Genomic DNA, 57,671 nt, shown 5'->3' with positions numbered 1-57,671 from the left:
TGAATGGACTTAATGAGTGAGCTTAGTGAATTCACTTAGTGCTCGCCAATAAGATAACAGCTAGATTATCCGCTAGAGGGGTCGTTTGCTGCTTTAGCCAACTCAGTTAGTTTGTTAAACTGTGTGTATTGATTATTTATTGTAAAGTACAAGTGAACCTATGCGTATTGATCCTAATGTTTCTTTAGTTTATAGCACCGATGGCGGTAAAATTGCTCAAGAAAAGCCAACAGAGCAAATTCCAGTAGGTGACGGCATTGTCCGCATCCATAAAGACAGTAAAGGCCGTAAAGGAAAAGGCGTTAGTATCATTAAAGGGCTTGGGCTTGATGCTAAAGCGTTAAAAGCCTTAGCGCAAAAACTTAAAAAACAATGTGGTTGTGGGGGTACGGTAAAAGAGTTCAATATTGAAGTGCAAACTGATGACCGTGAAAAAATCAAAACCTTGCTAGAGAAAATGAACTATACGGTCAAACTTGCTGGTGGTTAAGCCTACGCTAATACTTACATTTAATATTAGTATTTGCCTAAGTCTAAGTATTAGCAATCGCCAATCAAGCTTAAATCACAACCTCGGGTTTAAGGGCATTTAAGTATGTATGTTAAATTGACACCTAGTTTTTCAAAAGGATAAATAATGGACAGTTTACAAGGTCATCTGTTAATTGCTATGCCCTCTTTAGATGAGTCTTTTTTTGAGCGTGCTGTCATTTATATTTGCGAGCATAACGATAAAGGCGCCATGGGCGTAATGATCAATCGGCCAACCAATATCGTTATTGATGAGCTGCTAGAGCAAATTGGCTTAGCTAAAAAAGTGCAATTAAGCCTACCCCTTGAAGAATCGGTAGTTTTAGGCGGCCCAGTTGATACCGACAGAGGCTTTGTATTGCATACGCCACAAACTGATTGGGTCAATAGTGAGCCCGTAAGTGAATTTTGCATGCTAACCACATCACGAGATGTGCTTAATGCCCTAGGCACTGAAGAGTCGCCAAAACAATTTATTGTCGCTCTAGGCTATGCTGGTTGGAGCAAAAACCAGTTAGAAGAAGAGTTAGCTGAAAACACCTGGTTAACTATTGAAGCTACACCCGAACTCGTTTTTAACCAAGACTATAATCAGCTTTGGACTCAAGCCACCAAACAATTAGGCTTTGATATTTGGCAAATATCATCACAAGTTGGTCACTCTTAAGCTTTTAAAACTCGCTAATACACCAATTAATGTTTATAAACGCCAAGTATTCATCTTCAATTGCTGTCAGTTAATCAATTGGCTTTGCAACTGTCGATACTCATTATTACGATTATCCAGAGAACAACATGCAATCTAAAACAGTATTAGGCTTTGATTTTGGCACCAAAAGTATCGGTGTTGCGGTTGGCCAGGAAATCACGTCAAGTGCGGCACCAATTTCGGCCATAAAAGCCAATGATGGCATCCCTAATTGGGATGAAATTGAAGCGGTACTAAAAGAGTGGCAACCTGATTTAGTCGTTGTTGGTTTACCGCTTAATATGGACGGTACCGAACAAGAGATGACTCAGCGGGCGCGAAAATTTGCCAATCGCATTAGTGGCCGCTTTGGGGTAAAAGTGGTCACTCAAGATGAGCGCCTCACCACCACAGACGCCAAAGCAAGACTATTTGAATTAGGCGGCTATAAAAAGCTCACCAAAGGCCAAGTTGATGCAGTATCTGCAGTCCTGATTATCGAAAGCTATTTCGAAAACCAGTATTCATAACTAGCTTTAAATTCTAGACACAAAAAAGGAGTCAACTGACTCCTTTTTTATTGTTCACCATTGCATTAATTAAAGATAAGGCTTCAACAGATTGGCCATCATATTGATATGGTCATCATTATCATTTAAACATTCAATGTAGCGGAATTTTTTACCACCGGCATGTTCAAATACTTCGCGGTTCTCACCTTTTATTTCTTCTAATGTTTCTAAGCAGTCTGCGCTAAATGCAGGGCAAACAACTGCGATATCGGTAATGCCTTGGCCTGGTAACGCTTCCATGGTGGCATCGGTATAAGGCTGTAACCACTTGGCTTTACCAAAACGTGATTGGAAGGTCATCACATATTCGTCTTCCGTCAAACCTAGTTTTTCGACCACTAAGCGAGTACTTTTAACGCAAAAACAATAGTAAGGATCGCCTAAATGCAGATTACGTTCTGGCATACCGTGATAAGACAACACTAGCTTTTCCGGTTTTCCATTTGCGTCAAAATCCGCTTGAATTGATTTAGCTAATGCATCAATAAAGTTAGGATCGTCATGGTAGGTATTAATAAAATGCAGCGCTGGAATATAGCGCCATTTACATAGCTCTTTGGCAATAGCATCAAAGGCTGACGCAGTGGTAGGTGCGGCATATTGAGGATAAAGCGGTAAAACAATAATCTTATCAATTCCGTCTTTGTGCATTTGCTGTAACACACTTGGGGTTGATGGGTTACCGTAACGCATGGATAAATGCACTGATGCATCGACATCGTGCTGCTTAAACAAGGCATCAAGCTTGGCCTGTTGACGTAAGCTAATATCCATTAAAGGCGAACCATCTTTGGTCCACACTTCTTTGTAAAGTGCTGCAGATTTTGCTGGGCGCACTCTTAAAATAATCCCGTGTAAGATACACATCCACACTAATTTAGGGATTTCGACTACCCGAGGGTCAGATAAAAATTCTGCGAGGTAGCGACGAACGGCTGAGGCGGTAGGTTCATCAGGGGTGCCTAAATTCATTAACAGCACACCGGTTTTGCCACGGGTTTTGTGGCCGACTTCTTTACTTAATCCAGAAAATTTGAACAAGATTGACTCCGAGAAAAGTGATTATTGATGATGCCCGATTAAATATTTATTACTTAAGGCATCATCCAATAACGGCTATTTGTCATGCTAATAATAGCCACGCAAATTTATCTGCAAGCTTATGCTTTATTAGCAATATTATTATTTATAGCACTGACTCTATCGCTTTTTTCAACTCTTCGCTATCTGGTTTTACTCGAGAGTTGAATTGCTGCACACTTTCACCGTCTGCGCTAACAAGGTATTTATAAAAATTCCATTTAGGCGCTGCTGATTTTTCACCTAAATAAGAAAATACCGAGTTAACATCGCTGCCTCTGACTGCAGAGGTCGACACCATGGTGAATGTCACGCCGTAATTTAAAAAACACACATCTGCGGTTTTGGCTTCATCATCTTCTTCTTGAAAGAAATCATCCGATGGAAAACCAATGACCACTAAATCATCTTTATATTGCTGATGCAGCGCTTCAAGTGCTTTAAATTGCGGTGTAAAACCGCAGTTACTGGCGGTATTAACAATTAATACTGGTTTACCTGCGGTTAACTCACATAAATCGACCGTATCTTCAGAATGTAATTTTCTGGCTTCTACATTAAGGTATTCAGGACAGCTATTAGCCATTGAATTCGTTGAAAAAGCGCTAAAGCTTAAACCGATTAAGCCTGCTGATAATAAGAGTTTGTTCATTTTGATTCCTTTCCAACATATATCTAAAATAATCTATTTAAGGTAAATCATACTTGCGGCTTTTGCTTTAACGCCACTTTGACAAAAAGTTTTGACTACACAGGCCACAAGTACATATACGTTTTAATAAGCGTATCAGATCAAACTGATACACTGGGCTTAGAAATAAAAGCCAACATTAATATTGAGCCGAGAATGCCAAGCGGTATCACCATTATCAATGCCAATCCCATCGCCACCAGCAAACCACATATTCTTGCCAGCAATCCAGTCGACATATGAATAAAACTTACCGGCAGCAATCATACAACCGGTGACATTTTGAATAGAGTCATCTAAGCCTTCACCAGAAGCGACCACCTGACTGTAATCGTTGTAACAGTTTAATTGGCTAATCGGGCCCCAATCCACATCAATTTGACGGGATAAGTTCAACGTTACCACATCGGCTTTAGCGGCAATTTCAAACGGCGCGGCAAAAGCAGCTAAGGTGATGCGGTTGCTGTTGTCTAAATCATAGTCATAATGAATATACTGAGTTTGTAATTGCCATTGCTGCCAATCTAACTGCCAATGTACAGCTGCAGTAATACTTGTGGTATCTTCGCCTTCAGCTGCATTTTCAAAGCCATCTGGTACATATTCTAAATTACTATATTGAAATGACGCGCCAAGTTTACTCTTAAACTCATCACCTATGGTTTTTTCAATGCGTAAGTTTAATTGGCCGGCTTCTTGATAAGGAGACTCTTTTGTTGTGCCAACATCAAATGAGTAACGATCGAAGCGACTGCCATCACCATACTCATCATTAACAAAGTATGCGGCATCATAACGCCAGCCATTGCCTTGGTATTGATAATGAATACCGGCATCATAATCATCTTCTAAGCCTAAATAATAAGTCGCCCCAAACCAAAATGAGTGAGAAGCCACTGGCATAACGCCAAATGGCACTTGCGTGACGCCCACTTGCACCTTTTGGTTTTCATCAAATTGATAACCCATATAAGCATGGTGTACCACATCCATATACTCATACCAGCGGTATTGGGCTGAGGCAAATAAGCCACTGTCTGATTTGTAATTTACATCAGCTCTAAACAGTTCAAACTCAAGCGTGCCATTACCATCAGCGTAATCTTGCCAACCATAATTTACCCTTACTGCCCCACCAATATCGAGCTCATCATTAATACTGACAGCCTGAGCCGAAGATGACATAAGTGTAAATGCCGCTATTAGCGATGTTGCTAATACGTTTTTTTTGAAACTAAACATGGGATCCCTAGGGGGGGTAATTGGTTGGATTGTTATTATAGCAAATTAGCAGACTGTAAATGGTAAGTATTTGTAACGTTAAAAAAGGCCAAGGCTTACGCCTTGGCCTTTTTATAAAATATTTAATAATATCAATGGAGATTAACACTAATGTGAACACATAGTTAAAAGCACAACCAACATTAGCCGTTAATTCATATCAAATGTCACCCCATCCATCATCCCTGACGAGTTAGCTTCATTACTTTGCAGTTTAATCATTAAGCGTAAATCATTGGGTGAATCAGCGTGATGTAATGCATCGGCATAGCTAATCTCTTTTTCAAGATATAAATCCAACAAGGCTTGGTCGAATGTTTGCATGCCCTGCTCTCTTGATTTAGCCATGGTTTCTTTGAGTAAATGCAGCTCATTGTTAGCAATCAAACTGGCTATACGTGGAGTATTAATTAACACTTCGATTGCTGCCCTACGGCCACTACCATCAGATTTTGCCACTAATTGCTGCGCCACAATACCGCGAAGGTTTAATGATAAATCAAACAATAGCTGGTTATGCTTGCTCTCAGGCACTAAATGCATAATACGGTCTAACGCTTGGTTAGCGTTGTTAGCATGCAAGGTCGCCATACATAAGTGACCTGTTTCAGCAAATGTTAAGGCAAACTCCATGGTTTCTTGAGTACGAATTTCACCAATCAAAATCACATCGGGCGCTTGACGCAGCGAACTTTTAAGCGCGGCATCAAATGAATCAGTATCAATACCGACTTCTCGCTGGGTGATAATACTTTTGCGATGGTCATGAACAAATTCTACTGGGTCTTCTATGGTCAAAATATGCCCGCGAGCATGGGCATTACGATAACCCACTAATGCTGCCAGCGAAGTTGATTTACCAGTACCAGTGCCACCCACCATGATGATCAAACCACGTTTACTCATCACCAAGTCTTTAAGGATCGGCGGTAGTTTTAAGTCATCAACTTCAGGAATTTTGGTTTCAATTCGGCGCATCACGCAGCCGGGTGATTCACGTTGCCAAAAAGCACTGACACGGAAACGGCCTAAATCTTTTGCAGCAAAAGCAAAGTTACATTCACGAGACTCGTGAAACTCCTTCTTTTGCACCTCTGTCATTAAGGATTCAACAAACTCTAATGACTGCTCAGGGTTAAAGCTATTATCCGATAGTGGTCTTAGCTCACCATCAATTTTGGCGCTGGGCGGAAAGCCTGCAGTAATAAATAAATCTGAAGCCTTTCTGTCAACCATTACCTTTAAAAAAGGATGCACATCCATTTTACTTTCCTTTAAAAGTTAGCTTGTTTGTTAGAGCTTTTTGACATGGCATCATCACGGCTAATAAGGCCGCGATTGACTAGGTTTTGTAGACACTGTTCAAGGGTTTGCATTCCATGAGACATACCCGTTTGAATAGCTGAATACATTTGTGCGACTTTATCTTCACGAATAAGGTTACGAATAGCTGGCGTGCCCATCATAATTTCGTGAGCTGCCACTCGGCCGCCGCCAACCTTTTTAATTAAGGTTTGCGATATAACCGCCTGCAAAGATTCAGACAACATAGTACGTACCATGTCCTTTTCGCCTGCAGGGAATACATCAACAATACGGTCAACGGTTTTAGCCGCTGAAGTGGTATGCAAGGTACCAAAAACTAAATGACCGGTTTCTGCTGCTGTCATTGCTAAGCGAATGGTTTCAAGGTCACGCATCTCACCCACAAGAATAACATCGGGATCTTCACGCAGTGCACTTCGAAGCGCCGCTTCAAAACTATGGGTATGTTTATGCACTTCACGTTGGTTGACCAAACATTGCTTATTTTGGTGCACAAATTCTATTGGGTCTTCAATGGTCAGAATATGGTCATGGCGTTCATTATTAATATAATCCACCATCGCCGCTAGTGTTGTAGACTTACCAGAACCTGTCGGCCCTGTTACTAAGACTAATCCACGAGGGAAGCTTGAAATCTTTTTGAAAATTTCAGGAGCGCCTAACTGCTCAAGTGATAATATATCGCTGGGAATGGTACGGAAAACGGCACCTGCCCCACGGGATTGGTTAAATGCGTTAACACGAAAACGGGCAAGGTTTGGCACTTCGAACGAGAAATCGATTTCTAAATGTTCTTCGAAGTCCTTACGCTGTTTATCATTCATGATGTCATAGACTAATCCATGAACAGCTTGATGGTCTAATGCGGGTAAGTTGATTTTTCTCACTTCACCATCAACGCGAATCATCGGAGAAACACCGGCAGAAAGGTGTAGATCTGATGCATTGTGCTTTACACTAAAGGCAAGTAACTCAGTTATTTCCATGACTAATGACATCCATTCAAACAAATCAAAACAATATGACAACAATAGCAGACCGAATATCAATCGCCCAGAGCCAAATTGCACAAGCGACGCAAAATTGTTCACGTAATAGTGAAGAAGTCACCTTACTTGCCGTCAGTAAAACTAAGCCCATATCGGCTATTATTGAGGCTTATCAAGCGGGCCAGCGCTGCTTTGGTGAAAATTATGTCCAAGAGGGCGAAGAAAAAGTCCTCGCACTAAAAGATGACTATTGTGATATTGAGTGGCATTTTATCGGCCCTTTGCAGTCCAACAAGTCGCGTATTGTTGCCGAGCATTTTGATTGGATGCACACTTTAAGTCGTGAAAAAATCGCTAAGCGCCTCAATGACCAAAGACCAGCAGGCAAAGCGCCGTTGCAAGTGTGTATTCAAGTTAATATCAGTGAAGAGGCATCAAAGTCAGGGGTGATAGCGACCGAGGTTAGCGCTTTAGCTAAGGTGATAGCATCGCTCCCTAATTTGACTTTAAGAGGCTTAATGGCCATACCGACTGCCACCAGCGATATCGCTCTGCAACGCCAAGAATTTGCCAAACTGCAACAGCTTTTTGCGCAGCTAAAAAGCCAATACCCTGACATTGACACCCTATCAATGGGCATGAGTAATGATCTGGCGGTGGCGATTGAGCATGGCTCTACCATGGTCAGAATTGGCACCGCAATATTTGGCGCTCGAGATTACCCATAAACCCTAAAGGCCAAAAACGCCAAATCATTAATTAAAATTTATCCGCTACTGCTTGTATTAGTAAGCAATAGCCCAAACATTAGTAAATAAGCAATTAGCAAATAACAGCCGACATAAAAATTAAAAGTGACCCTTAATATGACTCAAGCAAAAGTATGTTTTATCGGTGCAGGCAATATGCCCCGCTCAATTATCAGTGGTTTAGTCAGTAATGGTTACCCAGCAGATCGTATTCACGCCACCAATCCCAGTGTTGGTAAATTAGATGCGTTAAAAGCCGATTTTAATATTGGTGTATCTCACGACAATATTGCTGCTGCAGATGATGCAGATGTGATTGTACTCAGCGTAAAACCGCAGTTAATGCAAATGGTGTGTGAACAACTAAGTCAGTTAGATTTATCAAAAAAGTTATTAATCACTATCGCTGCAGGCATTCCTGCGGCGCGCTATGTCGATTATTTTAAGCAACCGATTAACCTTATTCGCACTATGCCTAATACACCAACGCAAATTGGCGTGGGTATGACAGGCTTATACGCCGATGAATCCATTTCAGCAGAGCATAAACAAATTTGCGAAACCTTAATGATAAGTGGTGGCAAAATAGTTTGGGTTGAAAAAGAAGACGAGCTTAACCAAGTGATTGCATTAGCTGGCAGTTCACCGGCTTATTTTTTCTTGTTTATTGAGTCTATGATTGACCATGGCATTAAATCTGGCATGGATGAAACCACAGCAAGAGCGCTTGCCCAGCAGGCGGCATTAGGCGCGGCGCAAATGGTGATTCAAAATCCACAACTTTCATTAGCAACCTTGCGTAATAATGTTACCTCAAAAGGCGGCACTACAGCTCAAGCGGTTGAAACCTTCGAACAAGGCGATTTACGCGGTTTAGTGGATAAAGCTATGACAAACTGCATAAAACGGGCACAAGAAATGGCAAAAACATTTTAAACAAACGATATTTAATGGAAAATAGCCCGTGAAGATAATTTTCAGTTCAATTTTAGATCAACTTCAGATCAACTAAGGCACACTCAATGAATGCACTACATTTCTTAATCGATACCGTTTTTGGTCTTTATCTTATGATAGTCCTGCTGCGCTTTTGGCTACAATTAGCCAGAGCTGATTTTTACAATCCATTTAGCCAGTTTGTGATTAAAGCCACTCAACCTATCATAGCCCCAATGCGCCGTGTATTGCCGTCTATGGGCAGTATTGATACCGCATCAATCGTACTGGCCTTATTGGTGGTATTTATAAAATATTCAATACTTACCGCTATGACACCTGCTGCGCTATTTGACCCATTAATGCTTGGTGTTCTTACTGTGGTTTCAGTATTAAAAGAAGCTGGAGTATTACTGTTTTGGGTACTCATTCTGCGCGCACTGCTTAGCTGGTTTAACCAAGGTCACAACCCGATTGTGATGGTAATGGATCAACTTACCGAACCCTTTTTAGCCCCTGTTCGTCGTATCCTGCCTCCTATGGGTGGTTTAGACTTATCGGTGATGTTAGTGCTGATTGCAATGAACTTCCTTAATATTTTGTTAGCGCAATACATTCCATTTTGGGCTCAGGTTTAAATTTCATGTTTTCCGTTTTAACCTCCGAGCGAGCTTAAGCTGATGCCTGTCGTTATTCAGCAACAGAGTAACCTGTTGCTGAACCTTTATATTCAGCCTAAGGCCAGCCGTGATAAAATTGTGGGCTTACATGGTGATGAAATAAAAATCGCCATCACAGCCCCGCCAATCGACGGTAAAGCCAATAGCCACCTGATAAAGTATTTAGCCAAAGCCTTTAAAGTGCCAAAGTCTGATGTGATGCTTCTAAAAGGGCTTCAAGGCCGTCATAAGCAAGTGAAGATACTTAGCCCGTTAAAGATCCCGCCTGAAATATCGCAGATAATAGCCCAATGCAACTAAGCATCGATTAGTGAAATCATCCATTATTGAAATCATCCATCAAAATGATCCAATTACGGGTGATCTGGCTAAAAATTCTCTATACTTAAGTCTACATTCCAATTAGTGAATCAACTCTTTCGTCGCGACGATTAACTAACCTAGGGCTAAACTAACCCGCTAGGTCAATTAAGCCAGTTGTTAGCAACACAGAGTCGATCAAGGATTTAGATTATGTTTCGCACCCTTTTATGTAGCTTTGTCATTTTAATGAGTACCCTAACGACCGTTCAAGCAGAACAAAAACAGACTGTCGGTAATTATGATATTCATTACATGGCATTAGGTAGTACCTTTATTACCCCTGCTATTGCCAAAACCTATGGTATTGAACGCAGTAATTACAACGGTATTGTCAATATTGCAGTGTTAGATACCAGTCAAGAAGGTAATCCCGCCGTTGCTGTTGAAATCGCTGGCGTAGCCAACAACTTACTTGATGCACGAATGGATTTAGAGTTTAAAGAAATCCGTGAAGGCGATGCTATTTATTATATCGCCCAAGTGCCATACCGAGACGATCAACAAATCAACTTTAACCTGACGATAAAGTACGGCAATAAGCTCAATACATCGTTAAAGTTCAAACAAAAATTTTATGTGGAATAAGGCTAAACAGCGGCTTATTTCAAATGATTTTGCACTTTTAACAAGCTAAACCTCAAGGTTTAGCTTTTTATTTAGTTGCGCAAACCATAGCTATTTTATCCTTTGCTGCTGTCTATCAACTCAGTGCTTAGGTATCATTAGGCCAATTTCATTGATGAAAATTTAAATAGCCAGTCAAGGCGAAAACTAAGCCTTTTTTAAGGCTAGATGCCACTTATTTGATGTGAGTTTTAGTTTACTGCAAAGCCTGCTCACCCCATAAGCACTATTTAAAACATCAGCCCCCTTATTTAATAAAAAGGTATTCCATGCAACAGATTGTTTTAGCAAGCGGTAACAAAGGTAAACTAACAGAGTTTGATCAGATGCTAGCCCAATTTGATATTGAGGTTTTACCGCAAAACCAATTTAACGTTCCAGAAGTGGCTGAAACAGGCACCACCTTTATTGAAAATGCCATTATTAAAGCCCGTCACGCTGCAGAAATCACTGGTAAAGCCGCAATCGCAGATGATTCTGGTTTAGAAGTTGATGCCCTTCAAGGCGCACCGGGGATTTATTCAGCCCGTTACGGCGGCGAAGGCGCCAGCGAGCAAGACAACTACCTTAAATTACTTGCTGCATTAGCAGACAAAACACAGCGCAAAGCACGCTTTCAGTGTGTATTGGTTTATATGCGCCATGCTAAAGACCCAACCCCAATAGTTTGCCAAGCGGCATGGGAAGGCACTATAGGATTGAGCCCTCAAGGTGAGCAAGGCCATGGCTACGACCCTATCTTTATTCCACAGGGGTTTGATATTTCGGCTGCCGAGCTTTCAAGTGAGCAAAAAAACCAGTTGAGCCACCGTGGGTTAGCACTTACTTTGCTTGTAGACGCTATGAAAGCCAAAGGGATTATTAAGTAACTATCATGCAATCAGCGAAATTATCTCTGCCACCACTGAGCTTATATATCCATATCCCTTGGTGCGTTCAAAAGTGCCCATATTGTGATTTTAACTCCCATGGTCAGCATGGAGTATTACCGCAACAAGCTTATGTTGATGCACTTTTAGCCGATCTCAATCACGACCTTCACTATGTACAAGGGCGAAAACTTCACAGCATTTTTATTGGTGGCGGCACGCCATCTTTATTTGAAGCCACCCAAATACAGCGCATTCTAGCCGGTGCTGAAGCCGCCATTGGTTTTGAAGATGATATTGAAATTACCATGGAAGCCAATCCGGGTACGTTAGAGCATGATGACTTTGCCGCATATCGCGCTGCAGGGGTGACGCGCTTGTCCATTGGGGTGCAAAGTTTCTCAAAAGATAAACTCAACCTTCTTGGCCGTATCCATGATGAGGATGAAGCCGTTACCGCTGCTAATACAGCCCGTAATGCAGGTTACAACAGCTTTAACTTAGATTTAATGCACGGCTTACCTAATCAGTCATTTGATGAAGCCATGGCCGATATCGATACTGCTGCTGGGTTAATGCCACCGCATTTATCTTGGTATCAACTGACCATAGAGCCAAATACCTTATTTCACTCTAAACCGCCACAATTGCCTGACGATGAAAACTTGTGGCATATCTATGAGCAAGGACAGAAGAAGCTAGCAGCACTTGGCTATGTGCAATATGAAATCTCTGCTTATGCCAAAGATGGATTTCAGTGCAAACATAATCTCAATTATTGGCAGTTTGGCGATTACTTGGGGATTGGCTGCGGCGCCCATGGCAAGATTACTCAACCTGAGCTCAATAAGATTATTCGCACCGTCAAAATTAAGCATCCGAAGGGTTATCTAGCAACGTCAGATTACACCAGTGAAACTACTGAAGTGCTAGCTGAAGATCGCGCCCTTGAATATTTAATGAATCGACTCAGGTTAATGACGGCTATCCCTAAAACTGAATTTGAACTGCGCACCGGCTTACCTGTGTCAGAGCTTGATGAAGGTATTGCTAAATCAATTAAAAGAGGCTTATTAACCGAAACTGAGACCCATTGGCAATTAACCGCCAAAGGCCATATGTTTGTTAATGATATTTTGTCGCAGTTTTTAGATTAGCTACTTTATAGCTAGCTGATTTATTAAAGTTATTACTAGCCTATATAACTAGTCTACTTATTACTGGCATATTTATTACTAGCCTATTTATTACTAGCCTATTTATTACTAGCCTATATAAAAGCCTGATGGATTACCTTTATAAAACAAGGTTAATGCATTAGGCTTTTTTTGATTTCCTTTGCCCATTAAGCTTGGCGCTTTAAGCAAAGTGCCTGCAAGTCACTAAATAAATCATTTCGCATTTACCCTGTAAATTCAGCAACATTTAAGACACAATTGCTAACATTTCACGTTATACATTTATGCTTGTGTCATTTAGGATATCAATCGATCTCCTGTTCTATTACTTTGCTAACGGAAACCCTATGCGACTAACAACAAAAACGACATTAATAGCCGTTGCTTTAACCAGCTTATTATCAAACGCCGCAATCGCCCACACTGCAGGGCACCAACCTTTAACCAATACAGTAGCCTCCACTAAAACAGCCACCACCGAGTCAGAAAAAGCCAATGAGCTGTTTGAAAGTATGTTCATGGAAAATGTAATGGCTAGCCCGATTTCCCAAACCTATTTACGCATCAAAACTGATTATGACAAATGGGGTGATTTTAGTGATAAATCTGCTGACGAAGACTTAGCCAGAGCTAAAAAGCATTTAAAACAACTTGAAACTATTAATGTTGCTAAGTTAGACAAGCAAACGGCACTTAGCTACAAATTAATGAAACAAGGCTTAGAGCAGCAAATCAGCGATGATAAATGGCGTTACCATAATTACCCTGTAAACCAGATGCGTGGTAGTCATTCGTTTATTGCTACCTTCCTTATCAATCAACATCAAGTTGAAAATGTCAGTGATGCACAGGCTTACATTAGCCGTTTAAACGGTGTAAAGCATGTAACTGAGCAAGTGATCGATGCATTAAAAATTCGCGCCGATAAAAATATTATCGCGCCAAAGTTTGTCTTCCCTTATGTGATTTCAGACAGCGAAAATATTATCAAGGGTGCACCTTTTACTGATACTGAAGTTAAAAGCACCCTATGGGGTGATATTAACCGTAAAATCGAGAAGCTCGATATTACCCAAGCTCAAAAAGATGAATTATTGGCGGCAGCTAAAACAGCCTTAATTAAAAGTGTAAAACCTGGGTATGACAATTTAATCAGCTATTTACATGAATTAGAAGCCAAAGCTGATAGCCGTGATGGGGTGTGGAAGTTACCTTTAGGCGAAGATTTTTATAATACTCGTCTAAATCGTATTACGACGACTGATATGAGCTCTGAAACAATTCATCAGTTAGGTTTAGCAGAAGTTGAACGTATTCATAATGAAATGCGTGCGATCATGAAAAAAGTAAATTATACCGGCAACTTAGCCGAGTTTATGGCTTTCATGCGTGATGATGAACAATTTTATTACCCCAACACCGATGAAGGTAAAACTCGTTACATTACCGAAGCTAAAGACCTAATTGATAATATGGAGTCACGCTTAGGTGAAGTGTTTAATATTAAACCTAAAGCCGGATTAATCGTTAAACCTGTTGAAGCCTTTCGCGAAAAGTCTGCTGGTAAAGCATTCTATGATCAACCCGCTCCCGATGGTTCACGCCCTGGTACTTACTACGCCAACTTGTATGACATGAAAGCAATGCCCACTTACCAAATGGAAGCCTTGGCTTATCATGAGGGGATCCCTGGGCATCACATGCAAATTGCCATTGCCCAAGAGCTGGAAGGTATTCCTAAATTTAGAAAATTCGGTGGCTATACTGCCTATATTGAAGGCTGGGGTCTTTATACTGAATACTTCCCTAAAGAAATGGGCTTGTATGCTGATCCCTACTCTGACTTTGGCCGCTTAGCGATGGAGCTATGGCGTGCTTGTCGTCTGGTTGTAGACACAGGGATCCACACTCAACAATGGACTCGTGAGCAAGGTATCCAATACTACGTAGACAACACCCCAAATGCTAAGTCTGATGCCATTAAAATGGTAGAACGCCACGTGGTGATGCCTGGCCAAGCTACTGCCTATAAAGTCGGTATGATTAAAGTGTTAGAGCTACGTGAAAACGCCAAGCTTAAATTAGGTGACAAGTTTGATATTCGTCAGTTCCATACCCTAGTACTGCAAAATGGCCCTGTACCATTAGATGTATTAGAAGCTGAAGTGGACAATTGGATTAATCAAACCAATAAACCTGAGCTATTAAGCCAATCAGCAGACTCAAATCGCGGTTAATCAACCAATCGATTAAGTTATCTAAGGCCACTTTTTAGTGGCCTTCTTTTTGGCTCGTACTAAAGCCTAAGTAATGAAATCTAAGTAATGAGCGCCACTCTATAAATTACCAAGGCAATAACAAGTTCAATAACGAGTGCATTAACAAATGCTATACCCGACAAATATATTCAATTGGCAGCTTAAAAGAGAACAAAAGTACAAAGGCGAGAGAGTAAACAAATTAAGCGCGGATATTATAGAGCAGAAAAAAATAACCCCAGCACAATGTCTGGGGTAAACCAATTAAAACTAGGATGATGGTTTCAAAGCCGGCATTGTTCTGATTTTAAAACCTCTGCCAGCAGTGATTCAAAACTTGCGAAGTTGCTGATTTGCACAAAAAGCTGAAAAGGGGTCATTTCTCAACAAGATGCGTGACTCAAATCATTCCGAATCAACTGAAATCTATTGTATTGATTTAAGAACAGAGTTCAAGCAGCTTTTTATACTCCATTAATAACTCAGCACAGAAACAACCTGAACGTTTTTCAAGCACAAGACAATCAAGTTATTGTTTTTATTGTGCAAATAAAAAAACCGCAACTTAAGTTGCGACTTTGTTTTAAAATTCGAACAATGTTTCCAGTTTTAGTTACTGACTTAGAAACCCCATTGAATGGCTATTTACGTAATTTGTATAAATGATCAAACTTACCATCCCAATAAGGTGTAGTACCAATATGACCTTTAATAAATTCAATAAATGCACTTACTTTAGGGGCAAGGTGCTTACGTCTTGGGTAAACAGCCTGTAGCGGTAAGTTGTTGGTCAATTGCCAATCAGGTAATAACGGCACTAATGTACCTTGTTCGATTTCATCTTCAAGTAAATAACTTGCTAGGTAGGCAATACCTAAACCGCTAACCGCGGCCGATTTTAATGCTGGTGCATTATCAACCCGGAAGTTACCAGAAACACCAATTTCACAGTAATCATCAGCTTTCTTAAACTGCCACATGCTGTGCTCATGCCACTCACCTTGGTAGACTAGACAGTTATGATCAACAAGTTGTTCTGGTCGAGAAATATTGCCATGTTGGGCAATATATTCTGCCGATGCCACTAATAAGAACTGACACTTCATTAATGGTCTTGCAACCATACCTAATGGTAGCTGCTCAGACATAGTCAAAAGTAAATCTAAACCTTCACTAACCACATCGACTTTATGATCCAGTAAGCTAACTTGTAGCTCAAGCTCTGGATGTCGTGCCATAAACTCAGGTAATGCAGGAATAATATGCATGGTACCAAAAGACTGAGAAATACCGACTTTAAGTACACCACGGGTGGCATCATTTAGATTATGCACACTAGCAACGGCCTGCTCTGCATCACGTAATAACTCCTCACCTTGTATGTAAAGCAAGTTACCCGCTTCAGTTAAACTTAAACTACGTGTAGTACGTTGGATGAGTTGAACCCCAAGTTTATGTTCAAGATCAGCAACCTGAGTACTTACTTTGGACTTAGATATACTCAACCTTCTGGCAGCGGCACTGAAGCTCCCGGCTCTAGCAACATGAGTAAAAATAGCAATAGGTTCTAATAGTTCTAACATTGGAGTCGCCTTAAGCTGTTTACGACATTAAAAATATTTTTTGAGTTCCAAGTAATGTCGCTTATTACAGACAATGCTGCATAAACGCCACCTACTTTATATGGTTCTTTAAACGTTGCGCCACTCACCCAAAAAGAAATTAAATTTCGATAGTCCATTATCATGAATAGCCAACCAAAACTAAAACAACAAGTTAATTGGTTAACGCCATACAGTTTTATAGTTTTAGGAGTATACCAAAAATTGTATAAATGGCTCTATATTTATAATATACAATTTTTTTATCAGAACAAATCTACGATAAACTGTAATATTAATGACATTTTCTCAACTTGAACGGTGGCAATTAGACAAAAAACGACTAGCTCGGCTAGCATATATCGCTACAAAGTAGCGCAAATAACAGATAGTTAACTAGAGCTTGATTGGCGGGCGAAGTTTTTGATTGGTAATTTAAGCAGGAATGGTTTAACCAAAAAGCCCCTGCACAAGGTACAGGGGAAGGTCAGGTGCATTTTGACAATGCTAGAACTTACAAGGTTACCGCTACTCAGTATCTGAGAATGTAGCTAATTCATAAGAAGATAGCTGTGGGATGGATTTACGTAATTCACTTTCAAGCACCATTAACTGCTCAAAGTTACCGCAGACTTTTTTGGCTTTAGCTTCTATGGCCTCTGATTGCTCAGAAATCTGCAATTCAACATCTTCACCGATTCTTTCCATTTTGCTTGAAAAGGCAGTCATTTTTTCATCAAAGCTTCCGCCTTCTGAAGACATCATTTCAGCCCCTAGCGCCATCATAAAACTGCCCATGGAGTTTTTAATCATTTGCTCCATTTCTTGTTCAAACTCTTCATTAAATGCTTCTTCTAACGAAGACTCTGTCGCGCCAAGATAAAACTTATCCCCTTGTTGATATGCTGCTTGGTCAACACGGCTTTGAATTCCAGCTAAAAGCTCATCCAATTTAGCCGCGGTTGCATCGCCAAAAATAGGGGTTAATGCCATGCTCACTGCATCTGTTGCCAAAATAACAGCATCATCAACTAAATCAATTACCTCTGGGATCTGTTTAGATACTTGCTCAGAATAATCAGCTAACAAAGCTGCTTGCTTATCATTTAGTGCAACTTGGTTGCCATCAATATATAACTTTCCAAGTTCGACTCGGTAAACCTCAGCGCCTTTTTCGCTAAAGGATAATTTTTGTGGCTCAACGGTAACATCATAGTTTAGGGTCACGTTGCATTGATTATCTTCAAGGGACATTTTGGCCACCGCAGGCGTCATAGCCCCTGCGGTAAAAATTAAACCAGTTAGTGCAATACTTTTAAATAAACCTTGGGTATTCATTAGCTCTATCCTTGCTGTTAATCGTTATGTAGATAATCAATGGGGCGAGTGGCTAAACTGCTCACTAAGCTACTGCCAACGTTTTGATATCTAGTTTCAATGTTAATTAGACTGATACCAAGTTATTGCACAGGCTGTGCCAAAAACATAAATAAGCTTTTTATCAATAACTTAAAGCAGGTAATAACTAATAGGTTTAGCTTTTAGATTTGGATTTATATTAACTATGTGTGAAATAAGCCAAATGTTGGTAATTTTCATCATCGCTATTTTATAAGTGGGTTTAAGAATAGAAGATTTTCAACAATCGTGGTGAGAATACGGATATGACAATAGATGATTTCAAGCTTAACATTTGAAAATGGGCATAAAAAACTTGCCCAGCAACATAAGCGAGTTTAAAAAATTGAGCGACCTAATGATTGTGATAAATGCTCAAGCATGCGAGTGCCTGCCAATGAGTTGCCATTTTGATCAAGTTCAGGCGACCATACGCAAATAGACATGTCCCCAGGGATCACCGCAATAATGCCGCCGCCAACACCACTTTTACCTGGCATACCAACCCGATAAGCAAACTCACCTGCGCCATCATATAAACCTGAGGTAGCAAGCAGTGCATTTAGCTGTCTGGTTTGTACTGGGGTAACGATTTGATCCCCTGCTAGGCTTTTACCGCGATTGGCGAGATAAAACATCGCTTTTGATAAGTCAGCGCAATTCATTTTTAATGAGCAGTAATGAAAATAGCTCTTTAATACTGTATCAACATCGCCGTTAAAATTACCAAATGACTTCATTAAATAGGCAATAGAGGCATTACGGGCACTAAACTGAAATTCTGAATTAGCCACCACTTTATCAAAAAGTATGTGAGGGTTTTCGCTCAGGTTTCTAACCACTTCAAGCAAGTGATGCTTAGGTGCACCAAGGCGCGCTTGAATTAAATCTGCTATCACTAATGCACCAGCATTAATAAATGGATTTCTTGGAATGCCTCGTTCAAGCTCAACTTGAACCAATGAGTTAAACGACTGACCTGAAGGCTCTTTACCTACCCTGCTCCAAAGTTCATCTTCGGAGTACAAACTTAGCGCTAAAGTAAGGCTGAATACTTTGGAGATAGATTGAATGGAAAACGGCTCAAGATAATCCCCAGCGCCAATGGTGTGACCATCTGCGCCAGTGACTGCTATTGCTATTTTGTTTGGATCTACGTCAGCCAATGCTGGAATATAATCTGCGACTTTCCCTAAACCAATAAGTGGCCGAACCTTGTCGACCACTTCATCAAGCAATATTTGCTCAGGCATTAGCTATATTAGCCCCACCAGATGTCGTACAGTGCACTAACTTCAAGTTGTGGCACTTTTTTCGCTTCCCAGAAGGCTTTAACAGCAGCAACATCTTCTTCGGTACATTTACCGATCTCTTGTGTTGCAATAATGCCTTCCCACATTTTATGACCGCCGCCATGGAAACCTAGCTTACGAGGTTCAATGACTTGTTCAATGAACTCATCAACAGCTTTATCAATATCTGCTTCAGAAATTGACTCATCAAAAGTCCAGTTGATATCAAAACCAAATTCTTGGAATTCATCAACACGTAGTTTCTTACGTAAACGGCGAGTTCGGGTCTTAGCCATGGTTATTTCCTAGTCAGTTGATTAAATAGCTTATTTTAACAATATTTTATTATAATTATGCAATACGTTCGAACATTATGTCCCAAACGCCATGACCTAAACGATGGCCGCGGGCTTCGAACTTAGTTAGCGGGCGATGATCTGGACGTTCAACTACAGTATTGGTTGCTGATTGGTTTTTATAACCTTCAGCCACAGACATCACTTCTAACATGTGCTCGCTGTAGTTTTCCCAATCTGTTGCCATATGGAAAACACCGCCAATCTTAAGCTTACGACGAATTAATTGCGCAAATTCAGCTTGCACAATACGGCGTTTGTGATGACGTTTTTTGTGCCAAGGATCTGGGAAAAATAATTGTACTCGGGCAAGTGAGCCATCAGCAATGCTGTTTTCAAGCACTTCCATCGCGTCATGATGATAAACACGTAAATTAGTAATTTCGGCTTCACCGGCATCAACTAAACATGCGCCAACACCTGGTTTATGTACTTCGATACCAATGTAGTTTAACTCAGGAGCCGCTTTAGCCATTTCAACTAAAGATGCACCCATACCAAAACCAATTTCTAATACGGTATCAGCATCACGCTTAAACACTTCAGCTAAATTAATCGCTTCTGGTGTGTAATCTAAACCCATTGCAGGCCAATGTGCTTCAATTGCGTTTGCTTGGCCTTTGGTTAAACGGCCTTCTCTTAATACAAAACTTCTGATTTTACGAATATATTTGCCATCTTCGTTAAATTCAGCGGTGGTAACGTCGCTCATGTATGCCTCATCATTTGAATAGCGTTTAAATTGCCGACTATTCAAAGTTTCATCTTTGTTCCAATAATAGTGGCTAAGTATATCTTAAAATCACCATGACTAAAGTATTTATCAGTTAACAGGCTCCCTTGTTTATAGAATATTCTCCATATACACTGCGCTGATGAAAAAAGTTAACTCCTTTTCTGAGCGGATCACCGCTTGGTACGATTTACACGGACGCAAGACCTTACCGTGGCAAATCAATAAAACCGCATATAGAGTGTGGATTTCAGAGATCATGCTGCAACAAACTCAAGTTGCCACTGTTATCCCCTACTATGAAAAATTCATGCAAAGCTTTCCCGACATTAAAGCCCTTGCCAATGCCAGCGAAGATGATGTACTGCATCATTGGACGGGGTTAGGCTATTATGCCCGCGCCCGTAATCTGCATAAAGCGGCTAAAACAGTTTGTGAGCAACATGCAGGCAAGTTTCCTGAAGCGCTAGATGAAGTCATAGCCTTACCGGGTATTGGCCGCTCGACTGCTGGGGCCATTTTGTCATTGTCCCTTGGTCAGCATCATTCAATATTAGATGGAAACGTTAAACGGGTACTTGCCCGTCACGGCGCAATTGAAGGTTGGCCAGGTCAAAAAGCAGTTGAACAACAATTATGGCACTTAACGGATAAGTTAACCCCGCAAAAAGATGTGGTTAAATTTAACCAAGCCATGATGGATATTGGCTCTGCGGTTTGCACTCGCAGTAAACCCAATTGTGCTCAATGCCCTGTTGCAATTGATTGTAAAGCGCAACTTGCTGGCCGACAGACAGAATTCCCCGGTAAAAAGCCTAAAAAAACCATTCCTGTAAAATCTGCATGGATGCTAGTACTGCATAAAGATGGTGAAGTCATTCTCAATAAAAGACCACCAGCAGGCATTTGGGGCGGCTTATGGTGTTTTCCTCAATTTGATACTGAGGCGGCGCTGCTTGCACATATCAGTGCTAATGGGTTTAATCACAGCAGCAATGAATATGCCGCAGCAAAAAACAACAATAATGAACAATCACAATGGCTTGCAGGATTTAGACATACTTTTAGTCATTTTCATTTAGATATTCAGCCTATCTTAGTTAATCTCGGCGAAAATCAACAATCGCCTCAAATTGACTCAAGTGTAATGGAACAAAATCAGACACTCTGGTATAACATACATCATCCCGCGAAAGTTGGATTAGCCGCAGCAACTGAGCGGATTTTATCTAACTTAGCCGCTCTTTTAGCAGTAGATCCCGTCAAGGAATCCCTTTAAGGAATAATCATGGCTCGTAATGTTAATTGCGTATATTTAAAGAAAGAAGCTCCAGGTTTAGATTTTCAACTTTACCCTGGCGATCTAGGCAAGCGTATCTTTGATTCAATCAGTAAAGAAGCGTGGGCACTTTGGCAGAAAAAACAAACCATGCTAATCAATGAAAACAAACTTAACATGATGAATGTTGATGACCGTAAACTACTTGAAGAGAATATGGTTAGCTTTTTATTTGAAGGCAAAGATGTTGCCGTTGAAGGTTATGTACCTCCAAGTGAAGACGAGTAACTAAATAGCTAACCCCTTAGCTAGCTGAATAGCTTAAGAGCCTACTTTAAAACCGCTAACGGCGTGTTGATATAAAGTAGGCTTTTTTATTCGCATCAATTACCAATCACTTTTGAGACAATTGTAATTAACTTCCCCATAGCTTTTAAATAGTTGTTACTCCACAGCCTATTCACAAAAGTTCCCTAAATTTAGTTAAAAATCTTATTTCGTGAGCTATTAATCAAAAGTAAAAAATTATAACACTTTCTGTTAGTTACACTGCATTATTATCGATTATGCCAAGGTATACTGCCGCTATAACTAATTTCAGAGTGTGCCCATGCTAAAGCCAATACTTTATACAGCATTGACCTTGTCACTGCTTTATTCAATCAATAATGTTAATGCAGACCCCATGGGGATGAAGCCAATGCCAGTGGCAGATGCGCCATTGGGTTATATCATTCATAATCCCTATGAAAATGCCCCACTAACGGCTTTAGTGACTCTTAATGGCCATAAAATTTCCAATGTGGATGTCACCATACATGCCAAAGGTGAAACTGGTGTCAGCATAAACTATCAAGTTGATGATATGCGGGTAATGGATGAAGGTGGCGTACCCATTTTTGGTCTCTACCCTGCCTTTATGAACACCTTTACAATTAAATGGACTGAAAACGGCAAGCAGCGCAGCCACGAGTATCAAATGCTAACCCCAGACATTGATATGGGCTTTTCAGAAAGCCAGTGGGCTAAAGCGCCCATCGTCGAAGTAGAACATGTTGACGCTGACTTTAAAGACCGCCTTTATTTTGTAAACTGGACCAATCCAGACGGAAAGTCGGGTCAGTTATCCCACAATAACCCTGATGCACCTGGGGCGTTTTCTTGGGATGGGAAACCAGGATTTTTCATTATCGATACCGCCGGTGATATTCGTTGGTATCTGAATCCTTACACCACCCATAACTCAAAAAATTATGACAGCGCAGGTTACGCCATGGGCATGAACGTCACTAAAGACGGCAACATGGTGTGGGTACAGGGCCAAGGCTGGAAAAAAATGTCATTAATGGGAAGAATGATTTCAGAGCACAATTTACCGGGAAATTTTATCGATGCATCACACGAAGGGATTGAAGCTGCCAACGGCAATATCTTTATTCGCGCCGCCGCCAAAGATTATCGCCGCGCTGATGGCATGTTAGTCAACACCATACGCGATCAAATCATTGAGGTTGATAACACAGGTAAGTTAGTGGATTACTGGGATTTAAACACTATTTTAGACCCACTGCGTGATGCGGCATTATTATCCCTTGATGCCGGTGCAGTTTGTTTAAATATCAATATTGATCAAGCTGGCCATCAAACCACCTTAGACGATTTAAAGAATGCCCCTTATGGTGATATTCATGGGGTTGAAACCGGCCGTAACTGGGCCCATGTCAATTCAATAGATTATGACCCTAAAGATGACAGCATCATCATTAGCTCGCGCCATCAATCAGCGGTAATCAAAATTGGCCGCGATAAACAAGTTAAATGGATATTAGGCCCTGAAAAAGGCTGGAGTGACAAGTTCCAAGATAAGCTACTCTCGCCAGTTGATGCTACAGGTAACAAACTTAGCTGTAATGAAAAGGGTCGTTGCCGAGGCAGTGATTTTGACTTCTCATACACCTCCCATACCGCTTATCTTGTTCCTGAAAAGGGCACTTTAACCGTATTTGATAATGGCGATGGTAGACACCTTGGTCAGCCGATGTTTGCCAGTGAAAAATATTCCCGCGCGGTTGAATACAAAATTGATGAGGCCAATAAAACCGTTACCCAAGTATGGCAATACGGTAAAGACGAGTTGGGTTATCAAGGCTACTCGCCAGTAACATCTATCGTTAAATATCAGCAAGATAAAGACAGCATGATGAGCTACTTTGCCTCTGCCGGTTTATTTGGATTAGGTGGCGGTTATGGCAATATCAAAATGGATGACACCACGGGTAAAGTTAAGTCTATTTTAGTTGAGCATCGCTATGGCGAAACCAAGCCCGCTGTGCGCATTAATATTAATAGTCACGATATGTTTGCCACAGGCTACCGCGCCCAAGTAATACGTGTAAACGAGATGCTTAAATAGTTCATTTCAGTCATTTCGCTCTTTTCAGCCCTTTACTTTAAAGGGCTGAATTGTATTTAGCATCAATTTAGCCCCTTTTTTTCTCATTCAATCATCCCTTAGTCGCCTTCAATGCTTTGAAAAGTAGACGGGGAATTCACGCTGTAGGCTGGCGAGTTTAACCATCTCCAAGTGCGAGTGTATTTCATACAGTTAAAAAGTGACAAAGATAAGCCAGGTTGCAACTTTGTTAAAAAACAGCAAGACTAATCCACTAAAGCTTTATTTTTTCATTTACTGAATCCAATGAACCAATCCTAATCCCCTAACGTATTGACAAAACTAATTTAACTGTTTGTTAGTGAAAAACGAGAACATACTCAACGCTTGGAGAAAAGCTATGAAAAGGACCATCATCAATACCACGGTAATATCGGCTATTTTTGCCGCATCCACAACATTTGCCATTGCTGCCGGAGGAGGAGCCGTTGTCGCAAGCGACCCTAATAAGCACTTTGACGCTAAGGGAAAAGAGCCATCGAAGTTCACTATCGATCAACAAAACAATTTGCGTAAATAGCTTCCATTTGATGACAAGCGTGACTTCACAGAAGCAAAACGCGGGTTTATTGCCGCTCCAGATTACAAACAGATTATGGCCGAAGCAGGAAACGTGGCATGGGATATGGGCAGTTACGAATGGCTACTTAACGAAGGGGAGAATTTCGATACTATCCACCCTTCATTGCAGCGCCAAGCAGTGTTGAACATGGCTTACGGTTTGTATGAAGTACTTCCTGATAAAATTTATCAAGTGCGTGGCTACGATTTAGCCAACATTAGTTTTATTAAAGGCGAAACCGGTTGGATTGTATTTGACCCATTAACCGCTAAAGAAACCGCAGCTGCGGCGCTTAAGTTCATTAATGAGCAACTCGGTGAGCGCCCAGTTGTTGCCGTTGTGTACTCGCACTCTCATGCTGATCACTTCGGTGGCGTTCGTGGCGTTGTTGATGAAGCAGACGTTAAAAGCGGTAAGGTAAAAGTCATTGCACCTGAAGGCGTTATGCACCACGCTGTTGCTGAAAATGTGATGGCAGGTAATGCGATGACCCGCCGTATGTTCTTCCAATATGGTGTTCTACTACCACGTAGCCCATACGGACACGTTGATCAATCTATTGGTAAAAATACCGCTACTGGTAACTTAGGGCTGATCGCGCCCAATGTGACTATCGATAAAGACTTTGTCGATATGACTATTGATGGCGTCAAAATGGTATTTCAAAGCACCCCGGGTACTGAAGCTCCTGCAGAGATGAATACTTGGTTCCCAGAAATGAAAGCTTTTTGGGCGGCAGAAAATATTACCGGTACCATCCATAATATTTATACCTTACGCGGTGCATTAGTGCGTGATGCGCTTGAGTGGTCAAAACAAATCAATGTCGCCTTGTATGAATTTGGACAAGATGCCGAAGTGATGTTTGCTTCTCACTCCTGGCCTCGCTGGGGTAATGAACGCATTCAAGAAGTTATGCGCACCCAGCGTGATACCTATGCCCACTTAAATAATCAAGTGTTACATTTGGCAAACCAAGGGGTGACAATTAATCAAATTCACAATGAATATAAGCTACCTGAAAGCTTAGTTAACCAGTGGTCAGCTCATAGTTACCATGGTTCTGAAGAGCACAATAGCCGAGCTGTACTGAATCGCTATTTAGGCTATTGGGACGCGAATCCAGCCACCTTAATGCCACTGTCACCTGAAGATTCCGCGCCGCTTTACGTTGAGATGATGGGCGGCGGGGACAAAATACTTAAAAAAGGTAAATCGCTATTTAACGAAGGTAAGTATTTTCATGCAGTAGAGATCCTCAATAAACTGGTATTTGCTCAGCCCAATAATCAGCCAGCAAAAGACCTGCTAGCGGATGTTTATGAGCAAATTGGTTATCAAAAAGAAAGCCCAAGTGTACGAAATAGCTTCCTCGCAGCAGCTTATGAATTACGCCATGGGATGCCAACCGGAGCTTCGCCAAAAGCGTCAGGCCCAGATATGATAAGAGGTATGTCTACTGGCTTATGGCTTGATTTTCTTGGTGTCCGTTTAGATACGCAAAAGTCAGCGGGTAAGCAGTTCATCATTAACTTTGTGACTCCAGATAACGGTGAAAAGTACCTTGTTGAGCTAAGTAACTCAGCGTTAACTAACATTGAGGGTGTGCAATCAAGTAAAGCTGATTTAACTATCACCATCGATCGTAGTGAGCTAAATGATGTCATGATGGGCGCACAAAGCTTTGAAGACAAAATCAAATCAGGCAAAGTCAAAATGGACGGTGACAGTAAGATTATAACCGAACTGATGAGTTCATTAGTTAGTTTCAACATGGAATTTGAGTTACTACCAGGTACTTTAAATAAAAAGTAATTCAAACACCTAGATCCAACCTAAAAGAGTAAAGCTTAAAAGTACCACTGATATTTACCAGTGGTATTTTTTTGCTTTATTACAACTTCCCTCGCTTAAAACAACAAAAATTAGTATTGGCGAAAATAAGTACTGGTCAAAAAATGATTAATAATTTACATTTAAATCACGATGTAAGCGCTTACACCTAGGTCTGATTTAGGCGTACTAAATATTAAAGCCTTACACTTTATCAGGTATCAACCCAGCGAAGATGTTGTAAATACAAGTGAATAGTGGGTTAGTTGTAAGTAATACCTTCAAGTTAGATTGCAACAATCAAGGTATAAAAACGATTATGGAACAATCAGCAACCAGCGTAAAAAACACATCGGTCACATTCGATAAGTTATCCTTTAAAGAGAAAGTCGGTTACGCCCTTGGGGATGTGGCATCTAACTTTTACTGGCGTGTTTTTGATGTGTTCTTATTTATTTTCTACACCGATGTATTTGGTATATCAGCTGCAGCTGTTGGCACCATGATGTTAGTGACTCGCATAATCGATGCGGTATCTGACCCATTAATGGGCGCCCTCGCTGATAGAACTAACACCCGCTTTGGCAAATTTCGCCCTTATCTCATATTAGGCATTATTCCCATTGCTGCAGCTGGAGTACTCACCTTCACAGTGCCCGATTTAGGTGATGATGGTAAATTGATTTGGGCTTATGGCACTTACATTTTCATGATGCTGGCGTACACCTTTATTAACGTGCCCTACGGCGCGCTATTAGGTGTGGTCACCAGTAATAGTCAGGAAAGAACCACATTAACCAGTTTTAGATTTATCGGTGCTTTTTCTGGTGGTACTTTAGTTGCTTATATGACGCCTGAATTAGTTACTTATCTTGGCGCGGGTAATGAGGCATTAGGCTGGCAACTGACCATGGCCTGTTATGGACTTATTTCAGCGGTGCTGTTTTGCCTTACTTTTTTTGCAACTAAAGAGCGCATAGCGCCACCAACTAATCAACAAACCTCAATCAAACAAGACATCATCGATTTAACCAACAACAAGCCATGGCTGATTTTATTCTCTTTAGCGTTAATCATCATGTTCACCATCACTTTGCGCGCCAGTACCGGCACCTTTTACTTTAAATACTATGTAAACCGAGAAGACCTCATTGGCACCTTTACCGCGGTTTATATGATCTCACTTGCCCTAGGCGCCGCCTCTACGCCTCTATTAACCAAATACTTTGATAAACGCCCACTGCTTATTGGTTTAATGACCATTGTTGCCATACTTTCGGCTGGCTTTTACTTTATTCCAGCTCACAACCTTACCTTGATGTTTATTATGCAGGCCTTAATTGGATTTTGCTTAGGGCCTAAATCGCCGTTGGTATTTTCTATGTATGCCGATACTGCTGATTACTCACAATATAAAAATGGCCGCCGCGCCACCGCGATGATTTTTTCAGCAGCAGCCTTTTCGCAAAAATTAGGCGGCGCTTTTGCAGGCGCGATGATCGGTTGGATGCTGTCATCCATGGGTTATGTGGCAAATCAGCAGCAATCACCCGACTCGTTAATGGGGATTTTACTGCTCAATACCATCATCCCTGCAGGCTTTGCCTTATTAGCGGTTTGGGTTGTTAAACACTACAGCTTAGATGAACAAAAAATGCGCCAAATTAACCAGTCGCTTTATCAACCTATTGATAAATCAGAGCCTGCAAGCGAGTAGTTGAGGAATTTAAATAGTGATTACTTACCATCAAAAAAATGGCAACGTCAGCTTGCATAGTCCAACCACTATGCCAAAAGCCTGTGGTTTTTTATGGAATAAAAACATGATGATTCAAATGAATTGTCGGGGTTTTGCGACTGCGCAATTTATGCAGCCAGAACCTGCTAAATATGCCCATGGGCCTGCATTAGAAGCCAAAACCTTTATGCAGCCAGAACACGCCTACTTTAGCCATCATCCTGGGCGATTTTTTTATATAAAAGATAACCACACTAACGAGCTATTCTCATTGCCCTATGAGCCAGTAAGGCAATCATTGGCATCATTTGAGTTTATCGTTAGCCAGCATCAAGTCAGTTGGCAAGTTAAGCACCTCAACCTACACTGTAAACTAAGCTTAACCTTAGCCACTGAAGATACCGCAGAGCTATGGCAATTATCCATTGATAACCTAAGTCAATCGGCGCGAGATATCAGCATTTATAGCTACTTTCCTGTGGGCTATATGTCGTGGATGAATCAATCTGCAAAATTTGATCCTTCACTTAATGCAATTTTATGTCACTCAATCACCCCCTATCAAAAAGTCGATCAATACTTTGTTCAACAAGACTTTAAAGACACCACGGTATTTCTAACTGACACAACCCCTGATAGTTACGAAACCCGTCAAAGTGTTTTTGAAGGCGAAGGCGGTTTACATAACCCAACGGCTATCAGTAATAACCGCTTAGAAAATAAGCCTGCTCATTACCAAACCCCTGCAGCGATAATGCAATTTAATCGTAAGCTTGCCGCTTATGATGACGCTAGCAATAACACCAAGCCAGCAGTGGCATTAAAGTTTGTTTTTGCGCCGGTAAAAGATGCTCACGAAGCGAGTGAGTTAAAACAGCGCTATTTGAGTTCAACAGCGCAATTTACTCAAGCCCAAGATAAATACAAAGCGTATCTCAGCAGAGAAACTGGCTGTTTAAGCCTTTTATCCTCAACCCCTAAGCTTGATAACTTCATCAACCATTGGCTACCAAGACAGGTTTTTTACCATGGCGATGTCAATCGATTAAGTACCGATCCACAAACCAGAAACTACCTTCAAGATGCTATGGGGATGATTTATATCAACCCTAACAAGGCCAAAGCCGCCTTTGAAGTCGCCCTCGCCCAGCAACATCGCAATGGTGAAATGCCTGATGGCATTTTATTGCACCCAGAATCTGAGCTTAAATACATCAATCAAATCCCCCACACGGATCATTGTGTCTGGCTAGTGATTTGTATTGAGGCATATTTAAATGAAACCGCCGACTTTGATTTCTTAAATCAAACCATTGGTTTTGCCAACAGTGAAGATAAGCTTTCGGTGATGGAGCACGTCAATTTAGCGCTGGAGTTCTTATACTCTCAACGTGATAACCGCGGCCTTAACTTTATTAACCAAGGCGATTGGTGCGATCCGATGAACATGGTGGGCTATAAAGGCTTTGGTGTTTCAAGCTGGTTGACGTTAGCAAGTGCTTACAGCATGACACTGTGGGCAAAAGTCTGCCAGCAAATGGACTGTGACAATAAAGCATCAAAATTCAGCCAACTTGCTGCTGAATTAAATGATGCCGTAATTGAGCATTGCTGGGATGATGAATGGTTTGCCCGCGGTATTACCGATGCAGGTCACTGTTTTGGCGTAAGCGATAATCAAGAAGGCCGCATTTATCTTAACCCGCAAACTTTTGCCATGTTGTCTGGCGCAGTTAATGATCAGCGCTGGTCACTGATGCAGCCGCAAATCAAGCAGCAATTACAAACACCTTTTGGGATGATGATGCTAGCTCCCGCTTATACCCAAATGGATGAGCAAGTGGGCAGATTAACCCAAAAGTTTCCTGGCACCGCTGAAAATGGTTCAGTTTATAATCATGCTGGGGCATTTTATATATACGCCCTATTTGAACAAGGCGAAACAGAGCAAGCATTTGAACTATTACAAACCATGATAACTGCTGAAGATGTGCAAAATGAGCTCACCCGTGGTCAATTACCCGTGTTTATTCCCAACTATTACCGCGGGGCTTATTTTCAATATCCTGATGATGCGGGTAAATCGAGTCAGTTATTTAATACTGGAACCGTCGCTTGGATTTACCGAATTATCATCGAGCAACTTTGTGGCCTAAAAGGCTGCAGCGACGGCTTAAAAATTAAACCGCAACTACCAAAGCACTGGCCTAGCCTAAAGGTAAGCAGACGTTTTCGCGGCGCAACTGTGGATGTATCAATACAAAGGCGAGCAGACATCATATCCCAGCAGGTTTTAGTTAATGGTAAAAGCTTACAGACTAATGCTGCAGGTGAGCATATTTTAGCTATCAGCACTAATACAAGCTATAACATCAGCGTGTTGCTGGCTGTATAACGCAAGTTGAAAAATCAGTATCCTAGCTACTGATTAAGATAACGCTTTCGACTAATGTCAAAGCGTGTGAATATGCCCAATAATAAATGATTCTATAAGATACTGACTTTAAGACTTAAACATTAGGAGTTTACTGGACAATGGACTGCACTGAAAAACCAACTAATAAAGCGAGCCATAAACATAAGGCCAACGCCTCACTTAAAGGCCTAATACTGCCCTGCCTGTTGGCATTAAATTCCACCGCAATTGCTTCAATGGCGAATGCTGATACGTCTTCAAGCACAAACAAAACATCTGCCGAATATGTGCATGCCCCTATTGAAGTTAACTACGCTAATAAAGCCATTACCCTTGATGGCATTGCTGATGAATCTGATTGGCAACAAGCTAAGTGGCAACCGATTGATCAAATGATCATCGGCGATGCTATAACTGCCGATGATTTTAGTGGCCAATATAAACTGCTTTGGCGTGAGGATAAGCTCTATCTACTGACTGAAGTGATTGATGATGTGCTATTTGATCAAAGCGCTGATCCCACAGTGCGGTATTGGGATGATGACACCGTAGAGGTGTTTATTGATGAAGATGGCTCAGGTGGCGAGCATCAATATAGCCATAATGCTTTTGCCTATCATGTGGCATTAGATAAACAAGTGGCTGATTTTACCACGCAAAAAAAGGCCGCCACCTTTAATGAGCATATCACCACAGCATGGTCGAGAGACCCAGTTAACCCTCAAAAAATCTATTGGGAAATGGCGATAACGGTATTCCCTGACAGTTACAATGACAGCTTAAGCGCTTTTGATAAGCAGCAGGTTGCAGCCGTTAGCTTACAAGCCAACAAACAAATGGGTTTTATGCTGGCCTATTGTGATAATGATGGCTCCAAACAAAGAGAGAACTTTATTGGCTCCCACCCGATAAAGCCGTTAAATGGCGACATGAATCGCGGCTATAAACACGCTGATGTTTTTGGCAGTATTATTCTAAAAGCGGCACAATAATCATCATAAAAAGCCGCCAATGACTAATATCATTGACGGCTTTGTTGTTTTTAGTAAACCTGTTCAATAGACGTTATTGCTTAATCCCTTCAATAACCAAATCTAGACTAACATTGGCAGACGCTGGGCCTAAATCCATTTTAAAACCGAAGTCTTTCATGGCAAATTCTGTGGTACCAATAAAGCCAGCACGATAACCACCCCAAGGATCTTGGCCTTCACCAACAAATTCAGCGGCAATAGCCACAGGCTTAGTCACCCCATTTAAGGTCAAATTACCGTTAACCAATATCTTGCCATTGCCTTGGTCTTCAACACTAGTCGAGGTGTACTGCGCCTGAGGAAACGCGCCAGTATTTAAAAAGTCAGCACTGCGTAAATGTTTATCACGCTCGGCATGGTTTGAGTCAACACTCGTTGTATTGATGGTGACATTCAAATTAGTGTCAGCAATTTTTGCCGCATCGTAACTAAAATCACCACTGAAATCATTAAAACGACCAGCTACAAAGCTATAGCCTAAATGATTTACTTTAAATTGAATTGATGCGTGGGCACCTTGAGTATCTATCTTATAATCGGCCGCATTAGCGACTGATGGTAGTAACATTGCAGCGCCGATAACGCTAGATAATACTGTGGCTAAAAGTTGCTTTTTCATTGGTCATTCCCTTTATTATAAATTCAATATTATTGATATGTTCAAGTACTAATAAGTGTTGCTAGCTAATAATTAGCGTTCTCAGCTCGTCGAGTTACAGGCTCGATTCAAGTGCTGTAGGTGTTAAAACTATTTTGTGGCAGGTTTTATCATTCTTGATAAAGTGCCATCCTTATCAATCAATTGGTGTTTTACCGCGCCTGCAGCATGAATAATCACTAGGGCTATTAATGTATAGGCTGCATATTGATGAACTAAGCCAGCAATATCAGCTTGGTTGTTAATAAAGCTGCCCAGTGACGGCACTTCAAACCAATCAAATACCCAAATTCCGCGGCCATCAGCCGTTGAAATTAAAAAGCCTGTCGCCATAATGGCCAACATTAATAGATAAAGCATTCCATGAGCCCACTTAGCCGCCGTTTGCTCCCAAGCCTTGTGATTACTCTTTGCATGAGGTTTCGCAGAGCCTAAGCCCCACACTAATCGCACTAGCGTTGCCAGTAACAATAAAATGCCAACACTTTTGTGAATATCCGGCGCGGTTTTATACCAACTACTGTAATAAGTGAGATCAACCATCCAAAAACCTAAGCCGAATAAGCCAATAACGGTTAATGCACTTAACCAATGGAGACTAATACTCACTAAACCATAGCCATTTTTTGTATTTGCTAACATCAAGCTGTCCTTGTCAAAATCTATGTGAATGATTATATCGACACAAAACAAAAAGAATATCGCTAAAAATCGCCAAAATCATTCGATAAAATAGAACAATAAAACTAATTGAGTCCTGACTAAACCCAGCCAGTCTTACTCAAATAAGCATTCAATTTGAGATATCGATTAAACTCTCTAAAACCACTATCATTGGGCTTTAAACCAATTAAAGGTAAAAAATCGCTCAGTTTGGCCATTTACTAGCCGAACGATTAAAATCATTTAAAAAAGCACTTGCAGGATTAAAACCATCGCTATACTATGTGCGCACTCCAAACGACACAGGCTCTAACGATTAAGTTAGCACCCAGTTTGAAGTAGTAAACTAACGCTTAGTTAGTTGCCCGAATAGCTCAGTCGGTAGAGCAGAGGATTGAAAATCCTCGTGTCCCTGGTTCGATTCCGGGTTCGGGCACCATATTTAATTTAATAGTGTTATCACTGTTAAGAAAGATAAGCCGGCATAGCTCAGTTGGTAGAGCAACTGACTTGTAATCAGTAGGTCCCGAGTTCGACTCTTGGTGCCGGCACCATATACAGAGAAACCACTCAGTGAGTGGTTTTTTCTTGTAAGTTTCAAGCTAACGATAGTTAGTCGCCCGAATAGCTCAGTCGGTAGAGCAGAGGATTGAAAATCCTCGTGTCCCTGGTTCGATTCCGGGTTCGGGCACCATATTTAATTTAATGGTTTTTCACCGTTAAAAAGATAAGCCGGCATAGCTCAGTTGGTAGAGCAACTGACTTGTAATCAGTAGGTCCCGAGTTCGACTCTTGGTGCCGGCACCATAAAAACAAAAAAGCCACTCAATGAGTGGCTTTTTTGTATCTGAAATTTATCATCTGCGACTTATCGGCACTGGATATCACTGCAGTTTATATTCATCAATGCCGACGAGCTATTTATCTGCAAGCACCCTTTTAACCACCAATATAAACCCCTTTAGACTCTGGTTGAATTAAGGTCTTTCAAATATAGAATGTTAGCTTATACAAGCCAAACAAAAAGGCGACCTCAGGCCGCCTTCCAATATCACAGTCTTAGTTTACCTAATTAAAAGTTATAACGAACACCAACGGTAAACACATTATCATCTTCAAGATCAGTTTTTATACTGTTTGCTTTATAATCACCGTCATACATTGCATAGTGACCATAAACCATTGTCGATTTAGTCACCTTATAGTCAGCCCCCACAACAATTGAGGTAATGTTGACATCTGTTGTGTCATCATTTTGAATACCTGAACGTTTAGCATATAGCCCTAAACCCGCTTCATCTATACCGTATTCGGCTTTTAGGTTCACGCCATTAAGGTTATAGGCTAGGTTTACAAAGTATGAGTTCCCTTCAAGATTTGGCTTACTGGTGCTTTCAGAGTTTTGGAATAAACCGCCAATTTTAAACTCTCCAACCTTAAACTGCACCACGCCTCGATAAGCATCCATACCAGCAATGGCTTTGTTATAAGCGCCAGCAACATAATAGCTTTGTGCTTTCAGCTTCTTGTCACCTAGTGTTACACTCACAGCATACTGGCTGCCTTCAGATGCTTGATTATCTTCCATCAAGTATGTCGCGTTAATCGTCAATACGTCCGCTATTTTTGGTGAATAGTACCAAAAACCATCCGCAGAACGAGTTTGAGCGCCAACCAAACGGTCGATATCGGCATTTGAATTACCAAACAAGTCAATGCCACCTTCAGCCTGCTTGAATACCGTGTCATTACGGCCAACAAGAATAGTACCGGCATTGCCCTTAAGACCAAGAAACGTATTACGTGCTTTAAACACATCACTGTTAGTTGAAGTATTTTCTACTTGAAACTCCATTTGGTAAATGACATCGATACCATCAGCAATCTTTTCAGTGCCTTTAACTCCTAGGTGAGAGAAATTGTTTTCCAGTACCGTACCCTCTTTGGCTTCACGAGTGGTTAGGCCGGTGTCAGAGTTGGTCAGCGATAGATCTAAGCGGCCATAAAAGCTTGGCCCTTCGGCAAACGCGCCAAATGATGTTAGTGCAATGATAGATGAAACCGATGCTGCGATTAGTGATTTTTTCATAAGTAGTGCTCCCAATAACTTTGTTCTTTTCAATTTTTTATAATTAATTGCCTAGCGTTAATCATTTGTTCAACGCCTTAATAGGTTTAATAAAACTTGTTTGAGGATTAAGGCTTAACGTCATTAACAGAATTAAGCCCTCATTTGTGAACTGAGGGCTTTTACCTCAAAAATTAAGCCTTACTTTTTGGTTGACTGCTGAGTTGAATACTTAGCGGCAGTTTCACCAGCCATTCTGCCGAAGGTAACGATGTCAGAAATGGCATTCCCACCTAAACGGTTAGCACCATGAACCCCACCAGTGACTTCACCTGCACCATAAAGACCAGGAATCACTTGTTTTTTAGCGTTAAGAATTTCAGATTTAGAATCAATCATCACACCGCCCATGGTGTGATGAACACCTGGGGTAACTTCAATCGCGTAGTAGTTACCTTCATTCAATGCACGTGGAAGGTTTGGACGTTCGAAGTCAGTATCTTTGCCAGCTTTAACAAGGCTGTTATAGCGAGCAACCGTTTCGGTCAAGGCTTTGCCATCGATGTTCTCTAGCTTACCAAGTTCAACCAGTGAGTTAGCAGAAGGTGCTACACCTAGGCCGATGTATTTATCAATTTTGCTGAGTGATTTACGCACTGAGTCATCAAAAATTAAGTAAGCTGTTTTGCCTGTTTGGTTCAAGATAGCTGCAGCAGCTTTGTCACGAGTGGTGATTTCGTTGACAAAACGTTTACCTTCGCGGTTAACTAAAATAGCGCCATTACCACGAACCGCTTCAGTTACCATTACGCCACCTTTAACCGATAACGTTGGATGAGCTTGGATATATTGCAAATCTTTCATTGCTGCGCCAGCATTACCCGCAACATCAATGCCGTCACCTGTGGCACCTGGTTGGTTAGTAGATACAAAGCCTTTTAACTTAGGATCTAGCTTGGCCACACGGTCATTATTTTTACCAAAACCGCCTGTTGCCAATACAACTGCGTCAGCTTTTATCCAGTAATAGCCTTTATACATGCCTTTAACCAGTAAGCCTTTAACATTGCCTTTATCATCTTTTAGAATTTCAATTCCGCGAGTATTTAATCGCATGTCGATATCACGTTTTACGGCATTATCGTAAAGCACTTGAATCACATGAGCACCAACACCTGCGCCACCAGTAGGACGATGTGAACGGTTTACTGACGCGCCGCCCATACGACCAACGTCGGTCAAATCAGCGCCCATAGCGGTTAACCAATCAACTGAGCCCTTAGAGTGAGACGCTAATACATCGACTAATTCAGGGTCATTTAAATCACGGCCCCCTTTCATGGTGTCTTTTACCATCAAGTCAACGCTGTCGGTGATGTCTTTAGCTTTTTGCTGATCGGTCCAAGCTGCGTTCATACCACCAGCAGCTAACTTAGCATTACCACCAATAACCGGCTCTTTCTCAACTAAAATGACTTTTGCACCATTGTCATGGGCAGAAACAGCTGCAGAGAAACCTGCACCACCAGAGCCAATAACCACAACGTTAACAGTATCTTTTGGCGCAGCAGCTAAAGCGGTTTGGCGATCTGATTTGTCTTTCAATAACTCTTCTATGCTTGGCTCATTACGTTGCCATTTTTTGGTGAATGGCATATCAAAATCAAAGCTATGACAAGAGTCGCAGTAAACCATCGATTTTTCATGAGCACTGTGACAAGAAGTACAAGCTATTTCACCAGGAAAGTGGGAGGCATGAGCATTGTAGTGATCATGTTCAGTTTCTTTGGCAACCTCTTCCATTGTGCCGTGACAGGAAACACATTGCTGATTTTCAAAGCTTAAATTATCATTTGATAACTCACCATCTGGCATATGACAACTTTCACACTCTTGGTTTTCAGCGTGTAATTCTGCTAGATTGTCTGCTGCTATCGAGTTTGTCATCACCCCTGCAGAACCCAGAAGCGTGGCTATACACACTACTTTTTTGAAATTTTTCATATCACACCCTCATTTACTTAACTGCTTTGCAGTAATGCCGACAATCAAACGTGTTGCCGTTAATTTTTAACTTCACCGTTATTTTGAGGCTTAGGTTTACCATTAACAATCAAACAACAATTACTCGCGATAAAAATCAACATTCGTTCACAAGATGTAAATTTGCTCATGCACAAATGCATAGCTAAATTCATGGTTATGCAAAAATGCATAAGCGTGGGTTGCACCGATCACAATGACGGCAATATAGGCAATGACTTGTTGAAGTAACTGTATTTGCAACCCCAAATTTAAGCCTAAATAGCCTCAGTGGTAACCCGCTTGAAAAAGCGAGAAACTCAGCACAGTTAAGCTGTATAAGCACATGCTAAGATGATGTTATGAAAAAACTTGTTAACATAATCTGCACATTAAGCTTATTTGGGTTTGCGTTTTTCGCACTCGCTGTTTGTGCGCAAGAAAATCAAACGATTGTTTTTGGGGTTCACTCAAAAACGGCACCACTGGAATGGCGTAATAATGGGGTTGATCAAGGTTTTAATGTTGAGTTAATGGCTAGAATTGGCCAAATCACCGGTAAACGTATCAAGGTCAGACGCAAAACATTTCAACAGTTACTTGCCGATGTACATAACCCTGACTCGCTAATTGATGTTATTGCTGTTGTCAGCCCTGTGACGGTCGAACGTGTGCTTAGTCAGTCTGATCCTATTTATGCAACCCATGCCAAGGCCTACACCCTCCAAGGCAAGTCATTTATAAATGGATGGCATGATCTTAAAGGAAAACGGGTCGCTATCAAAAAAGGCGCTTTTGTTGATATTTACATTTCGGGTCAAGCACAAGACTTCGAACGTGTCGATGTTGACCTTTACGAGACAGGCTTTCAGCTATTAATAAAACAACAGGTTGATGTTGTCATTGCTGAGAACTTTGTTGCACGCCGATTAATGCCTTTATACCCTTCGGTGCGAAGCTCAAGCGATCCTTTGATGTATGGTGCATTCAATTTTGTCAGCAATCATAAAAATGCCATGTTAATGGAGCAAATAAATGCCGCAATACGACAGCTAAAACTATCAGGCGAATATGATCGCCTAGTCAACAAATGGTTTGGTACAGGACGAGAAAAAGTTGACTTAAACTCGACGCAGCAAAGGTTATTATCGCTTGCGATATTAATCAGCCTGATATCTGCGATAGGGATGATACTAACTGGATATATCAGCCTGAGTTTACGAAAGCGCACCAAAGCACTCAAGCTTGAACTTACTCAGCGTAAAAAAGCAGAAACCGCTATTTCGGAGCTATCGAAACAGTTCCAGGCAGTATTAGATGGTATTCCTCATGGTGTGACGCTATTCAACCGTGCTGGAGAATGCTTATGGAGTAACGACAACAATAATGATCTGCTTAATAATCCTGATTTTCATTACTTAGACGGACAGCCCTTTGACCTTAGTTCCACCTTGTTTGAAGCGATCAATAACAATAAATCCATTATTGCTGATATGGTAATTCATAAACAATATTGGCAACTTCAACTGCATCTTATTGGTAGTGAACAAGCCGTTATATTGCTTGAAGAAACGACCGAGCAACAGCAGCTTCGTCAAGCCAACTATGAAGCTAGCCGATTAGCTTCATTAGGTGAGCTATCTGCTGGTATTGCCCATGAAATAAATAATCCGACGGGTATTATCGTGCATGCTATTGCCTTTATTAATGATGCTCTAGCTGATCTTTCTGTTGCCGCTAATCATTACCAACAACAAAATCCATTTTGGAATATAGCGGGCTTAACGCCGACTCCCGCCATGGACGAATTAAAGTTGAGCGGCCAGTCTATTATGGACGGTGCTGAACGCATTAGTCGCATTGTCTGTGATTTAAAACGCTACGCCTTACCCACAGTGTCTGATGAGTATCAACTTATCCAGCTTAACGAAGTCGTTCAGGCATCTTTACGTTTAACGGCAAACCAAATAAAAAACTTAAAAGTGGTGACACACTTACAAAACCCAAGTCCTACTATTAAAGGTGATGAGCAACAGCTAAATCAGGTACTGATTAACCTAATTCAAAACGCTTGCCACGCGATTGTGTTGGATGCAACGACTTATGATGACCAGCACCTGTCAATTAGCACCAGCATTGAACAGCAGTTTGCATGCTTAACTGTAACCGATAAAGGTCAAGGCATGGACCAAGCAACTCTTCAACGAATTACCGAACCCTTTTTTACCACTAGGCGTTCAAGTGGCGGTAGTGGCTTAGGGTTATCTGTTTGTAGTCGGATAATTAAACAACATCAAGCCAAGATGCAGATTAAATCGCGTATTGGTCAAGGCACAACTGTTATTATTCGCTTTCCTTTGGAGTCTGAAACGTGAAATTAGCCAGAAACATTTTACTTGTTGATGATGAGGCACCTTGGTTACGCACTCTAGCCATTACCCTCAACCGTTTAGTACCCGAGGCAACAATTGATACCTGCATTGATAGTCGGCAAGTGATTAACCGACTTGAAGTAGGTGACTATGCATTGGTACTATTAGATCTCACCATGCCATTTCACTCAGGTGAGGAGCTACTGGAGAGTATTCGCAACACATCGCCTTACACTCGAGTGATTATCGTTACCGGTGTTAATCAGGTTGATACGGCTGTGCGTTGCATCAAGCATGGCGCTTATGATTATTTTATTAAGACCGACAAAGTTGATGATCTTGCTAGAACAGTACGCCAAGCATTAGAGGTTGTTGGTCTTGAGCGCAACTATCTAAGAATTAAACAAAGCTTTTTAAGTAAGACATTGAATCAACCTGAGGCGTTTGATAATTTTTTGACCTGCGAGCCTGCCTTGCTCGACCAGTTTCGATATTTTGAAGCAGTAGCACCCAGTCCTGAACCCATTCTAATTCAAGGTGAAAGCGGCACGGGTAAAGATGAATTTGCCAAATCAGCCCACTTACTTTGCTGCCCACAAGCGCCATTTATAAATATCAATCTAGCTGGGATAAGTGCATCAGCATTTGAGTTACAACTGTTTGGCAAAATCAACACCTTGGAAGATGGCCAACTATGCGCCCAAGCGGGGGCGTTGCATCAAGTTCAATCAGGTTTACTTTACCTGAATGAAATAGGTGATTTGCCAATAGAGGCGCAAGCAAAACTGGTGGATGTCATTGAACATAAACAATACTACCCAATTGGCAGCGACAAGGCCTACCCAGTGATGTGTAAAATCATCACTTCCACCCAACATGACTTACTCGCATTAAGCAAAGCGGGAAAATTTCGCAATGACCTTTTGTATCGTCTTCGCTCACATACCATCAAACTGCCGCCATTAAGACAACGTAAACTCGACCTATTTATGTTAATTAATCACTTTATTACCCTTGCAGCAGAAGAAATGGATCTGCCTAGACCTGAGCAACCCAATACCCTCGCCTCGCAAATAGCCGAATATGAGTTTCCCGGTAATTTACATGAACTCAGAGGAATGGTGTTTGATGCCGTCAGTCGCAGTGATGGAATTAAGCTCAATATCAGCCCCTTTATGGAAGCCAACAACTTAACCAAAGTCGCAGCAGATAATACCGCGCAACTGACGTTTCCAAAGGAGTTACCTACGTTGGCACAAATGAGTGATGCATTAATTAACGAAGCGATGAGCCGTACGGCAAATAGTCAAACTGTTGCAGCAAAAATGCTAGGAATAAGCCAAAGTGCATTAAGCCGCCGTCTTAAACATGAAAAGTAACCAAATTGATTTGCAAAACAGCATTACAGAGGTAGGGTGAGAGCGCAAATGCTTTTCGTTCAATTAGTGGGAGTTTATTAAGCGAATATCAACCGCATGGACGCGGATGTTAAGCCATCATGGATGATTTTACGGCGTTTCGTTTAATAAACCTTAACAATTTGCATAAAAACCAATCGCTTATGCGGTAACCATGATTACAGAGGTGCCAAACAAGGTTAATCATATGCTCAGGTAAAATCTATTCGCTGGCTTTTATCGGATACAAAAAAAGAGAGCCGAAGCTCTCTTTTTTACCCAAAACGAAAAGTCACTCAGTTTACTTCCAGCTGGTCATCTTATGGCCTTTAACGGCATAAAATAAAATGAATAGATAACATGGGATCATCACTAAGTAGCCGCCTTGCATGCCAAGGGAGGTTGCTGAGCTGGTTAAGCCCCAGAATACTGGGCCAAATGCGCCACCAGCAATACCCATGATGAGTAGTGCTGAACCTGTGCTGGTTAGTTTACCCATACCAGATAAGGCTAACGGCCAAACTGCTGGCCAAACAATTGCGTTAGCCAAGCCTAAAAAGGCAATTAACAATAAGGTATCTGGCAGTTGTGCGCCACCAAATGGCACTAATACAGTGTCAGAAATAGCCGTTGAGCTGCTATCACCAAATACAATACCAAAGGACAACAGCACCCCAAGTATGGCGCTAATAAGTAGCGCATTAGGCTGAGATATAAACCGTGGAATACAAATAATCCCTAAGGTGTAACCCACTACCATGCATATCATGGTGTATGAGGTCATCACCCCATAGTTTTCAACCCCTAAGGTGAGTGCATACGTACCAATGGTATCACCAGCGATTACCTCAACAGCCACATACACAAACAAGGCCACCACCCCAAGGGCTAAGTTGGGTTTTGCTAGTGCCTGTTTAATTTGACCTTTACTGGTGCCCTCTTCTGCTTCGTCTTGTTCAAGCTCTGGTAGCGGTGATTTCTTAACAGCATAGGCTAAAATACCAATGAAGATTGCCATGCCTAAATACGGCAGAATTAAGCTGTTAGCCATTTCATCAATTTGAACCTGACTTAGGGTGGTGCCGACGCGATCTTTAAAGCTATCAAGGATTAATGCGGTAAACACCATAGGAGCAATAACACCCGCGCCTTTATTCAAAATCCCCATAACACTAACGCGTGCTGCAGCAGACTCTTCAGGGCCTAAGCGAACCACATAAGGGTTAACAGCGGTTTGTAATAATGTTTGTCCGGTGCCCATAACCAGTTGCGCGAGTAAGAACAAAGCAAACACTTGGGTTTTAGCGGCTGGAATAAAGAGTAAACCCGCCACCATCATCACGCCCATACCCAGCGCCATACCGTTTTTATAGCCCACTTTACGGATGACCCAAGCTGAAGGTAGTGCGGTAAAAGTTACTGCAATATAAAAAGAGAATAGAATTAGTGACGCTTGAAAAGGGCTTAACTGAAGGATTTGCTTTAGATATGGCATTAACGAACCATTAAGCCAAGTCGCAAACCCTAATACGAAAAAGAGTATTGCCACAATGGCCATGGGCACTATGCTGCTTTTTTGCTGACTATTATTCATTGTTGTTTCCATAAACCCTGCTTCTTATTGTCATTGATATTTCAGCACTGACTTACTACTAGTGCCCCATATGAGTCTTATTATTATTGAGTTTTTATCAACAATTTGACCTAGCAATGTTGCTGCAGATCATAATCGTTGTGCATTTCATGTTAAAACATAAACACAGCAAAGACAACGCTGTCATTTCATTAGCAACTAAACATCATTGATCACACCACAAGCCCCAAAATAAATCTTGCATGCAGTTCTTAGTGACAGTCCATAGTGACAGTTCTAATAAACAGCTCTTATAAACAGTTCTTAGTGACAGCTCTTATAAACAGCCTTTAGATGCGAATAAAAATTTTACGTTGATAAAGCCACAATAAAATTAGCCATTGCACTGTCAGTAAGCTCAGTACAAAGAGTAATGGTTGCCAGTCTGCTGAGGTGGCGCGAATAAAGCCGCCCAATAAACTATTGGCTAAGTATTGCCAATTAACCAGACTAGATGCGATATAGATGATGATGGCATTAGTGCCAATCACCACAAAAACAAAGGCCCATTTGTGCCATTTAAGTACGTCGATAATGGCGTAAAAAATGGCGAGTAAGATGATGCTCCAACCACTGGTTACCAACACAAAACTGCTGGTCCATAAGTCTTTATTGACCGGAATAATCAAGTCTAATAGCCAGCCTAATGACAATAACGCCGCACCAATAATCACCATACTCAAGACTTTTAGCCATTCACCCCTAAGCCCCCATAAGGGCGGCTTGGCTTTAACAATATAGTGACCGACAAACACACCGATTAAGCCATTTACCACAGCAGGCAGTGTGGATAGCACCCCTTCAGGATCTACGGCTCTATTTTGATATGCGCTACCAGGTAGCAGTATTGAATCCACGTAAGCGTTAATACTATTTTCGGCGCTAAAGCGGGCAAAGGTTTGGCTTGTTTGATTAACAGCTGCTTGAGCTAATTCTGGGTTTTGAACTAGCCCAGAATATAGCGTGAGATCGGGATAAGGAAGATATAACTGAATAAGCCCATAGCCAATTAATAGACTAATGGCGACAATAATTTGGGTTCTAAGGCTGGTATGCCACACCAACATCGCGCCTATAAACCATGCAAAACCAATACGTGCCAACACACTGGCATAACACACACTGTCGGGATCTGCAGGCATACCAACGCCCCAACCATGATTATAAAGTACCCCTAAAAAAATAAGTAAACCAAGGCGCTTTATAGCATGACGATACAAGGGCAGCCGCTGCTGCATTGGTAGTTTATCTAAGCGTTTTGGTGACAGGCCTAAAGCCACACCGGAGAGGAAAATAAACAGCGGGAATATAACATCATAAAAGGTAAATCCATGCCATTGACTGTGATGCATTTGGCCGTCAAACCAATTCCACCCAGCCCAGCCGGTTAATATAAATAATCCAGCAAATAGGCCCTCACCGCCAAGGATCCAAAACATGTCAAAACCGCGCAGGGCGTCCAATGACATTAATCTTGGCTTCAAAGCGGTTTTAGTCGACATACATTAGCCTTTATCGCATCGGCTAAAAACCACATCGCCATTAATATAGGTTTGGTTAACTTGATAACGCGAGTTATCGTTTGCATTAGCAGCTAACAACACTAAGTCTGCGCGCTGACCTACGGCTATGGTGCCAAGCTTAGCTTGCTGTAGATACTGCGCTGGATATAACGATGCCATTCTAAGGGCTTCTTCATAACTGAGGCCAAGCATGCTAACCGTATTGTTAACTGCGCCAACCATATCAAGTACGCAACCTGCTAGCTCACCTGATTTGGCATTGAGCCTATCACCTTGACGTATGACCTCGGTGCCAAACAGTTCAAAGCTGGCATCATCATCCAGTCCCACCGGTGGCATAGCATCGGTTACTAACATGATTTTGCCTTGGGGCTTAGCTTTAAGGGCAACTTTTGCAGTCGCACTGTGAACATGGTGGCCATCGACAATCAATCCGCACCATGCTGCATCACTTTCTAGCGCTGCGCCCACCATGCCCGGCTCACGAGAGCCAAAGCCTGACATGGCATTAAACAAATGTGTAAAACCGTTAGCGCCAGCATTTAACGCCGCCAGCACAGTGTCATAATCGGCATTTGAGTGACCTAAGCACACCTTTACGTCGTTAGCGATTAAGGTTTTTATCACCTCAACTGAGACATTTTCAGGGGCTAAAGTGACCACTTTTATACCAAGATCTTGTCGTGAAAATATCGCCAGTTCTTCATCTGAAATACTGCGAATAAACGATTGTGGATGCACGCCTTTTTTAGGCACACTTAAATGTGGCCCTTCAAAGTGAATCCCTAACACGCCTGCAGATTGCAGCTTAATAGCCTCGGCAACGGCATCAGCGGCTTGCGCCATCACTTCAACTTTATCGGTAATGAGCGTCGGCAGAAAACCGGTCGTACCAAATTGAGCATGTGCTCGACCTATGGTCTCAATACACTCAAGTGTTGGTGCACTATTAAACAGTGCCCCACCGCCGCCATTGACTTGAACATCAACAAACCCAGGCACTAACGTGCCTTGTAAACGCACTTCTTTCGCATTCGATACTGAATCTAAGGCGATGATGTGGCCGTCTTCAATAGAGATCACCGCATCTTGATGAAATTGCTGTCCATCAAAAAAGCCGTCTGCTATTAGGGTTTGTCTCATAATGTTCTCTTTATATTGGCGTTAATCGTTAACTGTTTACTTCTTACTGCTTACTTCTTACTTCTTACTTCTTAATGCGCACAGTCGAGTCAAACTTATAGTGTTTGGGTGACTTTTTTCAAACCTTCTGGCTGATCTGGGTCAATACCACGGGCAACAGCAACGGCGGCTACATCGATATAAAAACGTTGTAGCAATGCTAATGGCGCTACGCGTGGATGTATTTCAGTTGATGTTTGATTTAAATGCACCAAGTCTGCGCCACGTTGTTTTACGTTTTCTATTTGCTCGATATGGCTGTCATAAGACTCATCATTAATGCAGGCATCGACAATAGCGAGTTTCTTTTCAACCAAAGTCACCGGGCCATGTAAAAACTCAGCACTGCTGAATGACTCGGCATGAATAGAGCAAACCTCTTTCATTTTAAGGGCAATTTCTTTGGTTACCGCATAACCTAAACCACGACCTAAAACCACAAGGTTATTAACCCCTGCTAAAGACTCGGCGGTTAATTGCGGCGCTGCGTCAACGGCTGTTTGTAATGCAGCAGGCATTGAATCAACGGCTGCAGCTAACGACTCACTTTGGGTCCACTCAGCAGTTAACTGCACAATGGCAGATAACGTTGCTAAGTAACTCTTAGTGGCTGCTACCGCTTTTTCTTCACCTGCGCGCAATGGCAATACCACATCGACAATATCTTTAATCGGCGCGGTTTCATCGTTGACTAATGCGACACAAAAAGCGCCGGCATTTTTTGCCATTCTGGCTTGTGCCAAAATGTCTGGGCTACGGCCTGATTGTGAAATAACAATCACTAATCCGCCTTCAAGTTGTAAGCTTTTACCATAAACACTGGCAACTGATGGCGCTGCGGCAAAAGTTGGTATGCCCACTTCGATTTCAAATAAGTATTTAGCAAATACCCCTGCGTGATCTGATGAGCCACGACCAACAATCATCACAAACTTTGGCTTAAAACTACGTAGTTTTTCACCAAGCTCTTTGGTTAAGCCAGCATTAGCAGCCAGTTGCTCAGCGATTTTCTGCGGTGCTGAACGCGCTTCACGTTCCATAATTGTATTTGTCATCGAGTTAACCTTAATTTATGTTCAAGTTGATCCATTGAGGTATCAAGTTACTGAGCAGTGCATGGCGATGAATTTATCGTTGACACTGAAAATTTTAAGCGAGTTCAAGATAATTTGGCGAGTTACAGACTCTTGCCGTTATCTGCGGCAAACTGTTGCTGCGCAAACAAGATAGCGCCGATTTCTGGTGGTGATAGCGCTTCAGCCACTTTGCTAGCCACATCAATGTCTAACCAATGTAATAATGGCTCTGCTAGGCCGCCAATCATCGAAAAACGACTAGGATGAATGGCAAATAACTTTCTGGCCATTTCACTAATATAACCCGCTCCCTGTTGCACAATATCAATGGCAACCTCATCACCATTGTCGGCGCATAACAGCACAATACGGGCTAATTTGGCGTAGGTGCTTGAAGACTGCCCAGCAAGATGCTCGACAATGCCCATGGCATCATCAACATTAAAGTGTGCTAGTAATAATTGTGTTAGTGCGGTGTCGGCGGCAAAGCCGTCTAAATTCAGTAATACATGCTCAGCGGCTTTTTGGCCTAACCATGCGCCACTGCCTTTGTCACCTAATGCAAAGCCATGGCCGCCAATTAATAAACTTTGCTCGCCTACATGGGCAAAGCCACAAGAGCCAGTACCGGTAATAATCACGGCACCATCATCGCCGTTGTGGGCGCCAATACAGGCAGTATGTAAGTCTGTGGTGAGGTACATTTTGGCAAACGGGTGCTGCCAGTTGTTCACTTGGTCAAACAAACGCGGCACATTCACGCCAGCGAGGCCGACACCGGCGATTAACTGCTGAGCGTAGCTTGGTGCTAAGTTTGCATCTGCCAAGGCAAGCTTGGTTGATTCGATAATTGAATTAAAAGTTTGTTCTAGTCCGTGAAGAGGATTAGCTCTACCTGCTACACCAGTGCCAATTACACCTTTTTGTGGGCAAAATATGCTGGCGCGGCACTTACTGCCACCACCGTCAATTCCGATATAAAGCTGTGATTCATTTTGCTGATTAACGCTCATGACATCCCTCTTGTCTCTATTACCCAAGCCTTTTATAACTGATTTTTATAGGCTCTTTTGTAAGTTAACTTTATGTTACACCACAAATGACAGCGTTGTCATTTACTTTTTGTGGTGTTTATAAAACAAACAGCGAAGTAACTATTAAAGCTCTGATTTATATTGATTTTAGCTAGGTAATTAAATTGAAAGTTTTGGATGTTTTGCTGATTTTCTTTTAAAAAAGGACGTTAACCATTCGATTAACGTCCTTTGTATTTAGTTAACTGCGCAGCAATAAAAGCCAGCTACAAAAACAACGAGCGCCCTTTGCGTTTTCCTGATGCGGAAATTGCTCTTATCTCAATATTACCTGATACCTTTACCGGGGCTTGGTATTCAAGCCATGATGCTGTTTCAGCAGCGTTATTGTCACTCTCTTCACTGAGTTGACGATACTCAATCTTAAGCCCTGGAAAGGCAATATTGGCATAAAGCAGTCCAGCTTCAATTTTTGCCCCAACGGTTGGCACCCGATATTCAATGTTAGCCACATCTAACTTTGCCAGCTCTTTATGGCCTAAGGTATTAGCGATGTCATTCCATTGCTGTTGCTGCTGCTTACGCATATCAGCAGTAAAGTAACCTGAGTTTTGATGATAAACCGCGCCTTGATATTGATATGGCACTTCCCACTTTGCTTTATGCCAAGCTTTTTCAGCTAGCATTAGCAGCCGTGGAAACATCATATATTCAGCGACTTCATCACTGCGAATAGTTTCACTCCAGATTTGACCTTGAATACCACTAAAGCCTTTACCTTGTTGTAATGGCGCTGAGGTCACCTTACCTTGCTCATCTTTTTTAACGCTATCGTCGGCGGTAAAGGGGTTATTTTCGATATCATTCCATTGTTCCGCATTCGCAGGTAAGTTATCTGGCATAAAACTAAACAATTTTTGGCTGTTTAGCGCTCGGGTCGCCCAGTAGTAACCATGCTCTTTAGGATCAGCCTCATAGGGGAAATCAAAGTACAACACTTCAGGGTTTGAAAGCACAGTATCCCAACCTAAATTGGCTTGGTTGTGGGCTCTTTGATAACCATGGTGTGAAATCACATCCCAAATGTTGGTTTGTGATTTAGCCGGCATATTGTCTGCATTAGTATGGCTCATACCATCGCTCCAACCTGCAGGTTCAATACCTTTAGCGCTGACCATATTGGCGACGCGCTCAATAAAATAAGCACCTAAATCATCGATCGATTTAACCCCTTTGTCATTGTTAGCAACAAAGTCTACGCATTGTGGTGATTGCTTCCACGCCCCTGCCGTTTCATCAGCGCCAATGTGGTAGCGTTTTAGCGGATGGCCTGCTTGTTGGTGCAATTTAGCAATTTCATCAATGACTTTATCGACAAAGTGATAGGTCGACTCCAAGCACACATTTAGGGTGTTATCGTTATAATACTGCACCGATGAATACACTGTGGTGTCGTTAGCATCTGTCAGTAAGTACTCATTAGCAGCATTATTTTCGCCACTTGCCATAAACTTACGGTAGCGGGCATCCATAGATTTTATCGCAGCACGTGAGTGACCAGGCATATCCATTGACGGGATAACCTCTACTTGGCGGGCGCTGGCATACTGCAAAATGTCTATATAATCGGCTTTGCTATAAAAACCATTTACACTGGCATCAGCAAAAGGGCCACTGCCCAGCTGGGGAATTAAGCAGGTGCTTTCGGTTAAATCATGGCAACGCTTACTACCAATATCAGTAAGCTCAGGTAAGCCATCAATTTCTAAGCGCCATGCTTCATCATCGGCCATATGTAGGTGTAATTTATTGAGCTTATAAGCTGCCATTTGATCGATTAAATCAAATATCAGTTGTTTACTGTGAAAGTTACGCGCGACATCAATGTGCATACCACGAAAATCATAACGCGGTGCATCATCAACAACCATAGTATTTATACTGAGTTCTCGAGTATCGATTAACGCTGCAAGTGACGAAAGACCATATGAAAAACCACTGTCGGTGGCGGCGGTAATGGTAATGCCGTCAATGGCCACCTTGAGCTGATAAGCGCCATCAATCCCTTGCTCGTCTGCTGTAACCTTGCTGTTTTTAACAAACGCTAACGACAAGCCTGTATCTGATTGCTTAACCCCAAGTCTCGCTAATCTCGACAAAGCTGCGGCAACTGCTGCTGAGTCAACTTGCTGGTAATTAACCTCAATACCTTGAGACAAATCTACCGGTGTATTACTTGATGTAACGCTAGCACTGAGCGGCGTTGGAATAATGCGATTAATGGCAGCCTCGCGATTAACTACAAGGGCATTATTGGCTTCAAATAACACCTCAGCACGGCTCCACGCTAAGTTATCGGTTGCGGTTCTGCGATATTGCCTTTTTTCATCCGTAAAGGCTTCAACATAGGGTCTAACTTCCATGCCGGTTTCTGCGTCAATACTTAATTGAGTGCTAGCTATCACGACAGGCTCTAAACCATCCACCACAATGTAATAGTTTGGCATTGGGTCAGTTTCAGATAATTGCCATAACTCGCCTCTAAAACCAATGCGTTGGGTTACGCCAGCGCTAAAGCCAGTGAATTGTTCGGTGGGGGCAATTTTATGTAAATCACCTTGTACTCGAGTGATACTAAACTGCGGATTTAACACCGCTTGTACTGGGCGCATTTGACTGAAATAAATTGCCCAGTCGGCATGGGGAATATTAACTGAACTGGTTAAATCAATTTCAGCGATAAAACATTGCTCATCAGGCTGTGTTGCTGAGCAACTTTCTTCAGGGACATTGGTCACCATGCGATAAGTGACTTTTAGATCTGCGGCAAATTGTTTTAGGCTTGCTTGAGTCCAAGCGCTATCAGCGGCTTGATTAGCCTTATGTTGCAGATCTGAACCATTAGCTGATTGAGCATCATCAGACGTAGAAGGAGCTGAAGAATACTGGCAACCCACTACGCCTATTGATAGTAATAATGCTGATGCAAGGATGGTCTTTTTCATATATTCCTCAATTTATCCCTAAATGATCATCTGATGAGATGCCGCGCGTTGACTGACTACTGACGTTAGCCTATTTTAGCGAAATTACTGCAGCTAATTTTTAGCGGCAACAGTATTTAATTGATTAAATTTATTAGTGTATTTAGCCTGTTCAATATCTATGTCTCGTTAACTACTAGGTTTTATCCTTACTAAGAAACCGGCAAAAAAATAGCTGGGAACAAAAATTGTACCCAGCTTATACTCGTTTCTGGGGAGAGACTAAAAGTATAAATTAATGCTATTTCGCCCGACCGAAATAGCATTAAGGCATGGATAATAGGGACCTATAAATTATCCATGTCGACCTTAAAACAACGATTCACACACAAGCAATGACAACGCTGTCATTTAATAATCTACCGAATATAGAACGAGATTTCTACATTTTTTTTATGTTTTGACACAGGTTTGCAACAATAGACATTAAAAACAAATAATAACAGTGGCTTAATTGCTTAAATTAAGCTTAATTGGCTTAGTAATAACCAAGAATATTGGCATCTAGTGGTAAAGAAAGGATTGAATGAAGTAAAAAGCTTTAAGCAAAAGAATCTTATGCTAAATATGCTACTAATAAAAAAGGCATTATTTCAATATATGAAATAATGCCTTAATACGCGCGATACAATAAGATTAAGCTTTAGCCATGATCTCAGTGCGTGCTAGACGGTTAACTTGGTTTAACGATGCTAAATGACCATAGATAGGACCTAGTAAGCCGCGCTTTCTAAGTTCTAAGTAATCTTCATCTGACAATTCATTTAATTTAGCTTCATCAATTAAGTATAAGCCATTGATGTTGCGCTTCTCACCCGCTACATCAACCGTTAATGTTTGGGTTGTTAGTAACTCTTTTTCAGCCAAGAAACCAAGAATGTTGCGGCTTGCTTGATCTTGCTCAAAATGCGCGATTAAGGCTTTTTTGCGGTTTTCTAAGTAAGCAGACTCTTGCTCACCTTCAAATAATGCTTGGCCTTCAGTCTTGCTGACTTCAGCAGCAGATTCGCGAATACCAATCCATACTTTGTCTTTTACTTCTGGGTTAAGTACTAATCCAAGTGGATAGTCACGGACAACAGCAGGGATATATAGTCCTTGCCACTTGCCATCTTTAATACTCAGGTTTTGACCAGGCTTAAGACCTAACATAGCAACAGCTTGGAATTCACCGCTATCAGTGTTTTTAACGAATACAATTGGGTATTCTGTAGCTGCACGAGCAATCTCATGCAAAGTTACTGGAACAATATGTTGATCTGCAACGTGTGCAAAATTAGTTGCGGTAATTTTTAAATCACCGTGCTTTGCGTGTTCAAGTAACGTAATTTGGTTAGACATCTTGGCTCCTTCAGGCGCTTCTAATCAATAATGATATACATAAAAATAGGGATTCAAATCCCTTTTGTTTTAAACTTTTGCTAGTAGATTAAAATAAAAAATCCCAAAATCTTTAGCTGATGACTTATTATAAAGCCCACTATCATTTAATCTGCAGCTTACGTTACCGTATCAAGCAATAAAGTACCACTAGCTATTCGCTGATATTTCACCTAAATCGTGCCAACTTTCATCTATAAGTATAAATTTCACTCAACTGGGTTCTAAGTTTATTAATCCTGTAGCTAAACCTTTTGTAAACCGTAACGGTTAATTTTATCAAGCAGTGCTCGATGCTCTGGTAAGTCTAGCGCCAGCTTGTGGCCTATTTGCTGTATTTTATTGGCCTGCTGCTGGGCACTTTTAAGGTACTGCGCCTCGAGCGACACGTTTTTTGTTTGATAATGCATCCCGTATAAGACATACAGGTAATTATCAATATTAAACACTTCGTAGCGTGAGAATAGATCATCGGTTATCGGGCTAAAGCTCTGCCATAATTGCAATTTTTGTTGCAAGGATTCAGGTATCGTTTCAGGCTTTTGATTATCTAACCAAAAATCACTGTCAGTTCTATCTGAAATGCAATAATGCAACTTAGCAAACTCCACTACTCGCTCCCACGCGTAACCTATAGTGTGATTAAAGCGCTCAGACAATGCTGGCATTTGCGCCAGTGTCTGCGGTAGTCGCTTAGCTAAGTAACCGGCGGCAAAATCAGTTAATAGTATTGAGGTTGCCTCGATTGGCTCTAAAAAGCCTTGTGCTAGGCCTAATGCTACACAGTTTTTTGCCCAAAACTGTTCGCGGTAGCCCACTTTCATGGGGATTTCACGATGGTGTAACTGGTTTAGTTTTCCGCCCAAATAACGGTTAAACTTTTGCTCAGCTTGTGCGCTTGTCATGTGGTTATCAGAATACACAAAACCAGTACCGCGGCGCTCTGGCAAAGCGATATCCCAAATCCAGCCTGCTTGATGCGCTGTGGCAATGGTAAAAGGGGCAATCGCTTCAGTAATGTCTGTCGGCACTTGGGCAACAATGGCTTGATTCACCAATAACTGATGGGATTTATCCACAAAGCCGACGTTAAGCTTTTTGGCTAACAAAATGGACTCAAAGCCACTGCAGTCGATATAAAAATCAAAAGCTAACTCGCCGAGCTTATCAGTTTTTAAGCGGCTGATATTGCCTACATCATCTATTGCGGCATCTAACACATTGGCTTTGATATGCTCAACGGCATATTTACTTGTGGCGTTAGTGGCTAATAATTGGGCAAATTTTGCCGCATTTAAATGATAAGCATAACTCACCGAGCCAGCGTATTCGGGGGTGGTGATGGATTTAGGTGCCTTTAATGCCTCACAAATATAATGCTGAGGTGAAACCATTGCACTATAAGCCATATCCTCAGTGGCGGTTTGGTTCCAAAAGGCGCTTAAGTCATCGCCTAATGGGCTTGGTACATCAAATAAGTGATGGTAGCGATTATCTGCGCCATGTTTGGTTTTATCGAGCCAGTTTCGAAATTGGATAGACTGCTTGAAGCTCACATCACACTGCTGAATAAACTCGGTTTCGCTTATTCCAAAGCTTTGTAATGACTGCCTAATCGCAGGTACAGTGCCTTCACCAACACCAATGGGCGGAATATCAGGAGACTCGATTAACGTAACGGACACATCAGCCAATGATTGCACCGCTTTACCAATATGATTTGCAGCAAGCCAACCTGCTGTGCCACCACCGATAATAACAATCTTCTGCACTTTCATATTACGCCTCTTAACTGTTAACTGTAGATAAGTCGCTAATTGGATTTTAACCGTATTTACCAGTGGAAAGTTAAAATCAAAAAGCCTAGCAAGTGCTAGGCTTTTTATGCTTCTAAATCAGATTAAAAACGTAAGTTTAAACCTAACTTATAACGAGCTTCACCTTCAAAGCTCCATGCTGGGTAACCACCTTTTAGCTCAGGCTTAACGTCAGCATCATCAGGTGCAACACCTAATTGAACACTGTCTTCTTCAAGTAAGTTAACTACTTCAAATGTGATACCTAAGTAATCAGTGATATTGTAGTTAGCACTTAAATCAAGTGTACCGAAGTCTTGATGTTCACGGTTACCGTAGAAACCTGGTAACTCACGCATCATGTATTCACTACGCCAGTTATAAGCAACACGTGCTGAGAAGTCATCCATCTCGTAGTAACCAACTAAGTTAACAGTGTGCTTAGAAGAGTCAGAAAATACGCTAACTTGATCAGGGTAGTTCTCAGCTGCAGCATCAGAATCAGCAAAGGTATAGTTAGCAGAGTAACCAAAGCCGTTGTCAAAACCATCTTGGATTTGCAGCTCTATACCTTGGATTTGACCGCCAGTACCATTTTTCTTCGTTGAAACAGTCCAGTTATCTTCACCTGAATTAGGATCAACAATACCAATGCTTTGATCTAGCTTCTGCTCTGAGGTGATAAAAGAGCTGATATCTTTGATAAAGTAAGAAGCACTCATTAACCCGTCAGGACTGAAATACCATTCCACACCTAAATCAGCTTGAGTCGCTTTAAATGGCTCAAGGGCGATATTACCGGTACTAACCACTTGGTTACCTGCAACGTCATCGTTGTAACCTTGCAGTGCCGAAGCTGCAAACATATCAGCATAATTAGGACGTGAAATCACTTGTGATGCTGAAGTACGGATAATGACATCTGGCGCCACATCAAATGCAACGTTGATACTTGGCAATACGTCATTATAACTTGCATCTTTAGTGCTTAAGTTATCGGCATAAGTACCATCAGCTTGCAGCGCGAAATAATCAGATGATGCATCTGTTGATATATAACGTAAGCCGAAGTTACCGCGCATACCGTCTGACTCAAAATTAGCCATTAAATATAACGATAGGTTTTCTTCGTTAATGGTGCCGTAGCCAGCCTTATATACGGTCCCTTCTGTCGAGAAACCATTAATTGCAGCCTTAGCATCACGTAACATGGCATCCATATCTGGCTTAGGTAAGGTATAACCTGCACCCGATGAAATTTGACCACTGTAATATGCTGATGCATCTTTTGCTGCTATATCAGCATTAACGATTGCAGGTAAAGTTAACATGCTAACATCATGATCTGCATAACGAACACCTGTTTTGAATGAGGTAATCGCACCTAAATCAGTCGGGATAGTAAAGTCTAATTGTGCGTAAGTTTCTTCATCTGAGTTTGGCTGCTTTTTAAGTGCCCAACCTGCAGGGGACAATTGACCACCAAAGTCATCTGCGGTGAAGTTTTTATTAGCAACATCTATTTTGATGATTTCACCAGTCGCATCATAAGTACCAGCATAATCAGCAGCGGTACCTAACCAGAAACCATAGTTAGAAGTTAAATCAGTACCACCTTCAGACTTGGTGTTACCCACACGACCTTCTACTTTAAACATGTCATTTTCGTAATCGAAATTGAAATCGTAAGTATTTGAGTCCATGCTAGCTTGGCGCGCCCAAGTTTGTGCCCAACCTGGGTTTTCACCATTACCATCACGGCGATAGAAAGTACAAGTGCCTAAAGAGTTACGCTGTTCACACGCTTCATCTTTATCATCTGGGAACATCACGAATAATGAGGTATTTGCGTTGTTCGCTTTCATGTCCAGACTCATAATGTCTAAACCGAAATTTAAATTATCTGTTGGGCTGTATTGGAATGAACCGTTAATAGCAGTACGTTCACGTTCTTGCTCAAACGTAGTCGGTACGATATCGCCCCAACCAATTAACGACTCAATACCATTACGTTGGTAAGTCGTTTCTGAACCTGCTGCAGAAATTAAGAAGCCAAAGTTTTCATCTTCATTTTTCCAGCTGTATAAACCTGATAATTCAGGATCTGTTTCTTCAGAAATTGTACCGTAGTCGCCTTTAGCACTAAGGAATACAGTATTGGCATCTAAATCTAATGGCTTGCGGGTTTTAACGATAACGGTACCGCCAACACCACCTTCAGGTAAATCAGCCTGAGACGATTTATATACTTCAATTCCACCGACCATTTCTGATGGTAGTAAACTGTAGTTAAAGCTTCTGTCAATTGACTGTTGATCGTACCAACCGGTAGATGCAACTGAATGGCCGTTTAATAATGTACGAGTCAAGCTGCTAGAAGCACCACGAATCGAAACACCTTGGCCTTGACCAAATTGACGGCTCACAGCCACACCTGGTATACGCCCTAATGACTCACCCACGTCACCATCAGGAAATTTACCGATATCTTCAGCCGTTACCGCATCAACAACAGAGTTAGAAAAACGTTTATCATTAACTGAAGCCTTCATCGAGGCACGCATGCCTTTTACTTCAATTTTTTCGATATTTTCTTCTGTAGTTTCAGCATCTGCTGCAAACGCAGCAACTGAAACCATACTGCCAAGTAGGATAGCAATGTTAGTTGCTAAAACATTTTTCTTAAAATTAATAGGTCGCATCTTCATTTCCCTTCCATAACTTTATTATCGTTTTTGGATACATAACCATTCCAATCGGAATGACAACGCTGTCATGTCTAGAGCAAACATTACACAATATTTAACAGTCTTGCCACAACAAAATAACTTTATTGCAGACAAAATGTGCAAAGCCAGCTTATATAAAACAGATGCAAACACAATTAATAACTAAAAATCAGACACTTAAATGTTGACGATGTTTGTATCAAATTAAGAACAAATAGACTTTAAAGTGAACTCATCCAACCAGAAAAGTAATTCGAGATTGCCTATTAGGATAAAAATCAGCACTATTAGAGTTAAATCGGCTTAGCTTTTGTTTTTACCTACAATATTGATAACCTTCATTTGGGGATGATTGTTATCAATATAAATACAATGCTAAGTTCATCGCCTGAGTTTAAGAGTTAACAAATAATGAAAGTAACCATAAATGATGTTGCCAAACATGCTGGCGTATCAATTAAAACCGTTTCACGGGTCACCAATAACGAATCGTCAGTCAGACAAACCACGGTCGACAAGGTCAATGCAGCAATTAATGAGCTAAATTATCAACCTAACTTAGCAGCAAGAAATCTAGCAAGCACAAAATCCTATGTTATTGGTTTTATTTATGATAACCCCAATGCTTATTATATTATTGATATGCAGAACGGTATTCTTTCTGCCTGCCAAGATAAAGGCTACGAGTTGTTGATCCACCCTTGTAATGCTACCTCTGACACAATTTGTGATGAACTAACCAAAATGGTCAAACACTCTCGGCTATCGGGTTTAGTGCTCACCCCACCAATGTCAGAAGACCCGAAGATACTTGCAGCACTTGATGAAATAGATGCTAATTATGTAAGAATTATTGCAGGCGAAAGCACTGATGCAGAAAATGGGCTTACTGTACTTGTCAATGATAAACATGGCGCTTTAGAAATCACCCAACACTTAATTGATATGGGTCATAGTGATATTGGATTTTTAAGTGGCGATCAGCAGCATGAATCAACCAAAGAGCGTTTAGCAGGGTTTAAAGATGCCCTTGAGCACAATAATCTTAACGTGAATAACACCTGGGTTTTGGATGGTAAATACTCTTTCGAATCTGGGGTAGAAGGTGCCAATAAATTGATTAACTTAACCAAACGGCCTACGGCAATCGTCGCCTGTAACGATGAAATTGCCGCAGGAGCTTTATTTGCTGCGCGTTTAGCTGGGCTTGATATACCAAAAGATTTATCCATTGTAGGATTTGAGGATAGCCCCTTCTCCCGACAGACGTGGCCCAAATTAACCACAGTGCATCAACCAAACGTGAAAATTGCCAAAGTCGCCACTGAACTGTTAATCGCCAATAGCAAAGAAACGACTGAGAAAAAATCGATGGTATTTACGCCTGAGCCGGTTATTCGGGACTCATCAAGCAAACCATGATGGCAATAGTGAGCTTATAATTTATCCCCAATAAAAAAGCCTCAATAAATTATTTATTGAGGCTTTTTTAATTTAATCTATTGTAGATTAAACAGCATCTTCGTTTTCTTCGCCAGTACGGATACGAATAACACGTTCAATATCGGTTACAAATATTTTTCCA

General features: G+C 41.5%; 47 protein-coding genes and 4 tRNA genes (1 of these 51 only partly in view). 26 read left to right on the top strand and 25 right to left on the bottom strand.

Features of this window, described 5'->3' with window-relative positions:
- Window positions 1-160 precede the first annotated feature (160 nt).
- From yciH to ruvX, 3 genes are all read left to right on the top strand, one after another.
- Entirely contained in the window at window positions 161-490 is a 330-nt protein-coding gene (gene yciH, locus AB4160_RS12985) for a stress response translation initiation inhibitor YciH (RefSeq protein ID WP_102440615.1), read from the top strand.
- 147 nt (window positions 491-637) lie between these two features.
- Window positions 638-1,198 (top strand): YqgE/AlgH family protein, encoded by a 561-nt coding sequence (locus tag AB4160_RS12980; RefSeq protein WP_102440616.1) that lies wholly within the window; start codon window positions 638-640, stop codon window positions 1,196-1,198.
- A 128-nt stretch (window positions 1,199-1,326) separates the two neighbouring features.
- The gene (gene ruvX, locus AB4160_RS12975; protein WP_102440617.1) at window positions 1,327-1,749 is read left to right on the top strand and encodes a Holliday junction resolvase RuvX; all 423 of its coding nucleotides are present in this window, start codon (window positions 1,327-1,329) and stop codon (window positions 1,747-1,749) included.
- 69 nt (window positions 1,750-1,818) lie between these two features.
- Here the strand turns inward: ruvX and hemH are convergent, their stop codons facing one another.
- The 5 genes from hemH to AB4160_RS12950 form a co-directional block, all read right to left on the bottom strand.
- Complete coding sequence (gene hemH / locus AB4160_RS12970; RefSeq protein WP_372004873.1) at window positions 1,819-2,832, bottom strand: ferrochelatase; 1,014 nt, start codon at window positions 2,830-2,832, stop codon at window positions 1,819-1,821.
- A gap of 145 nt (window positions 2,833-2,977) precedes the next feature.
- Window positions 2,978-3,457: a glutathione peroxidase gene (locus AB4160_RS12965; protein ID WP_372000042.1), complete on the bottom strand. Its 480-nt coding sequence runs from the start codon at window positions 3,455-3,457 to the stop codon at window positions 2,978-2,980.
- A 225-nt stretch (window positions 3,458-3,682) separates the two neighbouring features.
- A complete protein-coding gene (locus tag AB4160_RS12960) occupies window positions 3,683-4,804 on the bottom strand; it encodes a hypothetical protein (RefSeq protein ID WP_102475767.1) in 1,122 nt (373 codons plus the stop codon).
- Between the two features lie 189 nt (window positions 4,805-4,993).
- The gene (locus tag AB4160_RS12955; RefSeq protein WP_102440621.1) at window positions 4,994-6,106 is read right to left on the bottom strand and encodes a PilT/PilU family type 4a pilus ATPase; all 1,113 of its coding nucleotides are present in this window, start codon (window positions 6,104-6,106) and stop codon (window positions 4,994-4,996) included.
- An 11-nt stretch (window positions 6,107-6,117) separates the two neighbouring features.
- Window positions 6,118-7,155: a type IV pilus twitching motility protein PilT gene (locus AB4160_RS12950; protein WP_076542380.1), complete on the bottom strand. Its 1,038-nt coding sequence runs from the start codon at window positions 7,153-7,155 to the stop codon at window positions 6,118-6,120.
- Between the two features lie 35 nt (window positions 7,156-7,190).
- On the opposite strand from AB4160_RS12950, the gene AB4160_RS12945 reads away from it, so the two are divergent.
- The 8 genes from AB4160_RS12945 to AB4160_RS12910 all read left to right on the top strand — a co-directional run bounded on the left by AB4160_RS12945 (window position 7,191) and on the right by AB4160_RS12910 (window position 14,794).
- Window positions 7,191-7,886: a YggS family pyridoxal phosphate-dependent enzyme gene (locus AB4160_RS12945; RefSeq protein ID WP_102440640.1), complete on the top strand. Its 696-nt coding sequence runs from the start codon at window positions 7,191-7,193 to the stop codon at window positions 7,884-7,886.
- A 138-nt stretch (window positions 7,887-8,024) separates the two neighbouring features.
- Window positions 8,025-8,843, top strand: a complete 819-nt coding sequence (proC, locus tag AB4160_RS12940) for a pyrroline-5-carboxylate reductase (RefSeq protein ID WP_102440622.1) — start codon at window positions 8,025-8,027, stop codon at window positions 8,841-8,843.
- Between the two features lie 86 nt (window positions 8,844-8,929).
- Window positions 8,930-9,481 (top strand): YggT family protein, encoded by a 552-nt coding sequence (locus AB4160_RS12935; RefSeq protein WP_102440623.1) that lies wholly within the window; start codon window positions 8,930-8,932, stop codon window positions 9,479-9,481.
- A 42-nt stretch (window positions 9,482-9,523) separates the two neighbouring features.
- Entirely contained in the window at window positions 9,524-9,823 is a 300-nt protein-coding gene (gene yggU, locus AB4160_RS12930) for a DUF167 family protein YggU (protein ID WP_102440624.1), read from the top strand.
- A 213-nt stretch (window positions 9,824-10,036) separates the two neighbouring features.
- A complete protein-coding gene (locus AB4160_RS12925; RefSeq protein ID WP_102440625.1) occupies window positions 10,037-10,471 on the top strand; it encodes a DUF4426 domain-containing protein in 435 nt (144 codons plus the stop codon).
- 308 nt (window positions 10,472-10,779) lie between these two features.
- Window positions 10,780-11,379 carry an RdgB/HAM1 family non-canonical purine NTP pyrophosphatase gene (gene rdgB, locus AB4160_RS12920; RefSeq protein ID WP_303461708.1) on the top strand — a complete coding sequence of 200 codons (600 nt, stop codon included), beginning with the start codon at window positions 10,780-10,782 and terminating at the stop codon, window positions 11,377-11,379.
- Between the two features lie 5 nt (window positions 11,380-11,384).
- Entirely contained in the window at window positions 11,385-12,536 is a 1,152-nt protein-coding gene (hemW, locus tag AB4160_RS12915; RefSeq protein ID WP_102475648.1) for a radical SAM family heme chaperone HemW, read from the top strand.
- Window positions 12,537-12,904: 368 nt separating this feature from the next.
- Complete coding sequence (locus AB4160_RS12910; protein ID WP_102440628.1) at window positions 12,905-14,794, top strand: DUF885 family protein; 1,890 nt, start codon at window positions 12,905-12,907, stop codon at window positions 14,792-14,794.
- A gap of 662 nt (window positions 14,795-15,456) precedes the next feature.
- Here the strand turns inward: AB4160_RS12910 and AB4160_RS12905 are convergent.
- The 5 genes from AB4160_RS12905 to trmB all read right to left on the bottom strand — a co-directional run bounded on the left by AB4160_RS12905 (window position 15,457) and on the right by trmB (window position 20,174).
- Entirely contained in the window at window positions 15,457-16,398 is a 942-nt protein-coding gene (locus AB4160_RS12905; RefSeq protein WP_372004868.1) for a LysR family transcriptional regulator, read from the bottom strand.
- Between the two features lie 546 nt (window positions 16,399-16,944).
- Window positions 16,945-17,754 (bottom strand): YggN family protein, encoded by an 810-nt coding sequence (locus AB4160_RS12900; protein WP_372004865.1) that lies wholly within the window; start codon window positions 17,752-17,754, stop codon window positions 16,945-16,947.
- A gap of 398 nt (window positions 17,755-18,152) precedes the next feature.
- Entirely contained in the window at window positions 18,153-19,067 is a 915-nt protein-coding gene (gene glsB / locus AB4160_RS12895) for a glutaminase B (protein WP_102440631.1), read from the bottom strand.
- 8 nt (window positions 19,068-19,075) lie between these two features.
- The gene (locus AB4160_RS12890) at window positions 19,076-19,402 is read right to left on the bottom strand and encodes a 50S ribosome-binding protein YggL (protein WP_102440632.1); all 327 of its coding nucleotides are present in this window, start codon (window positions 19,400-19,402) and stop codon (window positions 19,076-19,078) included.
- A gap of 55 nt (window positions 19,403-19,457) precedes the next feature.
- Window positions 19,458-20,174 (bottom strand): tRNA (guanosine(46)-N7)-methyltransferase TrmB, encoded by a 717-nt coding sequence (gene trmB, locus AB4160_RS12885; protein WP_102440641.1) that lies wholly within the window; start codon window positions 20,172-20,174, stop codon window positions 19,458-19,460.
- 163 nt (window positions 20,175-20,337) lie between these two features.
- Here trmB and mutY point away from each other — a divergent pair, with 163 nt between their 5' ends.
- From mutY to AB4160_RS12845, 8 genes are all read left to right on the top strand, one after another.
- Window positions 20,338-21,474: an A/G-specific adenine glycosylase gene (mutY, locus tag AB4160_RS12880; protein ID WP_372004862.1), complete on the top strand. Its 1,137-nt coding sequence runs from the start codon at window positions 20,338-20,340 to the stop codon at window positions 21,472-21,474.
- 9 nt (window positions 21,475-21,483) lie between these two features.
- Window positions 21,484-21,762: an oxidative damage protection protein gene (locus AB4160_RS12875; protein WP_102440634.1), complete on the top strand. Its 279-nt coding sequence runs from the start codon at window positions 21,484-21,486 to the stop codon at window positions 21,760-21,762.
- A 322-nt stretch (window positions 21,763-22,084) separates the two neighbouring features.
- The gene (locus AB4160_RS12870) at window positions 22,085-23,887 is read left to right on the top strand and encodes an aryl-sulfate sulfotransferase (protein WP_303410964.1); all 1,803 of its coding nucleotides are present in this window, start codon (window positions 22,085-22,087) and stop codon (window positions 23,885-23,887) included.
- A gap of 379 nt (window positions 23,888-24,266) precedes the next feature.
- A complete protein-coding gene (locus tag AB4160_RS12865) occupies window positions 24,267-24,446 on the top strand; it encodes a hypothetical protein (protein WP_372004860.1) in 180 nt (59 codons plus the stop codon).
- A 75-nt stretch (window positions 24,447-24,521) separates the two neighbouring features.
- The gene (locus tag AB4160_RS12860; protein ID WP_372004858.1) at window positions 24,522-26,303 is read left to right on the top strand and encodes an alkyl/aryl-sulfatase; all 1,782 of its coding nucleotides are present in this window, start codon (window positions 24,522-24,524) and stop codon (window positions 26,301-26,303) included.
- 337 nt (window positions 26,304-26,640) lie between these two features.
- Window positions 26,641-28,038 carry an MFS transporter gene (locus AB4160_RS12855; protein WP_102475645.1) on the top strand — a complete coding sequence of 466 codons (1,398 nt, stop codon included), beginning with the start codon at window positions 26,641-26,643 and terminating at the stop codon, window positions 28,036-28,038.
- A 16-nt stretch (window positions 28,039-28,054) separates the two neighbouring features.
- On the top strand, window positions 28,055-30,454 hold the full coding sequence (locus tag AB4160_RS12850) for a GH36-type glycosyl hydrolase domain-containing protein (RefSeq protein WP_372004856.1): 2,400 nt from the start codon (window positions 28,055-28,057) through the stop codon (window positions 30,452-30,454).
- Window positions 30,455-30,594: 140 nt separating this feature from the next.
- On the top strand, window positions 30,595-31,467 hold the full coding sequence (locus AB4160_RS12845; RefSeq protein WP_372004853.1) for a sugar-binding protein: 873 nt from the start codon (window positions 30,595-30,597) through the stop codon (window positions 31,465-31,467).
- A 73-nt stretch (window positions 31,468-31,540) separates the two neighbouring features.
- On the opposite strand, the gene AB4160_RS12840 is transcribed toward AB4160_RS12845, so the two are convergent.
- Window positions 31,541-32,128, bottom strand: a complete 588-nt coding sequence (locus AB4160_RS12840; RefSeq protein WP_102440637.1) for a YceI family protein — start codon at window positions 32,126-32,128, stop codon at window positions 31,541-31,543.
- 129 nt (window positions 32,129-32,257) lie between these two features.
- A complete protein-coding gene (locus AB4160_RS12835) occupies window positions 32,258-32,809 on the bottom strand; it encodes a cytochrome b (protein WP_372004851.1) in 552 nt (183 codons plus the stop codon).
- Window positions 32,810-33,193: 384 nt separating this feature from the next.
- Here AB4160_RS12835 and AB4160_RS12830 point away from each other — a divergent pair.
- The 4 genes from AB4160_RS12830 to AB4160_RS12815 all read left to right on the top strand — a co-directional run bounded on the left by AB4160_RS12830 (window position 33,194) and on the right by AB4160_RS12815 (window position 33,637).
- Window positions 33,194-33,269 (top strand) — tRNA-Phe (locus AB4160_RS12830).
- Window positions 33,270-33,308: 39 nt separating this feature from the next.
- Window positions 33,309-33,384: transfer RNA gene (locus tag AB4160_RS12825), tRNA-Thr, on the top strand.
- A 64-nt stretch (window positions 33,385-33,448) separates the two neighbouring features.
- Window positions 33,449-33,524: transfer RNA gene (locus AB4160_RS12820), tRNA-Phe, on the top strand.
- A 37-nt stretch (window positions 33,525-33,561) separates the two neighbouring features.
- Window positions 33,562-33,637: transfer RNA gene (locus AB4160_RS12815), tRNA-Thr, on the top strand.
- Between the two features lie 265 nt (window positions 33,638-33,902).
- Here the strand turns inward: AB4160_RS12815 and AB4160_RS12810 are convergent.
- The 3 genes from AB4160_RS12810 to AB4160_RS12800 all read right to left on the bottom strand — a co-directional run bounded on the left by AB4160_RS12810 (window position 33,903) and on the right by AB4160_RS12800 (window position 37,190).
- On the bottom strand, window positions 33,903-34,919 hold the full coding sequence (locus tag AB4160_RS12810) for a porin (RefSeq protein ID WP_303501345.1): 1,017 nt from the start codon (window positions 34,917-34,919) through the stop codon (window positions 33,903-33,905).
- Between the two features lie 180 nt (window positions 34,920-35,099).
- Window positions 35,100-36,902 carry a flavocytochrome c gene (locus AB4160_RS12805; protein WP_372004849.1) on the bottom strand — a complete coding sequence of 601 codons (1,803 nt, stop codon included), beginning with the start codon at window positions 36,900-36,902 and terminating at the stop codon, window positions 35,100-35,102.
- A 147-nt stretch (window positions 36,903-37,049) separates the two neighbouring features.
- The gene (locus tag AB4160_RS12800; protein WP_372000345.1) at window positions 37,050-37,190 is read right to left on the bottom strand and encodes a hypothetical protein; all 141 of its coding nucleotides are present in this window, start codon (window positions 37,188-37,190) and stop codon (window positions 37,050-37,052) included.
- Window positions 37,191-37,282: 92 nt separating this feature from the next.
- Between AB4160_RS12800 and AB4160_RS12795 the strand changes: the two genes are divergently transcribed.
- Together AB4160_RS12795 and AB4160_RS12790 are read left to right on the top strand one after the other, a co-directional pair.
- On the top strand, window positions 37,283-39,295 hold the full coding sequence (locus tag AB4160_RS12795; RefSeq protein ID WP_372004847.1) for an ATP-binding protein: 2,013 nt from the start codon (window positions 37,283-37,285) through the stop codon (window positions 39,293-39,295).
- Window positions 39,292-40,671 carry a sigma-54 dependent transcriptional regulator gene (locus AB4160_RS12790; protein ID WP_102519278.1) on the top strand — a complete coding sequence of 460 codons (1,380 nt, stop codon included), beginning with the start codon at window positions 39,292-39,294 and terminating at the stop codon, window positions 40,669-40,671. Before AB4160_RS12795 ends, AB4160_RS12790 begins: the two co-directional genes overlap by 4 nt.
- 319 nt (window positions 40,672-40,990) lie before the next feature.
- Here the strand turns inward: AB4160_RS12790 and nagP are convergent, their stop codons facing one another.
- The 9 genes from nagP to AB4160_RS12745 form a co-directional block, all read right to left on the bottom strand.
- Window positions 40,991-42,295 (bottom strand): N-acetylglucosamine MFS transporter NagP, encoded by a 1,305-nt coding sequence (gene nagP, locus AB4160_RS12785; protein ID WP_372004845.1) that lies wholly within the window; start codon window positions 42,293-42,295, stop codon window positions 40,991-40,993.
- A gap of 317 nt (window positions 42,296-42,612) precedes the next feature.
- The gene (locus AB4160_RS12780) at window positions 42,613-43,824 is read right to left on the bottom strand and encodes an acyltransferase family protein (RefSeq protein WP_372004843.1); all 1,212 of its coding nucleotides are present in this window, start codon (window positions 43,822-43,824) and stop codon (window positions 42,613-42,615) included.
- A gap of 3 nt (window positions 43,825-43,827) precedes the next feature.
- Window positions 43,828-44,988 (bottom strand): N-acetylglucosamine-6-phosphate deacetylase, encoded by a 1,161-nt coding sequence (gene nagA, locus AB4160_RS12775; protein WP_372004841.1) that lies wholly within the window; start codon window positions 44,986-44,988, stop codon window positions 43,828-43,830.
- A 95-nt stretch (window positions 44,989-45,083) separates the two neighbouring features.
- Entirely contained in the window at window positions 45,084-46,082 is a 999-nt protein-coding gene (nagB-II, locus tag AB4160_RS12770) for a glucosamine-6-phosphate deaminase NagB-II (RefSeq protein WP_372004839.1), read from the bottom strand.
- 122 nt (window positions 46,083-46,204) lie between these two features.
- The gene (nagK, locus tag AB4160_RS12765; RefSeq protein ID WP_102532170.1) at window positions 46,205-47,116 is read right to left on the bottom strand and encodes an N-acetylglucosamine kinase; all 912 of its coding nucleotides are present in this window, start codon (window positions 47,114-47,116) and stop codon (window positions 46,205-46,207) included.
- A gap of 287 nt (window positions 47,117-47,403) precedes the next feature.
- Window positions 47,404-50,142 carry a family 20 glycosylhydrolase gene (locus AB4160_RS12760; RefSeq protein ID WP_372004836.1) on the bottom strand — a complete coding sequence of 913 codons (2,739 nt, stop codon included), beginning with the start codon at window positions 50,140-50,142 and terminating at the stop codon, window positions 47,404-47,406.
- Between the two features lie 675 nt (window positions 50,143-50,817).
- On the bottom strand, window positions 50,818-51,522 hold the full coding sequence (locus AB4160_RS12755) for a SapC family protein (protein WP_102439190.1): 705 nt from the start codon (window positions 51,520-51,522) through the stop codon (window positions 50,818-50,820).
- 284 nt (window positions 51,523-51,806) lie between these two features.
- Window positions 51,807-53,339 carry a tryptophan halogenase family protein gene (locus AB4160_RS12750; RefSeq protein WP_372004833.1) on the bottom strand — a complete coding sequence of 511 codons (1,533 nt, stop codon included), beginning with the start codon at window positions 53,337-53,339 and terminating at the stop codon, window positions 51,807-51,809.
- A gap of 122 nt (window positions 53,340-53,461) precedes the next feature.
- A complete protein-coding gene (locus AB4160_RS12745) occupies window positions 53,462-56,059 on the bottom strand; it encodes a TonB-dependent receptor (protein ID WP_102439280.1) in 2,598 nt (865 codons plus the stop codon).
- Window positions 56,060-56,497: 438 nt separating this feature from the next.
- Here AB4160_RS12745 and AB4160_RS12740 point away from each other — a divergent pair, with 438 nt between their 5' ends.
- Window positions 56,498-57,508 carry a LacI family DNA-binding transcriptional regulator gene (locus AB4160_RS12740; RefSeq protein ID WP_102475634.1) on the top strand — a complete coding sequence of 337 codons (1,011 nt, stop codon included), beginning with the start codon at window positions 56,498-56,500 and terminating at the stop codon, window positions 57,506-57,508.
- 87 nt (window positions 57,509-57,595) lie between these two features.
- Here the strand turns inward: AB4160_RS12740 and AB4160_RS12735 are convergent, their stop codons facing one another.
- A protein-coding gene (locus tag AB4160_RS12735) for a P-II family nitrogen regulator (protein WP_102439193.1) crosses the window boundary here: on the bottom strand, window positions 57,596-57,671 show its 3' end. Its footprint extends 263 nt past the window's final position; 76 of the gene's 339 nt are visible here — the last part of the coding sequence; the start codon falls outside the window, past its right edge; its stop codon occupies window positions 57,596-57,598.

The organism is Shewanella sp. 10N.286.51.B8 (assembly GCF_041469325.1).
Lineage (GTDB): Bacteria > Pseudomonadota > Gammaproteobacteria > Enterobacterales > Shewanellaceae > Shewanella.
This window is presented reverse-complemented; position numbering and strand designations above follow the sequence as displayed.

Coding starts and splice junctions, on each gene's coding strand:
- AB4160_RS12835 (WP_372004851.1), bottom strand. CDS start 32,809: ATGTTAGCAAATACAAAAAATGGCTATGGTTTAGTGAGTATTAGTCTC.
- AB4160_RS12980 (WP_102440616.1), top strand. CDS start 638: ATGGACAGTTTACAAGGTCATCTGTTAATTGCTATGCCCTCTTTAGAT.
- hemW (WP_102475648.1), top strand. CDS start 11,385: ATGCAATCAGCGAAATTATCTCTGCCACCACTGAGCTTATATATCCAT.
- AB4160_RS12890 (WP_102440632.1), bottom strand. CDS start 19,402: ATGGCTAAGACCCGAACTCGCCGTTTACGTAAGAAACTACGTGTTGAT.
- rdgB (WP_303461708.1), top strand. CDS start 10,780: ATGCAACAGATTGTTTTAGCAAGCGGTAACAAAGGTAAACTAACAGAG.
- AB4160_RS12900 (WP_372004865.1), bottom strand. CDS start 17,754: ATGAATACCCAAGGTTTATTTAAAAGTATTGCACTAACTGGTTTAATT.
- proC (WP_102440622.1), top strand. CDS start 8,025: ATGACTCAAGCAAAAGTATGTTTTATCGGTGCAGGCAATATGCCCCGC.
- AB4160_RS12840 (WP_102440637.1), bottom strand. CDS start 32,128: ATGAAAAAGCAACTTTTAGCCACAGTATTATCTAGCGTTATCGGCGCT.
- yggU (WP_102440624.1), top strand. CDS start 9,524: ATGCCTGTCGTTATTCAGCAACAGAGTAACCTGTTGCTGAACCTTTAT.
- nagA (WP_372004841.1), bottom strand. CDS start 44,988: ATGAGACAAACCCTAATAGCAGACGGCTTTTTTGATGGACAGCAATTT.
- AB4160_RS12845 (WP_372004853.1), top strand. CDS start 30,595: ATGGACTGCACTGAAAAACCAACTAATAAAGCGAGCCATAAACATAAG.
- yciH (WP_102440615.1), top strand. CDS start 161: ATGCGTATTGATCCTAATGTTTCTTTAGTTTATAGCACCGATGGCGGT.
- AB4160_RS12875 (WP_102440634.1), top strand. CDS start 21,484: ATGGCTCGTAATGTTAATTGCGTATATTTAAAGAAAGAAGCTCCAGGT.
- AB4160_RS12910 (WP_102440628.1), top strand. CDS start 12,905: ATGCGACTAACAACAAAAACGACATTAATAGCCGTTGCTTTAACCAGC.
- ruvX (WP_102440617.1), top strand. CDS start 1,327: ATGCAATCTAAAACAGTATTAGGCTTTGATTTTGGCACCAAAAGTATC.
- nagK (WP_102532170.1), bottom strand. CDS start 47,116: ATGAGCGTTAATCAGCAAAATGAATCACAGCTTTATATCGGAATTGAC.
- AB4160_RS12760 (WP_372004836.1), bottom strand. CDS start 50,142: ATGAAAAAGACCATCCTTGCATCAGCATTATTACTATCAATAGGCGTA.
- AB4160_RS12905 (WP_372004868.1), bottom strand. CDS start 16,398: ATGTTAGAACTATTAGAACCTATTGCTATTTTTACTCATGTTGCTAGA.
- AB4160_RS12865 (WP_372004860.1), top strand. CDS start 24,267: ATGAAAAGGACCATCATCAATACCACGGTAATATCGGCTATTTTTGCC.
- AB4160_RS12960 (WP_102475767.1), bottom strand. CDS start 4,804: ATGTTTAGTTTCAAAAAAAACGTATTAGCAACATCGCTAATAGCGGCA.
- AB4160_RS12740 (WP_102475634.1), top strand. CDS start 56,498: ATGAAAGTAACCATAAATGATGTTGCCAAACATGCTGGCGTATCAATT.
- AB4160_RS12870 (WP_303410964.1), top strand. CDS start 22,085: ATGCTAAAGCCAATACTTTATACAGCATTGACCTTGTCACTGCTTTAT.
- AB4160_RS12750 (WP_372004833.1), bottom strand. CDS start 53,339: ATGAAAGTGCAGAAGATTGTTATTATCGGTGGTGGCACAGCAGGTTGG.
- AB4160_RS12965 (WP_372000042.1), bottom strand. CDS start 3,457: ATGGCTAATAGCTGTCCTGAATACCTTAATGTAGAAGCCAGAAAATTA.
- AB4160_RS12745 (WP_102439280.1), bottom strand. CDS start 56,059: ATGCGACCTATTAATTTTAAGAAAAATGTTTTAGCAACTAACATTGCT.
- AB4160_RS12860 (WP_372004858.1), top strand. CDS start 24,522: ATGGCCGAAGCAGGAAACGTGGCATGGGATATGGGCAGTTACGAATGG.
- nagB-II (WP_372004839.1), bottom strand. CDS start 46,082: ATGACAAATACAATTATGGAACGTGAAGCGCGTTCAGCACCGCAGAAA.
- AB4160_RS12945 (WP_102440640.1), top strand. CDS start 7,191: ATGACAACAATAGCAGACCGAATATCAATCGCCCAGAGCCAAATTGCA.
- AB4160_RS12925 (WP_102440625.1), top strand. CDS start 10,037: ATGTTTCGCACCCTTTTATGTAGCTTTGTCATTTTAATGAGTACCCTA.
- AB4160_RS12755 (WP_102439190.1), bottom strand. CDS start 51,522: ATGTCTAACCAAATTACGTTACTTGAACACGCAAAGCACGGTGATTTA.
- glsB (WP_102440631.1), bottom strand. CDS start 19,067: ATGCCTGAGCAAATATTGCTTGATGAAGTGGTCGACAAGGTTCGGCCA.
- AB4160_RS12950 (WP_076542380.1), bottom strand. CDS start 7,155: ATGGAAATAACTGAGTTACTTGCCTTTAGTGTAAAGCACAATGCATCA.
- AB4160_RS12855 (WP_102475645.1), top strand. CDS start 26,641: ATGGAACAATCAGCAACCAGCGTAAAAAACACATCGGTCACATTCGAT.
- nagP (WP_372004845.1), bottom strand. CDS start 42,295: ATGGAAACAACAATGAATAATAGTCAGCAAAAAAGCAGCATAGTGCCC.
- AB4160_RS12935 (WP_102440623.1), top strand. CDS start 8,930: ATGAATGCACTACATTTCTTAATCGATACCGTTTTTGGTCTTTATCTT.
- AB4160_RS12955 (WP_102440621.1), bottom strand. CDS start 6,106: ATGGATGTGCATCCTTTTTTAAAGGTAATGGTTGACAGAAAGGCTTCA.
- AB4160_RS12795 (WP_372004847.1), top strand. CDS start 37,283: ATGAAAAAACTTGTTAACATAATCTGCACATTAAGCTTATTTGGGTTT.
- AB4160_RS12780 (WP_372004843.1), bottom strand. CDS start 43,824: ATGTCGACTAAAACCGCTTTGAAGCCAAGATTAATGTCATTGGACGCC.
- trmB (WP_102440641.1), bottom strand. CDS start 20,174: ATGAGCGACGTTACCACCGCTGAATTTAACGAAGATGGCAAATATATT.
- AB4160_RS12810 (WP_303501345.1), bottom strand. CDS start 34,919: ATGAAAAAATCACTAATCGCAGCATCGGTTTCATCTATCATTGCACTA.
- mutY (WP_372004862.1), top strand. CDS start 20,338: ATGAAAAAAGTTAACTCCTTTTCTGAGCGGATCACCGCTTGGTACGAT.
- AB4160_RS12805 (WP_372004849.1), bottom strand. CDS start 36,902: ATGAAAAATTTCAAAAAAGTAGTGTGTATAGCCACGCTTCTGGGTTCT.